The following is a 57,671-nucleotide window of genomic DNA, read 5'->3' as shown; positions in this document are numbered from 1 at the left end:
TTGCCGGTCACCTGGAGCAGATCGACCGTGGAATGGCTAATCAAACCGGGACGCTGACAATGAAAGCAGCCTTTGAGAATCCTCAGCATTTACTTGTTCCCGGAATGTTCGCCCGCATTGTGACTGTTGGTGAAAACAAAATAGGTGCACTGCTTATTCCACAGCGTGCAGTTCAAGAATTACTCGGCAAAACGTTTGTCACAGTTGTCGGTGCCGACAATAAGGCGGAGACCCGGGCTGTCAAAATGGGACCCAAAGTGGGCAGCTTGCAAGTTGTGGAAGAGGGCCTTACTGGACAGGAAGTAATTGTTGTTGAAGGGTTTGCCAAAGCCCAGCCCGGATCGCCGCTCAAAATTACCATGATCGGGCCGGATGATCTGAATATTCCGGTCGCGAAGTAAGGGGGCGGGTTTATGGCAAGGTTTTTTATTAACCGACCAATTTTTGCAATCGTCATCGCAATTCTCATCACACTGGCAGGGGGCATTGCCGCATTTAACCTGCCAGTTGCCCAGTATCCGCAGATTACTCCGCCTCAGGTCAGTGTTAGTACTATTTATACCGGTGCAAATGCGGATGTTGTTGAAAAGACCGTTGCTCAGGTTATTGAACAGCAGGTTAACGGTGTAGGTGCTGTTGCCATGAGTTCAACCAGCGCCGATTCCGGCCGGTATTCGTTAAATGTCAAATTTGAACTGGGCGAAGACCCTGATATGGTAACCATGTACACGCAGAACCGGGTTGTACAGGCAAATGCTGGTCTGCCTCAGGACGTGCAGCTGACTGGTGTAACGACCCGTAAAGTTTCGCCTGATACGGCGCTGTACTTCAGTCTGGTATCGCCGAATGGCGATTATGACAGCGTATTTCTTAAGAACTATGGCAGCATTAATATCATTGATGATATTCGCCGCGTTAAAGGCGTAGGCGATGTTGGAGAGTATGGCACTGATTTCGGTATGCGTATCTGGCTCAAACCGGATAAGATGGCCCAAATGAAAATTACTGCTGCTGATATTGCCAATGCAATTAAAGAGCAAAATGTTCAGGCACCGGCTGGTACAATTGGCCAGCTTCCCTCGGTTGCCCAACAGGAGTTTCAATATACCGCCAGCGTGCAGGGACGCCTGGTTACGGAAGAGGATTTCCGGAAAGTAATTATCCGCTCTCAGCCTGATGGCTCGGCAATTCGTCTGGGCGACGTGGCAACTGTCGAACTAAGTGGTAAGGATAATACCTTCAAAAGTAGTTTCAGCGGTCAGGACTCCGTTGTTTTTGCCGTTCAATTGACAACAGAAGCGAATGCACTGGAAACAATTGCCGGCGTCCGGCAGGTTATTGAAGATGCGTCCAAGCGGTTTCCACCCGGAATGGAGTACAGCATTCTGACTGATAATACCAAATACATCCGCGAGTCGCTGGAAAAGGTATTTCATACCTTTATTGAAGCACTTGCCCTTGTACTGATTATCGTGTATTTATTCCTGCAAAGCTGGCGGGCAACTTTGATTCCTATGCTGGCAGTTCCCGTCTCGCTGATTGGAACCTTTGGGGCGTTTGTTATCCTCGGTTTTTCCATTAATACGCTCACACTGTTTGCCATGGTATTGGCCATCGGACTGGTTGTTGATGATGCCATTATCGTGGTAGAAGCCGTGGAACATCATATGCGACACTCGGGCTTAAGTCCGAAAGAAGCAACAATACGTGCCATGGATGAAGTATCCGGCCCGGTTGTCGCGATTGCATTTGTCCTTGCATCTGTTTTCATCCCGGTTGCCTTCTTTGGCGGAACAACCGGCGTACTGTATAAACAGTTTGCCCTGACAATTGCCGTCTCAATGGCTTTATCTGCTCTTGTTGCCTTGACGCTGACACCAGCCTTGTGCACCTTGCTGCTCAAGCCTTATGACGGTGTGCAGAATACAGGTATACAGGGCAAATTCTTTCATTGGTTTAATAACTGGTTTGATCGTATGACGGAAAGCTATTCCAATGGCGTAAGACACTCGATTCGCCGTGCTGGATTATGGGGCGTAGGGCTGGTAGTCATTTGCATATTGTGCGTTAGTATGCTGAGAGTTATTCCGTCGACCTTTGTTCCAAGCGAAGACCAGGGATTTATGATGTCTGTTGTCAGCTTGCCTGAGGCAGCCAATATGAATCGTACCCGGGCAGTAGCGCAACAGGTAGGTGAGACTTACCGTTCGCTGCCAGGCGTGGAGAATACAGTGGAAATAGCTGGCTATGACATTCTGGCAGGCGGTCAGAAATCGAATGGCGCTATGGTAATTGCCAGTATGAAACCCTGGGCAGAACGAACTGAAGCGAATATGCAATTAAATTCAATTATCGGTCAGGCGATGGGGAAGGTAAAGGATATACCGGAAGCTACCGTGTTTGCTTTTAATCCGCCGGCCCTGCCAGGGATCGGTTCAGTTGGCGGTTTGACCTTCATGATCCAGGACCGGGGCGGCTCATCACTGGCGGAAATGAATAATGTTTCCCAGCAATTTATTGCTGCTGCCCGTCAGCGTCCGGAGTTCGCAATGGTCCAATCCAGTTTTCGGGCCGATACACCGGCCTACCGGTATGACATAGACAGGGAGAAAGCAAAAGCGCTGGGCGTCCCTGTGCAGGATATCTTCACTGCACTGCAGACCTTCCTTGGTGGTGTCCAGGTTAATGACTTTAATCGCTTTGGCCGTACCTATAAGGTAATGCTGCAGGCCGAGCCGGAATTCCGGTCCGACGCAGAGGCAACGCGCTTCTTCTTCGTTCGTAATTCTGCCGGCGATATGGTACCGCTCAATACGCTGGTCAAACCTGTTGTAACTAGCGGCCAAACCTTAATCAAACGCTTTAACGGCTATCCGGCCATGCAGATTAATGCAACAACTGCACAAGGCTACAGCTCTGGTCAGGCTATGCAGGCTCTCGAAGAGGTAGCTGCCCAGACCCTGCCGAACACCTTCACTTATGAATGGGCTGATTTAAGCCGTGAAGAAAAGCTGGCCAGCGGTCACACACGGGTTATCTTTGGATTTGCGTTGTTGTTTGTGTTCTTGTGCCTGGCAGCTTTGTATGAAAGCTGGAATATTCCTTTTGCAGTATTGCTGTCCGTTCCGACAGGGATTCTGGGTTCTGTTGTATTCCAATATGCTAGAGGACTCGAAAACAGTGTATATATGCAAATTGGTCTGGTCATGCTGATCGGACTGGCAGCTAAAAATGCCATATTGATCGTTGAGTGGGCAAAGGTCAGGACCGATAATGGAATGGAACCGGTACAGGCGGCTATTGAAGCTGCGCGGCTGCGGCTGCGTCCCATTTTAATGACATCGTTTGCCTTTATTTTAGGCTGCATTCCGCTTGCGTTATCTACTGGTGCCGGGGCTGCCGCACGGACAGCTCTGGGTACAACAGTCGTAGGCGGTATGTTGATGGCTACTAGTTTGGGAATATTCCTGGTTCCGGTATTATTCGTTGCGATTGAGTACGGAACTGCTAAATTTAAGGCTTTCCGTACAGGGAATGCCGGCAAGCAGGCTTAAAAGTGAAGCAAAACCTTCTGCTGCAGTATCAAATACTGTGGTGGAAGGTTTTGCTATTCCGCTGCTCTCCATAAAGACCGCATCATGAAAAATAATGGGCTGCGGAAGGATATGAACAAGTCTATCTTGTAGTAATTAGGATGAGTTTTGATGAGGAGCTGATCGTATGATATTGTCAAAAGAAAATACCGTGGTGAAACAATTAAATGAAAAATGTACCCGCAGCGTCTTAGTGTACAGTGACGCCATCATGCTGGTTGAATTTCGCTTTAAAAAAGGCGGCGTAGGGGAAGCGCATCAGCATGCAGATCATGAACAGGTCGGCTATATTGCCAATGGATCTTTTGAACTCACTGTGGGCAGTGAAAAGCGGATTGTGCGTGCCGGTGACAGCTACTATGCAGCCCGCAATGTCCTGCACGGTGTAGTTGCCTTGGAGGATGATTCGGTGATTATTGATACATTTACTCCGAAACGGGCTGATTTTCTACTGTAATAACAGGGCTAGCTGGCATAGCAAGTCTGGCAGACTATCACACTACGGCAGGTGATCAAAGCTTGGAAGACAAAAACAATCGCCCGATTTTTTTATTGCTGCTGTTTGTGTCGATGCTCTGGGGTGCCAATGTAGTAATGATTAAATATCTTACGCACTATTATCCTCCCTTAGCACTGGCACCGATCCGGCTTACGCTGGCGACCTTTTTACTGGTACCGTTTGTCTGGTATAAGCATGGTCTTCAGATACCTCCCCGGCAAACTTGGCTGCCGATAACAGGAGTGGCTGCTTTCACGATTTTTCTTCATCAGATTACACTCAATTTGGGAGCGGCAGCTACCAGCGGTACACATGCCGTGCTTATTCTGGGGCTGAATCCGTTGTTAACCACAGTATTGGCCAGCTTACTGATTAAAGAGCCTTTTACTTGGGGTAAAGGGCTGGGCATTATTCTGGGGTTCGGCGGTGTCATGCTGGTCGTATACGGCAAGACTGAGACAGCAACGCTGTATGGGGATGGGATCATGGTTGGGGCTATGGTGACATTTGTAATCGGCTCGCTTTTTGTAAAGAAAAGTACAGCTTTATTGTCGCCGCTGCTTGTTACCGCCTACAGCCATATACTGGCTTCTGCCGGCTTGGTGATTGTCGGGCTGATTGCCAATACAACATGGTTCTATGAAGGAGCCTTTAACGTATGGCCGTTGTCCTTAGTCCTATTTTCCAGTTTCGTTTGCACTGCATTGGGAGCAGTATGGTGGAATACGGGAATTCAGCGGGTAGGGGCTTCCACAACTTCGGTATTTCAAAACGGCATTCCGATATTTGGTGTTTTTGCCGCAGCTTTATTCTTAGGAGAAAATATCAATTGGCATCATGTGGCTGCTTTGGTACTGGTGCTAGCCGGTGTAAGCCTTGCAACGGGAGTCTGCCGCCTTAATTGCTTAACAGCGGACGGAAGACCGCAGCCGGTAAAAGAAGAGGAATGAAAAGGGGATTGTCTCAAGTTGCAATTGAGACAATCCCCTTTCTTATGAGTAAACAGGTTATTCAAGTAAATCGATTGCGGTCATGGCCATCGCTTTTGCTCCGACAAGTACTCTTTGCTGGGCATAGGGAGACGCAGCTGCCAGGGCAAATTCCGGTGTGTGTGCCGTAATGCCGCTGCCAATCGCAATATCGGGATGGATGGTGGGAACACAATGGCTGACATTGCCAACATCCGTAGACCCGTCAGCATCATCCGCTCCGAGGAGTGTTACCTCTTCACCCAGCAGAGACATGTTCTGTTGGTAGAATGCCAACAACTGCGGATCATTCTTCAGCTCTTTGAATAAAGGCTCGTAATGCAGCGTTTGTACGGTAGTACCGGTAGCTGAGGCAATTCCCTCCGCTAGGCGCCGTACTCCTGGCACAACGGTATTCTCCAGGTAGTCAGCAGATAAAGCCCGTACAGTGAATCGCGCTTCAGCCCGGTCGGGAACAATATTGGGGGCTGTGCCGCCATGTGTCACAATACCTGCCAGAATGGTGTCCTGGGTAAAGGTTTGCCGAAGCGTTTTTAATCCCTGGTAAAAAAGAACCAACGCATCGAGAGCATTAATTCCTTTATCGGTTTTACTTGCCACATGGGCCGGGCGCCCGAAAAAAGTTACCTGCAATGGATGTGTGGCATAGGAAGTTCCCCCCATGTAATTTCCGTCTGCCGGATGGATGATGAGCGCAGCCTGCAGTCCGGAAAAGACACCATCTTCAGCCAGTTTGACCTTTGCACCGGTTGTTTCTTCTGCAGGGCAACCGATTAGGTAAGACCGGGCTGACTCACCGGCTACCTCCGCAAAAGCTATGGCCGCACCAAAACTCATGGCGGCAATCAGGTTATGCCCACAAGCATGGCCTAAACCAGGCAGCGCGTCATATTCGGCTAGAAAGGCAATTTTGGGACCTGTAGTACCTTTACTGGCGACAAAAGCTGTTGGATAGCCGCTAATATCGGTTTTTACCGAAAAGCCTTTTTGTTTTACAGAATGAGTCAGCAGTTTGGCCGCTTCATACTCCTGGCTGCTTAATTCAGGGTACTTATGCAGGAATAAACTAATATTATTAAGTTCAGGAGCCATTGAATCCAGGAAAGCGCAGACTTGTTTTTTTAATTGATCTTTATACACTATGTCCCTCCTAATCTGTGGTGGCTGACTCCACTACCGTCAGACCGCCTTGTTCGCTGCATAGCATTGCTGCGATACCAAGCGGCAAAGTTGCCTTATCGGCGGTATGCCCAAAATGCAGGCAGGAGAGAACTGGAATTCCAAGCCGGCTTAAGCGGTCCTCCAGTACCTCGGCGACGGTAAAATCGGCAGAGCCTTCTTCCGGTGTACAACCGGAGCAGACGTCAAATACAATACCTGCCGCCTGCTGAAGTTTGCCTGCTAATAGGAGCTGGGTCAGCATACGGTCAATTCGATAAGGCGCCTCGCCTACTTCTTCCAGACAGAGAATTTTATTTCGGGTATCAATCTCAAAAGGTGTACCCAGTGTAGCCGCAATAAGGCTTAAATTACCGCCGGTCAATGTCCCCTGTGCTGTTCCTGGTGCTATCCAGACAGGCGGGAATGCGGACTGGGGATTACCAATTGTACCCAGCGGGGAGTTGGAAGTAACAGCTCGGAGAAAATAATCCTGTGTATAGAGTGAAGGTTCTTCTCTGCCCATGTCGGAGGCTACCATTGGACCGTGAAATGTAATAAGGCCGGTTCGCTGGCTAATACTGAGATGCAGGGCCGTTATATCACTGTAGCCCACAAATACCTTCGGATTTGTGCGGATCAGCTCATAGTCTATCAGGTTTAGCAGCCGCATTGTGCCGTAACCGCCTCGCAGGCAGATAATACCGTTAACAGCAGTGGAAGCAAACATAGCATTGATATCGGCTGCCCGGATAGTATCATTACCGGCCAGATAGCCATGCGTTTCTTCCAGGGTGCGTCCTGCCCTGACCTGAAAGCCTTGGGACTCCAGCCAGTTTATTCCTGCCTGGGCAGACTGTAAATCTCCCGGGCTGGCAGGGGCAATAACACCAATCGTGTCTCCGGGGTAAAGTCTTTTTGGTTTAAGTGAATGCAAGCTACCGCCTCCCGTTGGTGGTTTAGTAAGCAAGGGATATGTGCGAGAGCGCAGCATATCCCTTGTTTATCTGGCATTTATTTTTCAATATAGGCAGTTTTAAAATCTGCCAGGCCAAGTACCGACCAGAAGTAGCCCTTGACGTACGGTTTAACAACAAAGGGTTGGGTAGTATAGTAAATCGGGATAATGACAGCGTCCTCGAACAGCAGTTTCTCAGCCTCATGCATCGCAGCGAGGCGTATAGGCTGATCTAAGGTGGATTGGGCTTTTTCGATTAGACTGTTGTAAGCCGGGTTATGATACTTGGCGTCATTGCTGGGGTCTTTAAAAACATCCATAAAAGCCATCGGGTCAGCGTAATCACCAATCCAAGAGGCACGGGCGATTTGAAAGGCCCCTTGGGCACGGGATTCCAGGAAGACCTTGGACTCCTGGTTCGATAAGGTCACCGTTACGCCTAAGTTTTGCTTCCACATTTCCTGAATGGCTTCAGCGATGGACTTATGCATTTCACTTGTGTTAAATAGCAGGGTAACCGGTGGCAAACCCTGGCCGGCTGCGTAGCCTACCTCAGCTAGGAGCTTTTGAGCAAGAGCTTTATCTTCTTTGGCAAAATTATTGCTTTCATCGCGGAAATCTTTACCTCCGGAGGACAGCCCTGGCGCCACCCAGGCATAAGCAGGCTTTTTGCCACCCTTGACTACATTCGTCACTAGTGCTTCCCTGTTTATGGACAGCGAAAATGCCTGACGGACCTTTACATTATCGAAAGGAGCCTTCTGGGTATTAAATACATAATAATAAATGCCCAGATAGGGTGAAATCTTCAGTAGACCAGCCTGCGTAAGACGGTCGTGTTCTACAACAGGAGGTTCGACCATCATATCGGCCTGATTGTTTTCCACTAAAGCGAGACGAGTACTTTGGGAGTCGCTAATTGGCCACTCCATTTTTAGCAATTTGACTGCTGCAGCGTCCCAGTATTGTTCATTTTTAGCAAATTCGATTTTGCTGCTGTGCGTCCAGCCAGTAATTTTGAAGGGGCCATTGCCAATCAAAGTGGTAATATCGGCAGACCACTTATCAGGACTGGAAGTTACAATTTTTTTATTGACCGGATAAAATGCGTGAAAGGCAGTTAAGCTTAAAAAGTAAGCAGTTGGTTTTTCAAGAGTCACTTCCAGTGTATGGTCATTGACTGCTTTTATGCCTACCTGATCAGCTGGTATTTTTTTCTCATTGTAGGCTTGCCCATTTTTAATAGGGAACAGCATGTAAGCATTTTCTGATGCCAGTTCCGGACTTAACGCCCGTTTCCAGGCGAATTCAAAATCGTGAGCGGTAACAGGATCACCATTAGACCATTTGGCTGATGGCCGCAAATAAAAAACATATTTGAGCCCATCAGGAGAAACATCCCATCGTTCTGCCACCCCGGCTACCGGCTGATCCTCGGTATTCAGCCGCGTTAATCCTTCAAACAATTGCAGCTCAACTAAGGATTCGGGAATTGCTGTAGATTTAGCCGGATCTAAGGTTGCCGGTTCAGCTTCAAGGACATAGCGTAAGGTTTGGCCCGTATCACCAGACTTTCCGCAGCCGGTTAATCCTGTCAGTAGCATTGTCATTACTGTAATAACAGTTATTACAGTAATTATCTTTTTAGAATCCATTACGCATCCTCCTTCTGTATAAGAGTTTCATAGATTATCTTGCCGATCAGGGCAACTAGCTGTAACCCTTCGTAATTAGCCGTATGCCCGTCCGTCAAGACGCAAATAATGTAAGGCGCAGATAAAAATAATATGCCCCCATCATGCTCTACACCTGGTAAGGTTCCTGTTTTATGGGCGATTTCGATTTCCTCCGGCAGATAAAACGGCAGCTTATCACGCACCTGCTGTCGTTTTAAAATATCCAGCATCAACGCTCCATATTCCTTTGACAGTAACTGGGGGTGATAAATATGAGCAAACAGCTGTGCCAGATCAGCAGCTGATGTCATATTTTCCTCACCCCGTGCCGCGGCCTCGAAATCCATCATGCGCCGCCTGAGGATAGTTGACTGCAGACCAAGGGCGGCTGCAGTGTTGTTAACGCTGTCCATGCCTATACGGTCAATCAGCATATTGGTAGCGGTATTGTCGCTAAGAATAATCATCAGCGTTACCAGTTCGCGGATTGTCAGCTGTAAACCAGGCAATAACTCACCAAGGATACCTGCCCCGCCTGTCTGGATTTCGCTGGTTACCGTTAAATATTCATCTAAAGAGAGCAGTCCGGCCGCTGCCTGACGCATAACTTCATACATAAGCGGAAGCTTAATCATGCTCGCGGCAGCGAAACAGGTTTCCGGACAATATTCCCACTTTTCTCCGTTAGCCAGATTGACGATTACCAGTCCGCAACGACCTGGAAAAGATGCTAATTGTGCATGCAGCTTAGCGTGTATATCCTTCATTTTAGATACTCCTTTGCACAGAGATACGAATTGTGACGAGCTGTCAGACTCATTGCTTGATTAAGTGGCACGCCGTCATATGGCCGGCTCCAGTGTCAATAAGTGCAGGCTGTTCTTCTTCGCACACGGGCATCGCTGCGCTGCAGCGGAAACGAAATTTGCAACCCGGCAAGATGGCAAGTGAACTAACTGTATCTCCCGTGAGGCGGATCCGTTTGCGGTTATTTTCGGCAGCCGGATCAGGAAGCGGAATGGCAGATAAAAGAGCCTGGGTATAAGGATGCTGAGGATGCTTGTACAATTCCGTACTGTCAGCGATTTCAACAATTTTACCCATATACATGACAGCTACCCGGTCGCTGATATGCTTGACCATAGCCAGGTCATGAGCAATAAACAAATAGGTTAATCCAAGCTCTGCCTGAAGCTTTTCCAATAAGTTAACAATCTGGGCCTGAATAGAAACATCCAGAGCGGAGATCGGCTCATCACAGATAATAAAGCTGGGATTGACAGCTAAGGCCCGGGCAATCCCAATACGCTGCCGTTGGCCACCGCTGAATTCATGAGGAAACCTGTTGGCCTGTTCCTGATTAAGACCTACCATTTGCAGCAGCCGTGCTATGGTTTCCGTCCGATCCCGGCCACTGGAAAGATGGTGAATGTCCAATGGCTCGCCAATGATATCGCCGGCAGTCATTCGCGGGTTTAAGGAGGCATAGGGATCTTGAAAAATCATTTGCATGGCACTTCGCAGCAACTGCTGCTGCTGTTGATTTTTAATCTCCTGCCCGTTAAAGAAGACGGCACCAGCGGTTGGCTTATATAGGTGAATGATCGTTCGCCCCAGCGTGGATTTGCCGCAGCCACTTTCGCCAACCAGGCCTAGCGTTTCACCTCGCCGAATAAAGAAGCTCACATCATCTACGGCTTTTAAATAGGCCGAGGGCCGCCCGAAAAAATCCGTTGCAACAGTAAAGTGTTTTGTCAAATTTTGCACTTGTAGGATAGGTGTGTTTTCCATTATTTGCAGGCCTCCCAGCGAGTCTTTGGTGCACCTGGATGCTGGAGCCAGCAATTCACGCTATGCTTCGTATTCACGATGCTGGTCTCAGGGTAATGGTTAGCACAAATTTGCATGGCAAAAGTGCAGCGGGGATGGAACGGGCAGCCCTGTGGCGGCTGCAGGAGATCGGGAGGCTGACCGTCAATGACGGTTAACTTTTGCTTTTGTGGTGCATTCAGGCGAGGGACAGATTGCAGCAGGCCCCAGGTATAGGGATGCTGGGGGTTGTAAAACAGTTCCTCAGCTGAACCTGATTCAACAATTTTTCCGGCATACATGACAAGTACCCGGCTGCATAAACCAGCAATTACCCCCAAATCATGGGATATGAGAATAATAGCGGTATTAAGCTTTGCTTGCAAATTTTTGAGCAAATCGAGAATTTGAGCCTGAATGGTAACATCAAGGGCTGTAGTCGGCTCATCGGCAATTAACAGCCGGGGATTGCAGGACAGCGCCATGGCAATCATTACCCTCTGCCGCATACCACCGCTGAATTGGTGTGGATAATGATGAATCCTTTCTTCCGGCAAAGGGATTTCCACCATGCGAAGCAGCTCAATTGCCCGGGCATAGGCTGCTTTTTTATCCAGAGACAGATGCAGCTGTAGTGACTCGGCAATCTGCAGGCCAACGGTGAGTACGGGATTGAGTGCAGTCATGGCATCCTGAAAAACCATACTAATGGCATTACCACGGATTTTTTCCAACTGCTGCTCAGACTGTTCAAGCATGTTGAGACCTTCGAAAAGAATTTTTCCGCCCGCATACCTGCCGGGAGGGGTGGAAATCAATTGCATAATGGCATGAGCTGTTACGCTTTTGCCGCAGCCCGATTCACCGACAATGCCTATCGCTTCTCCCGGATAAACCGCAAAATCTATCCCGTTTACGGCTTTGACTGTACCGGCATAGGTATCAAAAGCAACAGCTAAATCCTTTATTTGTAATAATGCATTCATAGTTTTACTGCCTCCTTAACGCCGTACACGGGGATCAAGCGCATCCCGAAGTCCATCACCGAGAAAGTTAAAGGCCAGCATGGTAATGCTGATCGCAATGGCAGGAAAAAACAACTGGAAGGGATAGGAACGCAGGCTGGCAACTCCTTCCGAAGCCAGTACACCCCAACTGGCCATGGGAGCAGCGACACCCAGACCGATAAAACTTAAAAAAGCCTCAGTAAATATAGCTTCCGGAATAGCCAGCGTCATAGTAATAATAATCGGGCCAAGGCTGTTGGGAATGAGATGGTTAAATAAAATGCGCCATTTGCCTGCTCCGATCGTCCGGGCGGCAAGAATATATTCCTGTTCTTTTAAGCTTAATATTTGACCACGGACAATCCTGGCCATGCCCAGCCAGTAGGAGATGCCTAGGGCAATGAAGATATTCGTGAGCCCCGGCGTCAGAATGACCATCAGCAATATGACATACAAGAGTACCGGTATCCCGTATAAAACGTCAACGATATTCATCATGATCCGGTCAATCCTTCCACCTAAATAACCCGCAATTCCCCCGTAGGCAACGCCAATTGTGAGATTGATCAAGCTGGCCACGATGCCGATGGACAGTGAAATCCGTGCGCCATAGAGGACGCGGATAAATAAATCGCGGCCCAGGTTGTCGGTGCCGAACCAATGATCGCTGCTAGGCGGGCGATTGGTTTCATTTAAATTCTGATCAGAATAGGACAGCGGGGACAGCCAGGGACCGATGACAGCAATTACAATAATAGCGATAATCGTATACAGCCCTAACATGGCGAGCTTATTTTTTTTCAGGCGGCGCCACGCATCCTGGTGATATGTCGTATTAGGCCTGGCGGAACCGGCACTGTGGCTAACGCGCTGAAGCGGGCGAAAGGAGTCATTGTTTACCTGCATCTCTTAACTCTCCTGGTTGTCGTTTATTTTTATCTTAGGGTTGAGTAAGGGATAAATAAGATCAACAATCAAATTTAACCCGATAACCAAAACGCTGTAAAATACCGTAATACCAAGAATGACGGTATAATCGCGGTTATAGATACTTGTTACAAAATGCCGTCCCAAACCGGGAATGGCAAAAATCGTTTCGATAACAAAGCTTCCTGTCAATATTGCTGCTGCCATCGGCCCAATATAGGTAACCACAGGCAGTAAGGCGTTTTTTAGTGCATGGCGGTATAAAATTACCATGGGTGAAAGACCTTTGGCACGGGCAGTTTTGATATAATCCTGGGCAAGGACCTCCAGCATGCTTGAGCGTGTCAGGCGGGCGATAAAGGCCATGGGATGGCCAGCTAAAGATATAGCCGGCAGCAAGACATATTCGGGGCCGCCCCACATGGCAGCTGGCAGCAGGCTGAGTTTTACTGCAAAAATATAAATCAAGAGTGTTGCCAGGACAAAGCTGGGTACAGACACGCCTAGCGTTGCCAGCAGCATCGTACCGTAGTCCTGCCAACGATTTTGCCTGAGAGCAGCAAGCGCACCTGCCGGTATTCCCAGCAGTACGGCTATACAGATACTGACCAGGCCCAATTGAAAGGACACGGGAAAACTCTCGCGGATAATATCGTTTACCGTTCGGCCTTCATATTTAAATGAGGGGCCAAGATCAAAGCGGATTAAGTTTGCTAAGTAATCACTATATTGCTTCCACAGCGGATCATTCAGTCGATAGCGTTCTTCAATATTTTTCAGGACAGCGGCAGGAATGTTTTTTTCGCCTGTAAAAGGCCCGCCGGGAATAGCATGCATCAGTAAAAATGTAATGGTTATGATCGCCAGCAAAACAAATATAGCATTGATTGTCCGGTTTATCATATAACGCAGCAAAGGAATACACCTCTTTTTCGGATCGTAACAGCAGTCAGCTGCGCTGGCAAAGTCCATTATGCGCATGCGCAAGCCTGCGGGGAGTAAGTATTCGCTAAAAACAGGTAAAGTCCTGCCTTGTTGCGGCAATCCCGTTTGATCTGCAGTTCCTACGATTATTACTGTAACATTTCATAACAAGACGAATATTATACAATAGGCAGATAGCCCAATACGGAAAGGAGCGATAGAAATATGGGAATACCAAAATGTTTTAATTTCCTTGGGTGTTTAGAAGTAACACTGGTTCTTCGTGATTATAAAACAGTGACAGGGAGAATCGTAGGCGATATCGACAATGATCGTAAGATTGGCGATCATAAGAAAGATTGGGATAAGAAGGACTGCGAAAAGAAAGAAGAAAAGTGCTGCAATGAAGTAGATGTGAAAGTGAATGTAGAAGATGGAAGCGACTTTATTTTGCTGGAACTGACAAGAGAAGCTGAATCGGTAAGCCTGCAATCGATTGTTGTCGATGGCGGATTTGAAATTACCTGGGTAAACGTATTATTCCCAATCGGTTCGTGTATTGCTGTTAATGTAAGCGACATTATTTACGTTGGCGTAAATGCTACGATTGATACAGAATCCTTTGGAACACTGATTGCCACAACAACACCATAACTGATTCTGCCAGGCTGCTGTGCGGCCGGTGATAGTAATGTAATCACATAGAGCAGCTTTGCCTGCTAAACCGCCTTAGACTTTCGTTTAAGGCGGTTTATTTAATTTCTTCCTTAGCAGGGGATAAAACAGGCAAAGCGGAAATAAAAATAATCAATAGATATGCGGGAGGAGAACGATGATGGGAAAAATCAATGTGGGAATTCTATTTGGCGGCAGGTCGGCTGAGCACGAAGTTTCTTTACAATCAGCCAAAAATGTTATAGATGCAATTGACAGAGAAAAATACGAGATCACCTTAATCGGCCTTAATAAGGCAGGCAAATGGTATTTGCAGGATAGTTCCCGGTTTCTAGTAAATAGTCACGATCCTAAGCGCATTGCTCTTGAGATAACAGAGCAGGAAGTCGTAGTAGTCCCTGGTGAAGAAAGTAAACAGCTTGCTGCTATTACCGGCGGGGAGTTTAACCGGGATATTGATGTGATATTTCCCGTTTTACATGGCCCTTATGGCGAGGATGGTACAGTTCAAGGATTATTAAAACTGACCGACATTCCTTTTGTAGGGCCCGGCGTTCTTGGCTCGGCAGTTGGCATGGACAAAGATGTCGCCAAGAGACTGCTCCGGGATGCCGGTATTCCAATTGCTAATTTCCTGGTATTGCATAAGTGGCAGCAAGCCGGAATTGGTTTTCCTGCGGTAGCCGAACAACTGGGAGTACCTTTTTTTGTTAAACCAGCCAATGCGGGATCATCTGTTGGCGTTAGCAAAGTAAGAACCAAGGAAGAATTTAAGCAGGCATTGGACAAGGCTTTTACCTTTGATAACAAAATACTAATTGAAGAATTTATTGCAGGACGGGAAGTGGAATGCGCTGTTTTGGGAAATCATGAGCCGGCAGCCTCCCGCGTGGGCGAAATTATCGCCCAACAAGACTTTTATTCCTATGAGGCTAAATACATCGACGAAACTGGTGCGGTATTGAATATACCTGCGCAGCTGTCACCGGAGTTGGAAAATCAGATCCAAGACCTGGCGGTGCAGGTATTTCGGACTCTTTGCTGTGAAGGAATGGCACGGGTGGATTTTTTCCTTACGCCGGATAACCGGGTGATTGTTAACGAAATTAATACAATACCGGGATTTACCAAAATCAGTATGTATCCCAAGCTCTGGGAAATCAGTGGTGTGTCCTATCGCGAGCTAATCGATCAGCTGATTCAGCTTGCGTTAGCAAGACACGCGGAAGAAAAGCAGCTAAGAACTTCTTATAGCAGCTAACAAAAGGCAAGGTCTGCCATTCCTTGAAGGGAACGGCAGACCTTTACTATTGCAATGTTATTGAACTGTTACCCAAAGATCAGTAGCACGCTGGGATTCGCTGGTGTTGGGGATGACCTGTAATTTTCCTTTTCCGGGGCTTTTGGCAATAAAAGATATCTTGCCTGTTGGCTGCTGTTCCTCCTGCTGCAAGTAATCCCCAAAGAAATTTGGTCCGCCTGACGACGAAAACCGGGTATTTTTTGTCAAACCTTTGGCAGGCTGAAGGATTAGGCGCTGGCCGACTTTCAGGGTAATATTATTGGCAGAAAGCTGGACTTTGTCGGTATCTCCGTAATTATAGGTTATCACAACATCTTTTGCTTCGACCGGCTTTCCGGGATCAGTCGGTACAGTCGGCTTTTGGGGATCGATCGGGTTCAAATTGCTGCCGGAGCAGCCTCCTATTACGAAACTGAGCACAAGTAAGCTGATCGCGAAATAAATAAACCGGTTGCTGCGAAGTACATTCATCATAATAGCCTCCATTTTTTGCTGAATTCGGTTATTTATTCAATTAGCGAGTCTATTGACGGCCGCTGCTCGCAACCGTCAGCATTTGTTTAATCAAAAAGCCAATAACAGCTCCAATCAACATTCCTAGTATACCCAGCCAAATGGGACCGAATGTAACAGTAAAAAATGTAAAAACAGGTGAAAAAATAACACCAATTGTGCCGCAGTAGGCACTGCAGACGGAAGGCAGGAAAGAAAAACGGGATAAAACAGCTCCGGCATCGCGGTAAGCGTCCCAGATGGCAAAGACATAGACGCAGGGATAAAATAGCATCCACTGATAATTGGCAACTTCGATAGCCTGCCGGATATCTCCCAGAAAACTAAGGAGAATAGCCTGATTAATATTGCTGTTTACATTAATCAGAAATTCTAATGCCAAAAATACAAATCCCTTAACGATTCGGCCATTTAAAATCTGACCAAAGCCAGGAAAAGCAATACTCCAGAAAACCATTTCAAGGGATGACTTCATTTGTATGCTCATTCCTTTCGTTAAGAGATTTGTTGTTATTCAGTTATCATTTGTCAAACATGCGTTGAAAATACTGCCTGTTATAGGCGATTTTCGGATCATTAGGAATATACTGAGCCGCAGCCTCGTTATGGGTATTGGCTTCTTGATACCTGCCAAGCCGGTCATAACAAACACAAAGCTGCAGATGAGGCAGCCTGGTCCAGCAGGCATGATTGATTGTCCCCCAGTTCTCAGACGGTTTTTCTAATCGTGTAGCCAGCTCATACCAAAACGCTGCCTGTTTATACTTGGCATCCAGCATGTGATGAAAGCCCAGGCGGCAGCAAAATTCTGCCCGCGGTGTATCATAGGCAAAGGACTCAAGCATATAGCGGAAAGAATTGGCTCTGTCATTAATTCCGGCATAACAGTCTGCCAGTTTGCCACAGGCCGCAATATTGTCTTCTACCCAACCCTGCTTGGTAGCTAAAAACCGTTGATAGTATTCAATCGCTTCCGCGGTACGCTGATGGTCGCGCAGTTCATTTGCATAGTAATACAAATCCCGCGGAGAAAAGTCCTCGCCGGCAGCCAGTCTTTTGTCGTAAATTTCAATATTTCTATTCGCATCATGACTGAGCGGCTGATGCGTAATGGCAACTTCACCATTAATAATATGACCATGCACTGCCAGATATTCGTGTACAGCACCAAGCCATGTGAAATTCTTAACACGCTTTACCAAACGGTTGCGGCGAAGACTGGAGGTTACCTGGCCATTTTGATCAAAACTTAAATGATAAGGCATTGTCACAGAATCTACTGCCGGGTTGAGTGTTTCCTTCAACTGCAGGAACCGTTTGCGATCCTCCTCCAAAATAACATCATCGGCATCCAGCCACAGGATATACTCCATAGTTGCCAGGCTGAAAGCGAAGTTACGAGCGGCTGCAAAATCCTGTATCCAGGCAAAGTCATAGATCTTTGGTGTGAAGGCCCCGCATATTTCTTTTGTTTTGTCCGTAGATCCCGTATCGACAATGATAATTTCATCGGCAATGTTTTGTACGGATGTCAGGCAGCGGCCAATGACATCCTCTTCATTTTTGACAATCATACAAAGGCTAATCGTAATCAATCCTGTCACCTCTTAAGTAAGCGTTTGTTATCATATATATTCACGAAGCACCAATATGATAAAAAAAGCCTCCTATTTTTTATAGAAGGCTAAAAATTTCAAGTTTTACTTAACTGCAAGAAGCAGCGAGATTAACTAATAGCAAGCCCTGCGCTGGCATAGCCAGCCACTACGGTTGCCACATCCAGACCTGCTGTAACTGTTGCCGAGAAGACCAGTAACAAACGTGTCTGTGGTGTAACAGGTATAGCAAGGCCTGTCGTAATGCCACTACTGATAGTACCAAGAGCGAGTATACCGGTTAATGCAGGTGCTAAAGTTACCAGCGCACCCGGTACAGCCGTAAAGGTGTTGTCCGGAGTAGTGGAACTGAACAATTGGGCCGTGATGGTTACCGTTGAACCGACAAGCGTTAAAGCTGCTGTTGTACTGAAATAAGCTGCGATTGAAGTGATCGTTCCAGCCCGTGGAATAGAGAACGCTTCATTGAGTAATATACCGGGACCGCCTGTAAGATCAATTGCGCCTCCGGTAATCGTAACGCCATCTGCATTAGTACCAAAGCCAACAAGGCTGCTGGTATTTAAGAGCCCACCCAGAACAGTTGTCAAAGCAGCAGGTGTACCTGAAGCGAACGGAATTATAGCACCTGCGCCAGTCGCACCGGTAGCGCCGGTATCACCAGTAGCACCTGTAGCCCCAGTAGCACCGGTAGCACCGGTAGCCCCAGTAGCCCCGGTATCGCCAGTAGCCCCAGTAGCCCCAGTAGCCCCAGTAGCGCCAGTTGCGCCAGTTGCGCCAGTCGCTCCAGTCGCTCCAGTAGCACCGGTCACGCCAATATCACCAGTCGCGCCAGTCGCGCCAGTCGCACCAGTCGCACCAGTCGCACCAGTCGCACCAGTAGCGCCAGTAGCGCCAGTAGCACCAGTAGCACCAGTAGCACCAGTAGCACCAGTAGCGCCAGTAGCACCAGTAGCACCAGTAGCACCAGTAGCACCAGTAGCGCCAGTAGCACCAGTAACACCAGCGTCACCAGTAGCGCCAGTAGCGCCAGTAGCTCCTGTCACGCCAATATCACCAGTAGCACCAGTAGCCCCAGTAGCACCTGTAACGCCAATATCACCAGTAGCGCCAGTAGCACCTGTAACGCCAATATCACCAGTAGCCCCGGTAGCACCTGTAACACCAATATCACCAGTAGCGCCAGTAGCCCCAGTAGCCCCAGTAGCCCCAGTAGCCCCAGTAGCGCCAGTTGCCCCAGTAGCGCCAGTAGCCCCAGTAGCGCCAGTTGCCCCAGCATCGCCAGTAGCGCCAGTAGCCCCAGTAGCGCCTGTTATGCCAGTAGAGCCCGTCACTGCATCGATTGTTACGATCGCAGAACCAGGCGTAACTGTAATAGCCAGCGTTGAAGTTTGGAATATGAGATTTTCACCTTGGCCGACGGTCGCACTGCCAACAGGTCCAATTACGTTAAACAGGAAATCACCAGGTGCAAGTGTTCCAGTAGCACCGGTAACACCAGTAGCGCCGGTAGCGCCAGTAGCGCCGGTAGCACCGGTAGCACCTGTTGCACCGGTAGCGCCGGTAGCGCCAGTAGCGCCAGTTGCACCAGTAGCGCCGGTTGCGCCGGTAGCCCCTGCGCCAGTAGCGCCAGTAGCGCCAGTAGCGCCAGTAGCACCAGTAGCGCCGGTAGCACCAGTAGCGCCGGTAGCCCCACCGCCGGTTGCACCGGTAGCACCAGTTGTACCGGTAATACCTGTAGGCCCGGTAGCTCCGGTCGGCCCAATTGTTGCGCAGATGATATTGCAGCAAGGCTGCTGGTGGTGATGATGATGACAGCCGCATCCGCAATTCTGATGAGAAAAACCATTCCCAAACTTTTGATAATAATAGCGTCTTTCGGCCGCTGTCTCATTTCCGATAAGCGATTGACTGAGCTCATCTATTTGTTTCATACGTGTCCTCCCTTTTTAAAATAGCCTGAGGGGAAAAGTGATTTGTATATCATATGTAGCAACAGGCTGGGGGGGAACTAAAATAAAAAGATCTGCACCAGCATCAGGCTGGCTGCAGATCTCATGATCTTTATTCTTCTACTATTTCGGAGAAATAGATTACGCTGACATAGTCATTCGGAGTAATTGTGCGTCCATATAGTTTTTCAAAAAAAGAAATTAATTCTTCTACTGATTTAATTTCTGGATTTTGATGAGCAAGATCTTCTGAGGTTAATTGGAAATATTGTTTGATCAGCACTCTGTCAATTATGGCCGAGTATAGTTTTTTTCTTGGACCGAATTTTTTCCCGAATGTGATCCACACGATAGAGTTCTCCGGGTAAGTCTCTTGAACATCCCCTAGGCGAATCGTACAGTTTTTAGCCCGGCTTAGCAATAATTCTTCATGATGTGGTGCTTGAAAATTTAACGCAAACATAATTTCCCTCCTCGAATCGTTTCTGAGAAAAATTACCACTCAAAACAGTTTACATTTATCGTATACGACTTTTAAATAGCTGTCAATGACTTCGGTTGGACCTACTAGGCGAACCCACATTTGGAACATCTTAATACTTTCTAGCATATGGGCAGTGATACTTTTCGTGTATATATGAATATGATGCAGAGAGAATAGAATAGAAAAGAGAGGGAGATATGAAAACAAGCATTATTATATGGACCTATAATAAGCTGAATTATTTAAGGCAGTGTATCGAAAGCATTCGCACGTATACCGATGTTGAAAAATATGAAATTATTATTATCGATGATAATTCGGATGATGGCACGCTGGAATGGCTCAAGAGTCAGTCAGATTTAATAATTATATTTCAGGAACAGGGTATGGGGTATCTCAAAGGATATAATAAAGGAATAGAAATGGCTTCAGGCGACAACATTCTCCTACTGGATAATGATGTTATCGTTTCACATGGCTGGCTGGACAATCTAATTACTTGTTTATACAGCAACGAAAAGATAGGTGCTGTGGGACCAGTCACAAACAATTCTGCTTATGCTCAGGCTATTCCTGTCAGTTATCAAAGTATGGATGAAATGCACGCCTATGCCCAAAAACATAACTATTCTAATCTTAACGTATGGGAAGAAAGAATAAAACTTGTTGGGTACTGCATGTTAATTAAGAAGAACGTCATCGATGACATTGGGCTATTAGACGAGTCATTTTCTCCAGGGTACCTCGCAGATGATGACTATTCTTTCCGGATTAGGCAGAGCGGTTTTAGACTTATCCTTTGTAAAAATACATTTGTACATCATTTTGGTGATGCCCATTTTACAGGTTTTAATTTTGACCATCGAAATTTACTAGAAAAGTTTAGCACGAAATGGGGATTTAATCCAATCTACTCAACCTCGATTAGACAGGATATAATTAATCTGATTGAGAATCCAAAAGAGCAATCGATTAATGTTTTGGAGATAGGTTGCGCTTGCGGAGCTACTTTGCTGCAAATTAAAAGCATTTATCCAAAGGCAAATTTATTTGGCATTGAACTTAATGACCAAGCAGCTTTAAGTGCAAGGTTGTTTGCCAATGTAATAGCAGCAGATATTGAAAAGACGGTATTACCTTATCAGGAAGAATATTTTGATTATATTATTTTGGCAGATGTTCTAGAGCATCTGGAAAATCCATGGCGTGCATTAGAAAATATCAAGGCCTATTTAAAACCAGGTGGCCAGGTCTTAGCAAGTATTCCCAATATCCTGCACTTTAGCGTATTGCGTAATTTGCTGCAAGGTTATTGGAGCTATGAAGATGCTGGAATTTTAGATAAAACCCATCTGAGATTTTTCACTTTACACGAGATAGAGAAGCTGTTTCAAGATACCGGTTATAAGATAAATAGCTGTCGGCCCAATTATATTTTTGAAACAGCCAGTGATCAACAATTTATTTCTGCGTTGGCTAATGTTTCAGGAAATAGTCGGTTAATTGACTTATGTCGGGCATATCAATATGTAGTAAAAGCGTTTAAACCAGCCCCTGTTTTACCGATTATTCTTCCGGGACGACTTTTGAATACAAATAAATTTTGCTTTATTACCTGTGAAAATGACGCTAGATTTTATCAGGTATGTCTTTCTCAGATTAACAACCTTGAAATCCCCGAAGGATATGAGGTGGAGATATTATCAATAAAAGATAGTGTATCAATGACCAGTGCTTATAACCAGGCCATCGGCAAGTCAAATGCTAAATATAAGGTATATTTGCATCAGGATGTATATATCCTTCATAAGCGGTTTATGCAAGATGTTTTGGATATATTTCAAAATTCCGAGATTGGTATGATAGGAGTTGCTGGCAGTGCACTAATTCCTGCTAATGGGATTTGGTGGGAGTCGAATTGCAACTACGGCAAAGTATACGACAGCCATATGGGTGTAATGGGACTTGTTGCCTTAAAAGAAGTGGAAGGAGATTATCAAGAAGTTCAATGTATTGATGGCTTGATTATGATTACTCAATACGATTTGCCATGGCGGGAGGACCTTTTTAACGGTTGGCATTTTTATGATTCATCACAAAGTATGGAGTTTATCAAAGCTGGCTATAAGGTTGTTATTCCTAAGCAAAGCCAGCCATGGTGTACTCACGAATGTGGAGTTACAAAGTTAGGTAATGGCTACCATGATTACCGGCAGGTTTTCATCAATAACTATCTCCAGCCCAAAGCAACCTAAGTTAGAGTTCACCCCAATGGAGCGACATATGTCCATTATGAGAGGATTAAATAACGAGCTCTTTTCATAGTGCCATTTTATTAAGATAAGCCAAGGTAAAAAAATGATATTGACAGTTTAACTACGGTACTATATACTATGTTCATACAAATTGTTTAAGGCAATGGAGCCTTCGTCTTTTGGACGAAGGCTTTTTGTGTTCTTGAGTGACAAAGGCGTCCTCTGGTGAATTTACCAAAGGGTGTCTTTTGTTATTTTTGAACATTGCAGCCATAGCAAATAAAAGATTAGGAGGAAATGAAATGAAAAGACTTTCGGTTATCATGGGTATCTGCTTGCTAATTTCATTATTATTTGCTTCAGCTGCTTTTGCTGAAGAAGCTCCGGCTGCAGCAGCTGCCGCTGAAGCGGTGGCGAAGATTGACACCGGAGATACTGCATTTGTGCTTGTTTCTGCCGCACTTGTTATGCTTATGACTCCTGGCTTGGCTTTATTTTATGGTGGGATGGTTCGCACCAAAAATGCGCTGAGCACTATTATGCAAAGTTTTTTCCTGTTGGGCCTTATAACAGTACAATGGGTGCTGTTTGGTTATACCATTGCTTTTGGACCTGATATCAATCATTTGATCGGTGGGTTGGATTTTCTCGGGTTAAGCGGAGTTGGCCTTGAGCCAAGTGCTGATTATGGTACGACAATTCCGCATGGGGCCTTTGTTGCTTTTCAAGGAATGTTTGCTGTTCTTACAGTTGGACTTATTACCGGTTCTTTTGCTGAACGGATGAAGTTTCCTGCATTTGTTGTTTTTGCACTGGCCTGGTCTACGTTCGTATATGATCCGGTAGCTCACTGGGTTTGGGGCGTTGGCGGCTGGTTAGGCAAATATGGCGTACTTGATTTTGCCGGCGGTACAGTTGTCCATATTTTATCCGGTATATCCGGCTTGGTTGTCTGCCTGGTTCTTGGTAAACGCCGTGGTTATGGTTCAGAGGTCATGCTGCCTCACCATTTGCCAATGACTGTACTCGGAGCTTCCCTTTTGTGGTTCGGCTGGTTTGGGTTCAATGCCGGCAGTGCGCTTGGTGCTAATGGTTTAGCGGCCAATGCCTTTTTAGTTACCCATGTAGCTGCCGGTGCTGCTACCGTAGCGTGGGTATTTGTTGAATGGCTGACTCATGGCAAACCAACAATTTTTGGTGCAGTAAGCGGTTGTGTCGCAGGTCTTGTGGCAATTACTCCGGCTGCCGGATATGTATCTGCTTTGCCGGCTGTGATTATTGGACTCCTTGGCGGTTTAATTTGCTTCTTCGCCGTTTCGGTTATGAAAAATAAATTGGGCTATGACGATTCTCTTGATGCCTTTGGTGTGCATGGTATCGGCGGAACCTGGGGAGCGCTGGCTACAGGATTATTTGCTTCCAAAGCTGTTAATCCGGCTGCTGCCGATGGCCTGTTTTACGGCAATCCTGAACAATTGTGGAATCAATTTGTGGGTGTAGCTGCCAGTTGGGCTTTCGCCATCGTTATGACGTATATTATTTTAAAAGTAATTGGTTCGTTTATGCAATTGAAAGCTGATGATGCTCAACAGCTTGATGGTCTGGATGTAACTGAGCATGGCGAGCGCGGTTATGCTTATCAGGATATTATTTCCGGTGCACCTGCCAGCTTTGGTGTAAGTCCTGTCCACACCACTCAGGTAAATCCAGTTCCTGCAGTAAAGCATTCTTAAGGGTAGGGTAAAAAGGATTTTACGAATTTTTAGCAGAAAGACTCCAGAAAAGGAAGTGAGGGGATAATGGTGGACAAAATCACGAAAATTGAAATCATTACTCGTCCTGAGAGATTAGAAGCGTTAAAAGAAGCAATGAACGCCATACGCATTACCGGTATGACCGTTAGTCAGGTTTATGGCTGCGGCTTGTCACGGGGACATAAGGAAATATACCGGGGCACGGAAGTATCGATCAACTTACTTCCGAAAGTTAAGGTTGAAATTGTTGTCTGCGAAGTGCCTGTTGAGTCGGTTGTTGAGGCTGCGAAGAAGGCCTGTTGGACCGGCGGGATAGGTGACGGTAAAATCTTTGTTACTTCTATTGATAATGCTGTCCGTATCCGTACAGGTGAAGAAGGACCGGCGGCTATTATGGACCGTCAGGAAGATCTGCCGCTTATTAATGAAACGCTTGCCAAAGGAAAGAAATGAGTTTCAAAAAAAGGGCTGAACATCGTTGATTTGATGTTCAGCCTTTTTTCATTAGTTGCAATCTATGCCAAAATAGTTTTGGGCGTTAATAAAGCAGATATTTTGCACCATTGAGCCTAAAAGCGGCATATCATGAGGAGCTTCGCCCGCTTCTACCCATTCCCCAATCAGGTTGCAGAGAAGTCGCCTGAAGTAATCATGCCTCGTGTAAGATAAAAAGCTTCGTGAATCGGTAAGCATGCCGACAAAGCGGCTTAGCAGTCCGATATTGGCTAATACGGTCATTTGCCTGAGCATGCCATCTTTTTGATCGTTATACCACCAGCCTGAGCCAAGCTGAATTTTGCCTGGAACAGTTCCGTCCTGGAAACAGCCGCCAATGGTAGCGAGTACTTCATAATCACGGGGATTCAGGCAATAGAGAATGGTTTTTGGCAGTTCATTAGTCATATCGAGCTTATCAAGAAATTTGGACAGCGCTTCGGCAAAAATATAGTCGGCGGCTGCATCAAAACCTGTATCGGGACCAAGTGTCCGCATCATTCGCGTGCTATTGTTGCGAATAGTTCCAATGTGCAATTGCATTACCCAGCCCAGGCGGGCATATTGTTTACCAAGGAAGAGCATAATGCAGGTTTTATATTTTCTAATTTCTAACTCATTCAGAGCGCCACCGAGCAGTGCCTTCCGTAAAATTGCGTCCACCTCCTGTTCGGTTGCCGCTTCAAATACGATTGGATCTAAAGCATGATCGGAAATCCGGCAGCCTGCGGTGTGGAAAAAATCAATTCGCAGCTGTAAAGCCGTAAAGAGAGCAGGTAAGGAAGAGATTTCCTGTTCGGTTACGGTTTCGATTTTTTTTATCCATTCAGCAAAACCGGCTTTTTCAATATTAAAGCTTTTGTCAGGCCGGAAGGCAGGTAGTACTTTTACCGGAAAACTGGTATCTTTTGCCAGTTCAATATGGTATTCAAGTGAATCGGCAGGATCATCAGTAGTACATAGCACTTTAACATTTGAGCGCTTGATCAGTCCTTGTGCGGTAAACGCATCATCCTGCAGCAGCGCATTGGCTGTTTCCCAAATTTCTTCAGCCGTGGCCGGAGACAGTAATTTATCAATTCCGAAATAGGTTTTTAATTCCTGATGCGTCCAATGGTAAAGCGGATTGCCAATGCATTGCGGCAATGTTTCCGCCCATTTCATAAACTTCTCTTTAGCAGGGGCATCTCCCGTAATAAAGTATTCGGAAACACCGTTAGCGCGCATTGCCCGCCATTTATAATGGTCACCACCCAGCCAGACTTCGGTAATGTTTTCATAGCGTTTGTTTTCGGCAATTTCCCGGGGATTGAGATGACAGTGGAAATCAAAAATCGGCATATCTTTGGCATAATGATGATAGAGTTTTTCTGCCGTATTGTTGGTTAATAAGAAATTTTCATCCATAAAGCGTTTCATGAAAATCCTCCCCCAGCTGATATTTGTGATAATTCTAGCATACACAAAAAATGCCGGACCGCGTCATAGAACTTTTATAGGAATTTTTGCAATATTTTTAGCAATTTACGAAAGAACGAAAAATTCATTAGGGAAGAGCAGGACTTTATGGCAGGAAGCGGAAGAAGGGTAAAAAACGCCAAGAGGTGAGGATATGCAAGTAAGCGACGTTCAGGAGATTGTTACTACTTTTTTGGATACAAGTCCACTGAATCGCGTAGCAGGATGGGGTGGAATACCGATTTATGAGGATCCGCTGATTGGTATTGCGGCAGCTGATGACCGGATGTTTGGCCTTTTAAAGGAGGAAACGGCTGTCGGACCGCAGCACTGCTCGCCACAAGAATGGCTTCCTGATGCTCAGCGGGTAATTTCTTATTTCTTACCCTTTAGCAAAAAAATTCGTGAAGCCAACCGGAAGCAAGGAATTGCGGCTGATGAATGGATGATAGGCAGGATACAGGGAGAAGTTTTGAATAATGCTCTTAGAGATGAATTGGTAAACTATTTCACCGCAGCAGGACATAAGGCGGTGTCACCGGCAAGAGATGGACGCTTTGTAGTCATTAATCGCCGCAGTTCTTGGTCAGAGCGCCATGTTGCGTATATTGCCGGTTTAGGCACATTCAGTCTGAGCCGCTCGTTAATTACACGTCGCGGGTCAGCCGGCCGGCTGGGCAGTGTAATTGTTGATTGCTTCTTAGAGCCAACTCCAAGGGCGTATACCCAGTATGAGGAATACTGTTCGAAATGTGGAGCCTGTATTTTGCGGTGCCCGCCATTGGCAATTAACGAGCAGGGAAAAGATAATGCCGTGTGCTCTGCCTATCTGGACAGGGTTTTGGCACGCTACCAGCCCAAATACGGCTGCGGGAAGTGTCAGACCGGTGTCCCTTGCGAAGCCAATATTCCCGCTATTCATTGCTAAAGTAAAGAAAGGGAGCCGCATTGTTGCTTTTTGAAAAAAGCGTTTTGCGACTCCCTTTTTGCTGTCTTATTCAGTTTTTGCAGCTAGTTCACTTAGAACCCGTTTGAGAATCTTACCTGTTTGATTTTTGGGCAGCGAATCTACCTGGATAAAATCACGGGGAATTTTATAGGCAGCCAGCGTACTTTGCAGATATTCACGCAGTGCTTTTTTATCCAGTGTGCAGCCTTCCTCAAGTACCAGATAAGCTTGCGCCGCTTGGCCGCGCAGCTTATCAGGGACACCAATGACAGCAGCGTCAATAATGCCGGTGTAAGCGTACAGTAGCTCTTCAATCTCCCGGGGATAGATATTTTCGCCATTGGCAATAATCATATCTTTCAAGCGGTCAACAATATAGAGATAACCTTCTGCATCCATGTAAGCCAGATCACCTGTATGGAGCCAGCCATTTTGCAGTGCCTGCGCCGATTCTTCCGGCAGGTTAAAGTAGCCTGTCATAACACTTGGACCGCTGACGGTTAATTCTCCGACTGTTCCGGGAGGCAGGTCAGCGCCTTTGTCATCGATAATGCGTACCTCAATGCCTGGCAATGCTTTGCCAATTGAACAGTATTTCGGTTTTTGGGGTGGATTCACTGCGACTACGGGTGAAGCTTCCGATAAACCATACCCCTCTAAAATGGCAACACCATATTTTTCAAAGAATTGCCTGGCAACCTTTTCAGGAAGTGATGCGCCGCCGGAAACGAGATACTTCATCCCGGCTAAGTCTTCCCGTTCCCCTATGCGGGAAAGAACATTATAAATAGGCGGGACGCCGTAAATAACGGTAACCCCGTAATCTTTTATGGCCAAGAGCGTTTCTTTGGGAGAAAATCCATCGAGGATTGTTATGGACGCACCACATAACAGAGCATTGAGCACGGCACATGTCCAGGCAAAAGCGTGGTACATCGGCAGGACACAAAGAACATTGTCACTAGGCTCCAAGGGTAGAATGCGGCGAAAGGCTTCAGCATTGCTAACCAGGTTGCGATGAGTCAGTACGGCTCCTTTGGGAGTCCCCGTTGTGCCGGAAGTGTAAATAATAACACAGGGGGAACTATCCGTAAAAGCTTCCGGTAAGGCAGGTGCAGACTCGTATTCTGCAGAGTGCATCGCTGTTGTGATCTCGGTGAGAGTAAGCTGGCGGACGTCCAGATCCATTCTGGCAGTGGTAATGAGCTGTTTCATCTGGGCATCCTCTACAATGAATGCGATTTCTCTGATTGTCAGCTGAAAGTTAAGGGGAATGACAATCGCTCCAAGGCTGGCAATAGCCATATAGCTATAAACAAATTCCACCGAATTACGGGAGAACAAGCCAACTTTATCACCGGTCCGCATGCCGGCTCGGTAAAAATAATTACGGTATTTAGTAACTTCGCTTTGTAGTTGTCCGTATGTAATGCTTTTATTGCCCCAAAAAGCGATTGAATCGGCTGTACCTTGCTGAATCAGCTGATGGACAAACATGAAGCACCTCTTTTCTAGTAGTGTTTAGATATTGCTAATCGTCATTTTAGCTGGAAAGGCTGGGGCTGTCTATAGTATCTCTTGTATTTTCCATCGTTAACCGGGTATGATAGGAGAAAAGGAGGCGTTAGTTTCCGCTGGTCTGTTGCTTTAAGAGGAGGAAATATGGGACATATCGTAAATAGTGAACGGGAATACCGGTTGCTCCAGCAGCGTCTGGATTACAATCTGACAGGTGCGCCGGCTTCTCCTGTTTTTATTTCTATTCTAAAAATGCTTTTCAGCCCGCAGGAGGCGCAACTCGCCCGTCAAATCCCGCTCAAGCCTACTAAGCTTGCCGAACTTGCCCGCAAGCTTGGTATGAGAAAAGAGGAATTGTATGCACGAATTACCGAAATGGCGGAACGGGGGCTTGTTTTTGATATTGAACACAAAGGAGAATGCTACATCGTTCTCGCTCCGGTTGTAATCGGCTTTTTTGAATTTGTGTTTATGCGGACGCGCGCGGATCTGCCTATGCGGGAATTAGCTCAACTATTTGAGACCTATATGTTTCAGGACGACCGTTTTGCCCGCAGTGTTTTTACCGCCAATACCCAGCTTGGCCGGTCGCTGGTAAGAGAAGAGGCTGTCGGGGCGCAAGATTACTCGGAAGTACTTGACTGGGAAAGGGCATCAATAGTTGTTGAATCGGCATCAACAATCGGAGTTTCGCTGTGTGCCTGCCGGCATAAGGCGGAGCATCTTGGCAAAAGCTGCAAAGCGCCGCAGCGAACCTGTCTTACCTTAAACGGCGGTGCTGAGCTGCTGATTAAGCGTGGTATGGCTGAGGCGGTAAGCCGTCAGGAGGCACTGGCTATTTTAGCGGAATGCAAACAGGCTGGTTTGGCTCAGATTGCGGATAATGTACAAAAAAACGTCGGATTTATTTGCAATTGCTGCGGCTGCTGCTGTGGAATGATCCAAGCCATTAAAAGCTTTGATATCCGCAACGCAGTTGTAACTTCTAACTGGCTGGTCGAAGTGGATCCTGCAGTCTGTACCGGCTGTGGAGCCTGCGTGAGAGCATGTCCTGTAGAGGCGTTTTCATCAGGACGTCCTGTAACTTGTGAGCAGGATATCTGCTTAGGGTGCGGGGTCTGCTGCTCGGCTTGCAAATTCGGTGCCATCAAAATGATCAAACGGCAACAACGGGTGCTTGTGCCGGAAACCACTTTTGACAAGTTTGTCATGATGGCGATGGAAAGAGGCAAGTTAAGTCATTTCTTGTTTGATGACCCCTCGCGGTTCAGCCACCGCACCTTGGGACGAATTGCATCCGTAATCGAAAACTCGTCTCCTGTACAGGCAATGCTGGCTGTTAAGCCGCTGCGTTCGGCTTTTCTTGCTGCAATAGCAAAGAAAGCAAATAAGTAAACGGAAAGTTAGGAGAAGATATGATACAGTTTCGCTATCAATTAAATGAGCGGTTACCATTCAAACAGCTTGTATTATTTAGTCTGCAATGGTTTTTAGCGACGATTCCAATGGTAGTTATTTTAGGAAAAGTAGGGGCGGTTTTTCATTATCCTGAATCGCCTGCGCTGCAGCTATTTTATATGCAAAAACTGTTTTTTATTACCGGCATATCGATGTTTGCTCAGCTTATCTGGGGACACCGGCTGCCAATTATCGCAGGACCGGCATCAGTATTATTGATTGGCGTTGTCGCTAATGCGCATGCAGTGGAAGAATCGACTGTTTATTGCTCCATTGCCATCGGCGGAGCACTTTTAGTGTTATTGTCTGTAAGCGGGCTGCTTGCGCAGGTTGCCAGACTATTTACGCCAAGAATTATTGGCGTAGTATTGTTATTGATCGCGTTCACTTTGTTACCAACAGTAGTTAACTTAGTAACGGCAGGACAAGCGCCGCTTTTTCCTCAACTGGTGTTCGCCAGTATCCTGTTTACAGGTATGTTGACGGGACTGCGCTATCTGCCTGAAGCTTTGCGCTCGACGATTATTATTTGGGCGCTGGTTTGCGGCAGTTTAGTTTATCATTTATGGTTTATGCCGCCTGCACCGCAAGTAACTGCTGCGGCTTTATCCACAGTAGAGTGGCGGCTGTTACCCGGCAGCTTTTCCTTTGACCCGGTGGTGATGCTGTCCTTTGTTTTTTGTTTTTTGGCACTATTAATTAATGAACTGGGGTCTATTCAGACAACCGTTGGGTTAGTATCCCAAAATGATGGCGAGCACCGTACACGCAAGGGCGTATTGGTAACCGGTTTAGGCAATTTACTTGCCGGTATTATTGGTGCAGTTGGCCCGGTTAGTTACTCGCTTAGTACCGGCATCATACTGGCGTCAGGCTGTGCTTCGCGGTATCCGCTTATCCCTGCAGCCGCAGCATTGGCGGTATTGAGCTTTTTTCCAGTCGTTATCCAGTGTTTCTCGTTTATCCCTCCTGTTGTCGTTGGTACGTTGTTATTCTATATGATGTGTTCACAAGTTGCCGGGGGATTGGGTATATTGGCTCCTGATATGGCTTCTTTTCGCTTTAATACCGGCCTGATAATTGGCGTACCGGTCATGCTGGGGACGGTAGTTGCTTTTATGCCAGCTTCTGTAGCGCTGACAATACCGGCAATGCTAAGACCCCTGCTGATGAACGGATTCGTAGTCGGAGTGGCAGCAGCGCTTATCATGGAGCATATTTTGCTCAGGGAAAGAGAGTGACGCAAAAATATTCTGCAAATTTTGACGAATCTTGTTGACGGGCACACTTGACGTGGATTAGAATGTGGATAAGATATCTTACAATTCTTATGGAAATGGGTGAAAATATGCGCGAATTTAGCGGTTCCGAACTAATTGACATGTTCTGTAATGTAGCTCCGTATATTAATGATATTATTGCCGCTGATGTTGGTGTCACTATTGTCAAAGACGGTAAATATGTCTTATACATACCTGCTTCCGACTTAGATTTAAAAACAAAAATCGGTGAACCTGTTTTGGGAGGCAGCAGCAAGCAGGCTTTGGAGACAGGCAAACAGGTAGTGCGGGTCATTTCTAAGGATAAGTCTCCTTACGGTATTGCTTATCTTGCCTGCGCCCTGCCTTTTAAAGACGGAGACCGCGTTGTGGGCTGTGTTACAACAACCCAAAGTGTTACTGCTTTTGAAGAAATTAATGAGGTAGCCACCGAGCTGGCTGCAGCTTCGGAAGAATTAACTGCCGGAATGGAAGAGCTGGCTGCCCGTGCTACAAATTTGGAGTCTACCAGTAAGGAGTTGGATGGATTAGGTCGGGAATTGCTGCAGACAACGAAACAGACGGATGAGGTGGTTTCCTTTATCCGGACGGTTGCCAGCCAGACTAACTTACTGGGACTCAATGCAGCAATTGAAGCGGCACGCGTGGGCGAGATGGGCAGGGGCTTTGCGGTCGTTGCCGAAGAAGTAAGAAAATTGGCTGTATCAAGTGCCAATTCCGTTAAGGAAATTGCCCAGTCGCTGAATATCATACACAGGACGATGTCTGATTTATCCGAGAAGATCGGAAATATTGATCAGAATGTAGGGGGACAGACCAGCGCCATTCAGGAAATGGCCAAAGCCAGTCAGGCTTTGGCGATGATGGCTGGCAAGCTGTCAGAGGGCGCACAACGCATTTTTCAAATTACAGAATAAAAGAAGATACAAAAAGGGACTTACCGATGGTAAGTCCCTTAATAGTTTGTTTAAATGCGTCGTTCCCAGGTCGTTCAGAAAGTTCCAGATGCTAGAAAGGCCGAGGAAGCGAGCGAAGACAGTACAGCGCCGGTACGGCAAGCGAGCTCCCGCAGGCCTGACAACGCAGATGGGGCTTTATCAAGGGCCTGAAATAAAATAAAGCCCGTAATGTCGTCTCCCCCATATGTCCAAACCCGCTATCCGCAGGTGGGCATCCTAGGTCTGGTTTAGCCATCCACTCAAAAGGTGGCCCGGCAGCCGCATACCATCGAATTCCCTATTAATAAAAGTAGGTTGGACATATTCAAGTTAACGTGCATCTCAGGCATTGTGTCGAGTAACCATAGTTATAATAGCATAGTAAGCGAGTATTTACAAGAGCTGCCGGACCTTTATTATCGCTGATCCGGCCACAGATAGCGCAGCAGAATACGGTATGCTTCGTTATACTGATGTATGCGCGCAAAAGGGAAGAGTAAAATTATTTTTAATGGAGATATGTACCTAGTATCAGTGTATATTGCTCTCTATTCACTACTGTAGTAGTATAGGAAATGAGGGAAGGTGAAATGATTAACGTACTGAAGAAATTAGAAGCTTTAGGCTTTGGCGCCTATGAAGCAAAAGCTTATTATGCGCTATTGCGCAAACATCCGGCTAATGGGTATGAAATCAGTAAATTGGCGCAGATTCCTCCATCCAAAATCTACGAGACGTTAACCAAATTAAAAAACCGTGGTGCTGTTTTAGATAGTCAGAGCGATCCTGTGCAATATTATCCGGTCCAGCCAGAGGTGCTATTTAGCAGGCTCCAGCAGGAAACAGAAAAGAATATTCAAGCGGTACTATCCGATCTGGCAGTTATTCCGCCAATGGAGGCTTTTGAGCTTACCTGGAACCTACAGGGTACTGATGGAATTAATGAAAAGATCATTGAAGTGATACGGCAGGCTAAGCTAGAGGTTTTTGCTTCACTATGGCCTGAACAGCTGGAGTACTTGCAGGAAAGTCTGAAGGAAGCCATGGCCAAAGGCGTTTATGTTGTAATCGCCGTATTTGGCGAAAGTGTGGCAGTTGCCAATGAGGTAATCAATTTGGAAGCATGCAGCGGTAATATTCACAGGCGGGCAGGCGCGAAGCTGTGTACAGTTATTACCGACAATGATCAGGTTGTTGTTGGGGAACTGGCAGAAGAGCATGGAAGATCTACCGGTGTATGGACAAGTACGCCTGCATTGGTCCTTGTCGCCAAAGAATATATCAAACATGATATGATGGTCAATATTTTAGTTAATAATATGGAACAAAAGCAGTATGAGGATATTTGCCGACGTTATGAGATTATTAGACGCATGCAGCAGCAAAAATAGGAGGGCTTTTAGTGAAAATATCATTTATCGGCAGCGGCAAGGTTGGTGCTGCTGTAGCTTATACGGCCAGCCTAAAAGGATTGGCCCAGGAAATTGTCTTAACCGATGCCTTCAGTGATAAAGCACGTGGTGAGGCTTTAGATATTCTCCAGGGGCAGGCATTTACTCCCCAGGCTCAGATAAAGTATGGTGACATAAAAGATACGGCCGGATCGGATATTATTGTGATTACTGCCGGTATTCCCCGTAAGGCGGACGAACCGCGCGTGCTGTTGTTGTCCCGTAATGCCGGCTTAATTGCCGGTTTGGTCAAAGAGGCTGTTCTATATAGTCCAGACTGTATTCTGTTTATGATTACGAATCCTTTGGATGTTATGACGCAACTTGCATATCAGGTTTCAGGCCTTTCGGCTAATCGCGTTATTGGCATGGGAACTGTTTTGGATACGGCTCGTTACCGCTCTTATTTGGCCGAGCAGTTTGGCATTGATGCAAGAGATATTGACGCCTATGTAGTCGGTGAACATGGTGAAACAATGGTTCCCTTAGTTTCACAGATTACCATTAAAGGAATTCCGTTAACCGAGCTGCCTGGCTATGAAAGTGCGGCAATAGATCGTGTCTGCGATGAGGTGCGCATTGCTTCCGGTCAGGTTATTGCGCTGAAGGGGGGGACGGTATTTGCTCCTGCCGCGTCAGCTTGTGCCGTACTGGAAGCTATTGTAAAAGACAGCAATCAAATACTGCCGGTATGCACGTATAACAGTGAGTACGGTGTAGCGGTCAGCTTACCGACATTGGTGGGCAGGCATGGTGCAGGACCAGTGCTGAATGTTCCTATGACCGATTGCGAAAAGGCCGCTTTAGAGAAATCAGTGGCCAATATTAAGGCTTATGTTGCTGAATTGCCATAAGAAAAAGCCCGGTCTTTGCCGGGCTTTTTTGGGCGTAGTCTTTCGTCATAAAGATCGATAAAATATTTTAATTATCTTTATTGAAACAATTAATTTTACGTATAAAAATGTCCATGCTATAGTTAAATCAATAAGCTCCAATGATGCTGTAAGGAGGAATAATATGAGAACAGCACGCAAGGTAAGTATTACAGAATTTGGCAGTGCCGATAAGATGAAGCTGGAAACAATTGAGCTGCCTGCCCCGGCGCCGGGTGAAGTACAACTGCGGCAGACCGCTATCGGTTTCAACTTTATTGATGTATATCAGCGCAAGGGGGTCTACCCGCTGCCGCTGCCAACCGGCCTCGGACATGAAGCTGCAGGGATTGTCGAAGCGGTAGGGGATGGAGTTGAGCAGTTCAGGCCGGGTGACCGCGTTGCTTATATGAATGCAGGGTTAGGTGCCTATGCGGATTACCGTAATGTTCCTGCTGAACGTTTAGTAAGCATTCCCGGCGGTGTATCGGATGAACAGGCAGCGGCATTGTTGTTTAAGGGAATGACTGCCCAGTATTTGCTCAAAAGAACTCATGCAGTGAAGCCAGGTGAGATCGTTTTGGTTCATGCCGCTGCCGGCGGGGTTGGGCAGATTCTTTGCCAGTGGGCAAAGGCACTGGGGGCTTTTGTTATCGGTACTGCCAGTTCTCCTGAAAAATGCGCAATTGCCAAGGCGGCAGGTGCAGATGTTACAATTGATTATTCTCAGGAAAACTGGCCTGCTGCGCTTCTGGAAGCTACCGGCGGTAAAAAAGCCAATGTAGTGTATGATTCGGTAGGCAAAGATACCTTTCTGAAGTCTCTGGACTGCGCGGCGCCTTTCGGGCTGGTTGTACTGTACGGAGCGGCCTCAGGCCCGGCTCCGGCTATTGAGCCTGAAATATTGAATAAAAAAGGCTGCCTGTTCCTGACGCGCCCATCCGTATTTCCACATAATGCAGATCCTGCAGTATTTCGCGAGAATGCGGCCGACTTATTTGCGGCAATTGCTCAGGGCGTGGTGAAAGCAAGCATCGGTGCCAAATACAAGCTTGCCGAAATCGTATCAGTTCATCAGGCGGCCGAGGCAAGAGCAACACAGGGAGCGACGCTGATTATTCCTTAAGTTTAAATGAGAAAAGCTCATCGTTTTAATAGACGGTGAGCTTTTTTATTAATGAAATATGTGTATATTCATTTGTGTCACCGGAACCGTCGTCGTGATCGTTTTTTCTTATTTGCTGTGCAGGATAGTCATCACCGATCATGGAACAATAGTGGTAATACCATTGAGGAGTCAAAAGATGAAGAAAAACGCTGTTGAATGGCTGTATGAACAGCTGCCGGATTTAGTGGGAAAAGGTATTATCAGTTCGGAGGCTGCTGACCGCATTCGCGATTATTATGGACCGGTGCCGCAAGAGGAAAAAAAGAGCTACATGACAATCTTCGGGATCATCGGCATTATATTAGTGGGTCTGGGGATTATCCTGATACTTGCTCATAATTGGGAGCAGCTGAATCGTTTTAACCGCACGGTTATCGCCGTTGCTATGCTGGTAATAGCCCAAATGTGCGCAGCAGCCGTTTGGTGGTTTAAGCAGGATAAAAAAACGTGGACAGAAGGAGCGGCAGTTTTCTGGATGCTGATGGTGGGAGCAGCGATAGCGCTTGTTTCCCAAACTTATCATTTGAGTGACGACACAGGTGCTTTTCTGCTCGCCTGGATGCTGCTGTCACTGCCGATTATTTATTTGCTGCAATCGACGGTTGTGGCGGCCATATACCTGATTGGCATTGGTGGATGGGTGGCAAACGGCAGTGTTCCAATTATTGGTAAGCACTTGATTTGGATGTTGTTTGGCGCAGTTATTCCCTATTGCCGCCAACTGCTGCTAACAGAGCAAAGTGTGAATGCCGCAACGATTGTTACCTGGATTTTCACCCTAAGTTTCTATTTTTCTTTTGCGGATGCCTTTAATCATCAAATTGGTCATTTCGGTTTACTTTTATTTGCGGCCCTTTTCTCGATAACCTACCTATTAGGGCTTTTAGCAATAGAGAAAAAGGCACTTGGCTGGTATAAAGCATTGCTGACGATTGGGTCATTCGGGACAGTAGGCATTAGTTTTATTCTTACCTTTAGAGACGTATGGTCCGGTTTTAGCTCTGGCGGCCTGCGGGCAGGTGAAAGCTGGCTGGCGATCCTGCTGCTTTTGACAGTTGCTTATCTGGGGGTTTTGCTGGTGGTCAGAAAACTGTCAGGCTCAACTGCTTATATTGCCGCTCCGTTTGTGGCGGGGGCGGGCTATTTGTTGCAGGCTTACGATACAGGAGGGTTAATTTCTGCTGTTTTAATGAATTTGTTTTTGCTCAGCTTCAGCATATACATAATACGAAAAGGCGTGCGAAAAGGTGAGCTCAGTACAATGAATATGGGGATGCTGCTGTTAGGGGCATTGATTATCGCACGATTCTTAGATATTAACTTCAGCTTTGTTGTCCGGGGAATTGTTTTTCTTGCTTTAGGAATTTGTTTCTTGGCAGTTAACTGGATGGCTGCGAGGCGAAAGGCAGGCGCAAATGATGCTGAGAAATAAGAGAGCGATGCTGCTATTTTCAATTGTAGCGATCCTGCAGCTACTAGTACCGTTGTATATGGTATGGCATTGGGAAAACGTATTGAATACGGGGCGGCCTTTTTATTGGGAGACTGCTCCCGTGGACCCTTATGATATGCTGAAAGGACGCTATGTTGATCTCGGCTTTAAGGAACAAAAAGGAAAAATTTTGGATGATGCCCGCTTGGAATATGGTCAGAAGGCCTTCGCTGTGGTGGCCGAGCAAGATGGGAAGACTGTTATTACCGGGATTAGTATCCGACAGCCTCAAGACGATGCCTTTGTCCGCGTTACCGTTCAGTATATCGAAAATGGTATAGCTCATGTCAGTTTGCCGTTTAGACGATATTATCTGCCTGAGGAGCTGGCGCCTGCAGCGGAGCGTGCCTATCAAAAGAGTGCCGGGAAAGACGGCAGGGCTCTCATTCGTATGAAAGACGGTTATGGAGTTGTTGAGCAGTTATATATTGGCAACCAGACAATTTATGAGTACTTACAGTCTCAGTAAACAGTACAATAACAATAGCGGACAGGTTAAAGACCTGTCCGCTATTGTTATGCAAGGATTTTTTCAGTTGATGTAGAATGTAGCGATTGAATTTTATAGGAAGAAAGGAAGGGGGCTTTACGATGAACAAAGTTTATGCCATCATCGGTCCGCCTGCAGCAGGTAAATCCACACTGATAAAAGCATTAAGAGAGCAGCAGATTCCAGCTATCATCAGCCATACAACCCGCCCTCCCAGAAAAGAAGAACAAACCGGAGTAGACTATCACTTTGTAGATAAAGAAACATTTTTGCAACAGCCATTGATTGAGAAAGTAAGCTATTCTGGACATTTTTATGGTCTCAGCAAGGAAGAAGTTTTGCGTAAGGTGAAAGAAAATGCAATTTCTGTGGTAGAACTTGACCAGCGTGGCTTAGAGCAGTTAAAAAAACTGCTGGGAGAAAGACTGGTATCAATCTGTTTGTTCGCTGATAAAGAAACGATTTTAAGCCGCTATGTACTGCAAGGAGATAATGACCAGGAAATTAACCGCCGTATCGAATATGCTGAAGCGGCAGGTGAATTCGCAAACTGGCAAATGGCCGATTATGTTGTCAAGAATACCGGGCAACCAGCAGCGGCGATCCGTCAGGTCCTGGCAATTATGGATATTCCCTGGACTAAGAATGGAGCTTAGCGTGGATAAAGGCCGGATATTTATCAATAATGGTTCGTAAGGCGGTAATCAAAGCCTTTTTGGCGCTGCCCTGATAAACGTAGTTAATTTTTCTAATGAGGGCCTCGGGATTATCGTTCAGGTTTTGACCTACTAACAGCTGGTTAACAAAGCGTTCGGCAAGACGGGTTGATAGTGTGCAGTCTGCCTCTAGAATTTGTCCGGTTTGGATGTCAACAAGGAGGACAAGTGCCATAACTCCGTAGAGTTCGCTTGAAACCGTACCACTGGGAAGTCTCGCATAGCCGGAAAACAAAACCGTTGTTTCATTTACCATATGATCATCCTTATGCAAATATTGTAATGAAGGGCACTAACAGTTGTTAGTGCCCTTTTCAGCTTACTTACCTTTAAAGAACTGAGTGGTTTTTTCTTCGTCCCAGCCAAGGACTTCTTTTAGAATCTCATTCGTATGCTGGCCAAGCAGCGGTGCAGGGAAATCGACTGATCCAGGAGTGGCCGACAATTTAACGGGAACTCCCGGCATTTTGAGTTTACCTGCCACAGGATGCTCAACTTCAACAATCATATTTCTGGCGGCAATGTGCGGGTCGTTTACGATACGGTCAACCGTATTGATCGGGGCGCAGGGGAGGCCTGCTTCTTCCAGCAATTCCAGCCACTCATTAATGGTTTTATTAATAAAGATTGCATTTAAGATCTTCATTAATTCGTTAACATTGGTAGTCCGCAGGGCATTTGTGCTGAAGCGTTCGTCTTTAATCAGCTCAGGGCGTTCCAGAATGTTGCAGAGGCGTTCCCATAAACGCTCGTTACCGGCGCCAACAATGATGTAGCCGTCTTTCGCGGTAAAGGAAGAGAAAGGCGTAATCGAAGGATGACGATTGCCCAGCGGTCCGGGAACATTGCCGGAAGTTACATAGCGGGCAATGGCGTTTTCCAGTACGGCAACCTGGCAATCCAGCATGCCGACATCAATTTTTTGACCTTCACCGGTACGCTCGCGGTGGTACAGAGCAAGCATAACACCGTAGGCAGTAAACATACCGGCCATGACATCGCCTACCGAAGCGCCAACACGGGTGGGGTCCCCGTTTTCCGCGCCAGTGATGCTCATAATACCACCCATGGCCTGTACGATGATGTCATAGGCCGGCTTATCGCGATAAGGGCCGGTATGACCGAAGCCGGAGCAGGCGGCATAGATAATTTTCGGATTGATAGCTTTTAAATCTTCATAGCCAAGGCCGAATTTTTCCATCGTACCGGGGCGATAGTTTTCGACAACAACGTCAGCATGTTTAACCATTTCCTTAAAGAGGTCGCATTCTTCCTGACGTTTAAAATTGAGCTCCATAGAACGTTTATTACGGTTCAGACTCATAAAGTAAGCACTTTCCTTACCGATAAAGGGGCCAAAGGCACGGGAGTCGTCACCGACTACCGGTGGTTCAATTTTAATAATGTCGGCACCATAATCGGCCAGCATCATGGTGCAATACGGTCCTGCAAGTACTCTGCTCAGATCTAAAACGCGAAGTCCTTCAAGTAATTTCATACTTAATCTCTCCTCATATTTTTATTAGTAATATATAAAAAGGGACAGGTTGAAATTAATATTTCCACTCTGTCCCTCTATCACTCATATATTCTCATGTTTTATCATTTTTATTCTTCCTGTGAGCCCAGATGCATAATTCCCAAACCGGCCCGCTCGTGGTTGGTCAAAGGGTGCAATGCCGATTCACCAAATAAAGCGACGGCTATCCAGGATTCATCACGCACAATAGCAATTTTAACTGCCAAACTGCAACTGCTGGCAACATTAATTAAAATGCCGCGTTTCGCTTCGTCAGCAGCATGTAAAAGTGCATGATAATTAGTTGGCGACTTGGAAATGATGCCGCTATTTAAGGCTGCACCCAAGACCGCTTTTGTGGTTTTTTCCTGAAAGTCACCCATCAGTGATTTTCCGCCAACTTCAGTTACGACAAACCGATAACCCTGTTCAGCCAATAATCTTTTTGCCGTTGCTTCATCTTCCATTGTCCGGGTCAGCGCAAGAATCATTGCTGCTGTAGCAACGCTGCGAATGCTTTGGGACATAAAAGCGCAATTTTTTTCACTCATTTTATATACCCTCTATCTCTCATAAATAATACTACCCTTTTTAGATAATTTAGTCAAGTCATACTGTTATGGATCTTACTTATGGATAAATAAAGAGAAGTTAAGACCGGTATAACGAAAAAGTTGGAGTTAAAAAAATATTTTAAAAAGAAGGAATTTGCTGAACATTCAAGAATAAACTTATGAAAACGTTACCACAAACGTTTTCATAAGTCGATGAACCAATTGGAGGGTCAATTTTTGTCAGATATAAAGGAAGTCGCTAAAAGGGCGAATGTATCGCCAAGCACAGTATCCCGTGTCATTGGTGGAAAAATTCCTGTGGCTGTAGAAACAAAAAATAGAGTTTTGGCAGCAATTGCTGAATTGAATTACCGCCCCAATATTATTGCCCAAGGTTTAAAGGGGATTTCTACCAAAACAATTGGCTTAGTCATACCAAATGTTCGCAGCCTGGTCTTTCCCGCAGCAATACGTGGTATTGAGGATATTGCCAAAAAAAACGGCTATGTGGTTGTTCTCTGCAATACCGATGAGGATTTTGAGCAAGAAAAGTTTTACATTGAAACATTAAGGAGCCGCCTGGTTGACGGGTTTATTTTTTCTACTGCGCGGGCAGGCGCGCAAAATATCATGGAATTGGAGACGGAAGGCTTTCCTGCCGTACTCCTGCTTAGACAACTGGAAGATTGTGTAAATGCAGTGGTCCTGGATAACTTTAACAGTGCATATCAGGCTGTGAAATATTTAATTTCCCGGGGTCTTAGGAGCATTGGCCTGATTAATGGCCCGCTAGAGCTTACCTTGTATGAGGAGCGTTTTGCCGGCTATAAAAAGGCAATGGCAGAAGCAGGACTGGCTTTGCCTGAGCAGGCAATTGTTCATGGCATAGAAGGCGGAGAGGATGCTTATCTGGCAACAAAGGATATTTTAAAAACCGGTGTAAAGGTTGATGCCTTTTTTGCTACCAATGATCCTAAGGCATTGGGCGCAATGAGAGCAGTGAAGGATTATGGCTTGGACGTCCCCAATGATATCTCGATTATGGGCTTTGACAATCTCGATTTTGCCCCCTTACTCGATCCGCCGTTAACTACAGTAGCTCAGCCTTTTTATGAAATGGGGGCAAAAGCTTGTCAGCGCTTGATTAGCATAATTGAAGAGAAAAAAAATGAAAAGCCCCAAATAGATATACTTGCTGCAAAGGTTATTGTAAGAGGATCAGTAATTTGATAAGCCTTGCAAGATCGTGATTACCAAGATAACAGGAGGGGTACCCTTGGCAGAGCATGTTCGCTTTTCCTACGAAACAGTAGAGGAATTGAAGCAGGATATCGTAAGATTAGGGCTGGATATTCCCTGTTCCGAGAATTTGGAGGTATTGAAGCAAAGTATTTCACTGAACGGCGTGGTTATTCCCAACCGTCTGGCAATTCATCCGATGGAAGGCTGCGATGGAACGGCAGACGGTCTGCCCAGTGAATTAACCATACGGCGTTATGAGCGCTTTGCCAGAGGCGGTGCCGGTCTGCTGTGGTTTGAGGCTACAGCAGTAGTCGGTGAGGGCCGGGCTAATCCGCGGCAATTGCAAATTAATGAGCACACCCAGGCTGCGCTTGCCGGGATGCTTAACCGGTCACTGCAGGCTGCCAGTGAAGCTGGTAATGTCCGGCCGTATACTGTTTTGCAGCTTACCCATTCTGGTCGCAACAGCAAGCCGGGCGACGGTTCTATGCCGGTTATTGCAACTCACGCCGCGCATCTGGAAGCAAGGCTTCCTCCCGTTTTTCATATGATCACCGATGAAGAATTAGCCAGGCTGGAAGAGCAGTACGTGCAAGCGGCAGAACTTGCCGCGGAAGCAGGCTTTGATGCCGTAGATATCAAATGCTGTCATGGCTATTTGCTCAGTGAGCTGCTGGCCGGTTATAACCGGCCAGGCTGCTATGGCGGCAGTTTTGACAACCGTACCCGGATGCTGGTGAATATTATTGACAAGGTAAAAAGCAGGTTAGGCAATAAGCTGCAAATTGCTGTCAGGCTGGGTGTTTATGACGGAGTACCGAATGGCTGGGGCGTTGACCGGACCGATTACCGCAAACCGGAATTTACTGAGCCGGTTAGGCTTGTTCAGCTGCTGGCAGAGAAAGGGGTAGGGCTTTTTAATATTACCGTAGGCAACCCCTATTACAATCCTCATGTGAACAGGCCCTATGATACGGGCAGCTATATTCCGCCGTTCCATCCCCTGCAGAATGTTGCCATTCTGCTTCAGGCGGCGAAGGTTATGCAGCAGGCTGCACCTCAGGCTGTGATACTCGGAACTGGCTTTAGCTGGCTCAGACACTTTGCTCCGTACGTTGCGGCTGGCTGCTTGGAGCAGGGCTGGATGAAAGTAGCCGGCTTTGGCCGTCAGTCATTTGCCTACCCTGATTTTGCCAGGGATTTACTCAGGCAGGGAAGTTTTGACTCACACAAGATTTGTATCGCCTGCAGCAAATGCACTACGATTATGCGCGATGGCGGCTGTACAGGCTGCGTACCCAGGGATGCCGATACATACGCGCCCATATACCGGCAGGGGCGTAAGGGCAAGGCTTCTATGGAAAGCGTTCAAGTTGCCGAGCATGTTTAACCGGAGAAAGGATGATGGTTTTTTTGAAAACAAAGGCAATGGTACTGGAATGCTTCAATGCGCCACTGGTAATGAAAGAACTGGAGATACCCGTGCTAGAGCATTCTCAGGTATTGGTCAAAATTGATGCTGCCGGAGTTTGCGGCTCTGATGTTCATATGTGGAAAGGCGAAGATGAGCGAACGCCCCTGCCGATTATCCTGGGCCATGAGGGCGTCGGTACGGTAGTGGAAGTAAAGGGCAGTAAAAATTATGTAACAGGTGAACCCGTAAAGCAGGGAGACCGCATACTTTGGGACAGGGGAGTTACCTGTAATGCGTGCTATGCCTGCGCTGTTCTGAATGAGCCATGGCTGTGCGCGAACCGGAAAGTATATGGAATCAATCGTGCTTTCCAGGAAGCACCTCATTTGAATGGGTGTTATGCAGAACACATTATTCTTTCAGCAAATACGAACTTGTTTCACATAACAGAAGACATCGATCCTGCAGTATTAGTTTCTGCCTCATGTGCGGGCGCTACCGTCGCTCATGCTTTTGATCATCATACTGTACCTTTTGGCGGCAGTATTTTGGTTCAGGGGCCGGGGCCGTTAGGAGTATATGGCGTGGTATTTGCCAAATACCTTGGCGCCAGTCAAATTTTTGTAACCGGTGGTTCGGAAAATCGCCTGGAACTCTGTAAAGAATTCGGGGCAACCGAGATCCTGAACCGGCGGACAACCAGTATTGAGGAAAGGAGGGAATACATTCTCAGCCGGACCGGAGGCCGGGGGGTTGATATGGTTTTGGAAGCTGCCGGCGATCCTGGCGCTGTACACGAAGGCCTAAAGCTGGTGCGTAAGGGTGGAGCATATGTATCGGTCGGATTTTCCCAGCCCCCGGGTGATTGCAAGGTAGATTTCTTTGAGGATGTTGTCAAAAAGAATCTTAAGATACAGGGAGTCTGGGTTAGCAGTACGCGGCACACTCATATGTCGCTTGAACTCATGCAGAAGAACAAGGACCTATTTAAGAAAATGATCACCCATCGGTTTAGTCTGGCTGAAGCAAACGAGGCTCTTGCGGCCATGAACAGCCGCGAGGCATTAAAGGCTGTGCTTATTCCATAGCGTAGACTTATTGTTTATTGAAAAAGCTTACAGGAGGATGGATATGAAGAAATTTACTATCTTGGCCATAATGGGATTATTTTTGATCAGTAGTCTGTTTGCGGGATGTGGCTCTTCATCAAGTTCCAGTTCCGGTGCAAAAGAGATCGTTATCGGAAACCTTCAAGATATGAGCGGTCCCACTTCGGTATTAGGCAATGCCGTTACCCGCGGAGCAGAGCTGGCGGTAGAAAAAATCAATGCCCAGGGCGGTCTCAATGGCAGCAAAGTAAAATTGTTAACAATGGATACCAAGGGCGATGTGCAGGAAGCTATTAAAGCATACAATCGTCTGGTAGATCAGGAAAAGGCGGTTGTGGTTGTTGGACCTCCTATCAGTAATATCGGTATTGGCCTTGCGCCTATTGCCGATAACAAAAAAGTAGCATTAGTGGGCAGCTTTGCTGATCCCCGCGCTACCGTTGCCGAAGATGGCAAAGTGCATCCCTCCATGTTTCTTGTGCAGCCAAGCGCTACCCAGTACGGAGAAATTATGGCCAGTTTCGCCATTGAAAAACTTGGCCTGAAAAAAATTGCTATTTTCTACGATCAATCCAATGCCTACGCTGTTTCGCTGGTTGCTCCCTTTAAGGCTTATGCTAAATCCGCCGGTGCTGAAATCGTAATTGAGCAGGTTTACGGAAAGGGCGATAAAGACTTCAAAACTCAGCTGACGAAGATAAAGGATTCCGGAGCCCAGGTTGTATATGCACCAAACTATACACAGGATTTAGTCCTGACTGCTAAACAACGCAAGCAAATCGGCCTTGATCTGCCATTCGTCGGCGGCCTGGACTTTGCCCCTCCGTTCGCTTCACTGGTAAATGATAGCGAAGCTACCAACAATCTGTATTTTGCCAATAACTTCTCTGAGACTGAGCCGCAGCTGGCAGAAGTAAAAAGTGCTTATCGGGCAAAATTCAACGAAGATCCAATCAATAAAGTATACCTCGGCTATGATAAAGTACTGGTTATTGCCGAAGCAATTAAGAAAAGCGGCGGAGTCTCGGCCGATAAAATTCTGCAAGGCTTGAATCAAATTAATGGCTTACAAGGCACAACTGGTGTCATTACACTTTCACCGCAGAATCACCAGCCGGTAGGTTTATCAATGGTTATGTATAAGATTGAGAATGGCCAATATGTTGATCTTGGGCGGTATATCCCCGCTAAGCATATGAAATAAGTTTATTGCCGGCAGGGACACTTGCCGGTGTCCCTGCAAGATGTTATGCGGCAATAAGAAAGGAGAATAGCTCCAAGTGACAATACAACAGCTGATTAACGGAATTTCGCTAGGGTCTGTTTACGCATTGATAGCGGTAGGCTTTGCTTTAATCTTTAATATCTTGAAGTTCTCCAACTTTTCTCACGGCGGTCTGATGAGTGTAACGGCGTATATGGGGTATATTGCAGCCATTGTCTTAATGAACTATATCGATTCACTGCCTTTATTTATGGCAACGTTAGTGGCAGCTGCTCTGGGGGGGGGGTTCCTTGCGCTGATAGTAGAAAGAGTAGCCTTTAGGCGCCTGCGCAGCAATAACAGTCCGGTTATCTATTACTTTATTTCCTCGATAACAATGGGTATTTTGCTGGAAAATATTTTAACGATTTTTGCTAGCAGCAACTTCTATTCTTATCCCTCATTTTTACCGGCAGCCGTATTTAACTTTGGCAATTTTACCATTGCCATCCCCGATCTTTTGATGTTGTTCTTCTCGACAAGTGCACTGCTGATCCTGCTGTTTGTATTGTACAAAACCAAGATTGGTCTGGCGATCCGCACAATGTCTTTTGATATTAATACTGCTAAGCTGATGGGAATGGACCCGAATGCCGTCGTTGCCGCAACATTTTTTGCGTCTGGCGTATTAGGCGGAATCAGCGGTGTTTTCTTAGGGATCAATTATACGTTGTATCCACAATTAGGACAAATGATTGTAAAAGGCTTTATTGCATCCGTTATCGGCGGACTAGGCAGCATTACCGGTGCATTAATTGGTGCCGTCCTGCTGGGAATTGTTGAGATTTTCCTGATTGGCTCCGTTGGGGCCGGCTGGGCACCTGTCTTTGTATTCATCATTATGTTAGTTTTCTTGCTACTGCGGCCGCGAGGTATTGCGGGTGTAGTCGTCCAAGAGAAAGCATAAGGAGGGGCATGCCGTGGAGTATATATTATCAACACTTACGTTTACGGGCATTAGTTTAATTGGCGTGCTCGGCGTGTATCTCGTTACTGGTCTTACCGGTTTGTTTTCTTTTGGCCAGGCCGCTTTTCTGGCTATTGGTGCCTATGTTTCTGCGGTTTTAGTGAAAACGTTTGCGCTTTCCTTACCGCTGGCAGCCGTTGTCGCCATGCTGACCGGCCTTTTGGCTGGACTAATGGTAGGCATTCCGACGGTACGCTTACGACGGGATTATATTTCGCTGGTTACTTTCGGGTTTGGGGAAGCTATTATTGCAACACTGAATAACTCGACGAATATCACCGGTGGTGCTACCGGCCTTTCGGGAGTGCCTCAATACACAAATTTTTGGGCAGTTTTAGCTACAGTTATTATTTGCTTAGCTATTGTCATCAGCTACAAGCACTCCAAGTATGGCAGACAGTGTCTGGCGCTGCGCAGTGATGAGCTGGCAGCGAAAGCGATGGGGATCAATGTAGAAAGATTGAAGTTGATTACCTTTCTGATTGCGAGTGTAATGACAAGCTTTGCCGGTGTGTTGTATGTGTTTTACACCTCTTATGTCGAGCCGGGAGCTTTTGGCTGGGTAGTTTCGGCAGAATGGACAATCATTGTTTTTGTTGGCGGGATTAACAGTCTTACCGGTGCGGTAGCCGCATCAATTCTCTTAACCGGTTTGCCGGAAATGCTGCGCTTTGCCTCAGAGTGGCGCATCGTAATTTATTGCGTTATTGTTCTTTTGATTATCAATTTCCGCCCCACGGGGATATTTGGCGAAAATGAACTATCGCTGCGTAGAATCAAACAATTTATAAAAAAAGGAGCCAAAGCAGCATGAGTCAGTTGGAAGTCAAAAACATATCCAAATCGTTCGGCGGTGTTAAAGCCATAGATGACTTTTCTTTTGCCGTAGGCCAGCACGATATTGTCGGCATTATTGGCCCCAACGGAGCTGGTAAGACAACGGCCTTTAATTTATTGACAGGTGTATATCCACTGGATTCCGGCCAAGTCCTGCTGGAAGGTGCCGATATTTCCAAGCTGCCTCAGCACGAAATAGCCAGGGCAGGCATGGCTCGTACTTTCCAAAATATTCGGCTGTTTCGTGGACTAAATGTTCTGGAAAATGTCATGACCGCTGCCGATCCGGATGCTGCCTATAATTTGCTTGATGTGCTGTTTTATACAGGGCGCAAGCGTCACAGTGAAGAAGCTGCAAGAAAACAAGCGAGTGAATACTTGAAAATCGTTGGCTTAGGCGGCTATGAAAATGAACGGCCTGAGAGCTTGCCGTACGGTCTTCAGCGCAAACTGGAAATAGCCAGGGCACTGGCAACCAAGCCCAAGGTTTTGCTGCTGGACGAACCGGCAGCAGGCTTGAATCCCAGCGAGGTTAGAGAGTTTATCGAATTGGTGAAACGATTGCATCGGCAATTTGATTTTTCTATTATTATTATTGAACATCGGTTAGAGGTTATTATGGAACTTTCTTCGCAGATTTTTGTCCTTAACTTTGGCAAGCTGCTGGCAAGCGGTACGCCAGCGGAAGTGGTGGCTAACAAGGCTGTAACCGAAGCATACCTCGGAGAGGAGGATGAATCATGCTTACTCTAGCAAATCTGCATGTTTCTTATGGGCATATTCAAGCTCTGCACGGCGTCAGCTTAACAGTCCCTAAGGGAAAGATCGTCAGTATTATTGGCTCTAATGGTGCCGGCAAGACAACGATGCTGAATACCATTTGCGGTCTGGTAAAACAGAGAAGCGGGTCAATCCAGTTTGAAGGAGCTGAATTGACCCGGACTACGCAGCATATTATCAAGCAAGGGCTGGTGCATGTTCCGGAAGGCAGAAAGGTTTTCTCCGGGCTGACTGTTGCTGAAAACCTGCTGGCAGGCGGTTACATTCTCAAGGATAGTCAACAAATCCGGCGTAATATGGAGAAAATGTTTGAGCTTTATCCTATTTTAAGAGAGCGCAAGGATCAGCATGCCGGTACGCTTAGCGGCGGTGAACAGCAAATGCTTGCTATTTGCCGGGGGCTAATGTCTGAGCCGAAGATGATTTTATTGGATGAGCCCTCACTGGGTCTTGCTCCGATCATCGTTAACGGTGTTTTTCAATTAATCAGGCAAATCAGTGAGCAAGGTCTGACCGTTATGCTGGTTGAACAAAATGCTAAAAAAGCTTTGGCGCTCAGCGACTATGCGTATGTACTGGAAAACGGAAAAGTCGTGATGCAAGGTGAGGGCAAAAAGCTCTTATGTGATGAAGGTGTAAAAAAAGCTTATCTTGGCGACCGGTAATAGAGCTTTCCCGCCGGGGCTTGCCACAATAGGTTTGGAGGGCTGACATGGCAGTTTTTCATGTAAACCAAGTTAAGGGGACTACATTTCCTGCCGGGCGATTAACCAAAGTAATCGCCGGTCCCGGTGCACCGGCTGAGCCGGATCATTTTGTCATGGGTCAGGTGACAATTTTTCCTGGTGGAGAAATCCCTGTCCATCACCATGAGCAGGAAGAAATCTACTATATTGCCCAAGGCGAAGGAATTTGTGAGCTGGAGCAGGAACGGCACCCTATTGTTCAGGGGAGCTATATTCATATTCCCTCCCGGCAACAGCATTATTTAAAAAATACCGGCACAGAAGACATGCTGATGTTGTTTTGCTACGCCCCCAAAGGGATTGTTGCGCATTGGCAGCAAGAGTTGCAGCCGGTAGAAGGAGACAAATGAACAAACTTACTTGTGATATTCTGGTAGTTGGCGGCGGCGGCGGGGCATTACGGGCAGCAATTGCTGCCAAAGAGGCCAACCCTCAGCTGCATGTTGCGATAGCGACAAAAGGGATGCTGGGCAAAAGCGGAGTTACTGCCACTGCTTGCTCGGACCGTATGGCTTTCCATGCGGCTCTTGCTCATACTGAGCCTGTCGGTCCCGATTCCTGGAAATATCATGCTGATGATATTTACCGTATTGGTGGGAAGGTATCCGATCATAATCTGGCGGAGGTGCTTGCCCGGGAAGGCAAGGAGGCGTTCCGGTTTCTTGAGGAACTGGGCGTTCCCTTTGCCAGAAAAGGCGGCGTAGTCGATCAGTTTGTAACGGATGGTTCTGATTATGCCCGGGCTTGCTATACCGGCCCTAAAACAGCAGTGCATATTGAAGAGGCACTGCTGCGCAAAACTAACCAGATGGATATTACGATTCATCAGTTTACTGCAGTTCATCAGTTGATTGTAAAGGCGGGACGGGTAATTGGCGCTCTTGCCGTACGTACGCAGGAGGATAACCCACAGCAGGCCTCGGTCATTTTTGCTGTTCCTGCTGTCATTCTGGCGACAGGCGGCGGCGGACTGATTTATGAACATAATGTCTTTCCGGGCGGAATGACCGGGGACGGCTTTGCTATGGCCTATGAGGCGGGGGCTGAACTGGTCAATATGGAGTTTATTCAAATTGGCATTGCATCAACCAAAACACGCTTTAACTGTTCCGGCAGCATGATGCGGGCCTTACCCCGCTTAATTAATGATGCCGGCGAGGAAATTCTTGCGAAATATTTTCCTCAAGGAACAGCAGCACAAGAGGTTTTTGATACGTTATTTAAGAAAGGCGCCAGCTGGCCGGTCAGTTATGAGCACAAGACGCACATCATTGATGTAGCCTTATATAAAGAATGGCAAGCTGGCCGTAAAGTGTTTTTAGACTATAGTGAAAACCCGGCAGGCTTTGACTTTAGTCTGTTAACAGCAGAGGTTCAGGCGCGTTACCAATCAGAAATCCGGGTTGATCTGGGGGAAGCGAGGCGCCGCCATTCGCCGCTGTACCGCTTAATGGAAATCAATCCGGCATCAATTGAATGGTTTTTAGAGCGCGGTATTGATATTGCCAGAGGAGAGGCGGTGGAAGTTGCTGCTTGTGCCCAGCATTTTCAAGGTGGAATAAAAATTAACGAACAAGCTCGTACCACTGTTGACGGTTTATGGGCTGTCGGTGAAACGGCGGGGGGGCAGCATGGTGCTAACCGTCCTGGTGGCAATGCCCTGCTTGACTGCCAGGTTTTTGGTAAAATAGCCGGTGAAGATGCAGTACGTAAGCAGGGCAGCTTAACCAGCGAAGATATGGCTTTTATCGAAGAGGCCGGCAGCGAGTTTGCAACGAAGATTGCCGGGCTTAGTCAGGGCGATATTGCAGCAACAGCGATGCGGCAAACTTTGCAACAGATTATGAAACAAAGTGCCAGCATCATTCGTACTGAAGCTGGCCTTGCGCAAGGGGAAATAGAGCTTAAAGAGCTTAGCCGGAAAGTACCCTTTAGCGATAAGAAAGGTCTTTCCTACTGTCTTGAGACAAAGGGCATGCTGGTAACGGCGGCAATGGTACTGGCGGCCGCAGCCAAACGGGATGAAAGCCGTGGACCGCATCTAAGGTTTGCCGACTTTGCTGATAACACGCCAATTGGCCGTAAAGATCCTGAATGGCAGAAATATATTGTCATGAAAAAGAGCGAACAGGGACTTGTTCTCGATGTGCGCAAACCAATCGAGTAAAGGGGAGATATCTGCTTGTTTACCGGAATAGAGCATGCAGCAATAGCTGCCCGTGATAGTCAGGCTTTGGTAGACTGGTATACAGGTTTGTTTGGATTTCGGATTGTTTATAGCAGCGGCACCAATCCGCCAGTGTACATGTTGAAAGCCCCTGATGGGACAATGCTGGAAATCCTTCCTGCCGAGAAGGGAGAAGCAGCCGAACATGGTGCCAGGCACATTGGTTTGCGGCATTTGGCTTTTTCCGTAACTGATTTCGCGGCGGCGTATCATTATTTGGAAAAGCGGGGGATTGTTTTCTTTGAGATCCGAGAGGCGGCAAACATGAAACTCGCCTTTTTCCGTGATCCGGAAGGTAACATTTTGCACTTAATGTGGCGGTCGCAGATTTTGGACTAATCACGAGCTTTTTCCCAGGCGGCTTTCAGCCTGTGCATGCAAAGAAAGGGGTCGCAAAACGTTTATTCAAAAGCGTTTTGCGACCCCTTTTCTTATTTCGCTTACAGCAAGCCTGTAATGCTGTGAAACAGAATTACCAAAAATACCGTACTCGTTTTGATAACGGTCATAGCAAAAATATCACCGTAAGAATCGCGATGCGTCATTCCACAGACGGCAAGCAAGGTAATAACAGCACCGTTATGAGGCAGTGTATCCATGCCGCCTGAAGCCATCGAGGCTACCCTGTGAAGAATTTGGGGAGACATGCCGATTGTATTGGCCCAGGTCAGCCAGTCTTTAGCCAGCAGGTCAAGGGCGATTGATAAGCCGCCCGAGGCGGAACCGGTAACACCGGCTAAAACGTTGACGGTAACGGCTTCCGAAACCAGTGGGGAGCCACCAATTTTAATGGACATTAAAGCACCGGAGATTGCTTTGAAGCCTGGCAAAGAAGCGATAACGTTGCCGTAGCCGACTTCAGAGGCGGTATTCATAATGGCCAGTAAGGAGCCAATTGCTCCGGCATTCAGTGACTTGGCCAGTCCACCGCCCGGTAAACGGCTCCAGCCAAGCAAGATGGTCAGCAGAATGCCGATTACCAAGGCAATAATTAATGACCAGCTGCTAATTACATTTTTGACGGCAGGAGCTACGAGCGGGAGATTCATCGCCTGGAAAGGTTGTAAGGTAGCCGGGTTCCAGGTAAACATATTATTTAAGAAAAAATTTACCACTAATACCGCAAGAAGCGGTAAGGCCCCAATATACCAGGCCGGTAAATCGGTAGTTGATTGTTCAGCTTCAGGTTCATTTAAGGTATGTTTGCCGTAGCCTTCACCAGCGGCAGCCGCTGATCTTCTGCGGTGCTCCATCCAGCTAACACCCAGAATGAGTATTGTTAGGCCGCCTAGTATGCCGGAGATAGGTGCAGCATAAATCGTTGTACCAAAATAGTTTGTCGGGATAATATTCTGGATCTGCGGTGTTCCCGGAAAAGAATCCATGGTAAAGGTAAAGGCACCTAAGGCAACGGAACCTGGTACCAGCCGTTTGGGAATATCTGCTTCTCTAAATAGAGCGGCCGCAAAAGGATAGACGGCAAAAACTACCACAAACAGGCTGACGCCGCCATAGGTAAGCACCGCTCCAGCCAGAACGACAGATAAAATTGCCCGGTCCTTTCCTAAGCTGCGAATGATTGCCCGCGAAATGCCTTTAGCCAGCCCGGTGTCCTCCATCGTCTTACCAAATACGGCACCGAGCAAAAAGATCGGGAAGTAGGATTTAATATAGGTTACTCCCTTGGCCATAAACAGCTCCGTGTAGGCTGGCATGAGCGGCAGCCCGGACATAGAAGCTGCAAGCAGGGCAAATACGGGAGCAAATAAGATAACTGAAAATCCTCTGTACGCGAAAAACATGAGCAAGAACAGGCTAAGAATAATACCAATCTCTTGCATAGTGGATACCTCCATTCGATTCATGAACATATTTAGACCGAAAGGTCATGCAAATTACTGGTAGTATAACCAAAAAACGGTAGTTTAAATCATAGACATACATTTATTTATTTAAATAAAAAGACCTGAGCTGCAGTAGCTCAGGTCTAAAATAGCGTTAGCTTTATATTAATTGAGGGGGCGCTCTGACGGAGCAGCAAGGAACTCGACGTTCGGATTCCGTTCTTTTGCCCAGTTTAGCTGCCACTCATTACTAATCAGCACGAGCGGACGTTCTTTAATATCCTCTACCAGCATGCCGTTATCAAGGCCTTTTAGATTTTTGATATTCAGACCTTCGCCTTCCAGCCAGCGGGCTACGCTGTAGGGGAGGTGATGCATAAGTAGATCGACACCGTATTCCTGTTTGAGGCGGTATTCCAAAACATCGAACTGCAGGCTGCCAACAGCACCGACAATAAAGGATTCCATGACATGAGGCTGCTGAAAAATTTGTACTGCACCCTCTTGGGCTAACTGATTCATACCCTTGACAAACTGTTTGCGCTTCATCGTGTCTTTCGCCTGAACCCGGGCAAAATGTTCCGGCGGAAATACCGGAAAGTCCTGGAACCGGAATTGTTTACCCGGCTGGCAGAGTGTATCACCGACACCGAAAACACCAGGATCAAAAAGTCCAATGATATCACCGGGATAGGCTTCATCCACGATCGTTCTCTCCTGAGCAAGAAATTGCTGGGGCTGGCTAAGCTTAACAGTTTTGCCTGACTGGGCATGATAGACTGACATGCCCCGGACAAATTTTCCCGAACAAATGCGCATAAAAACAATGCGATCCCGATGGGCTGGATTCATATTGGCCTGAATTTTAAATATTAAAGCAGAAAAATCTTCACTTGCGGGGTCAATCGATCCTGCCGAGGACATACGAGGCATAGGCGGAGGTGCCAACTGCAGGAATTCTTCCAGAAAAGGCTGAACACCAAAATTAGTCATAGCGCTGCCAAAAAACATAGGCGTTAATTCGCCATGAGCAACTTTTTCAAAGTCGAACTCGTCACCAGCCATGTCTAATAAAGCAATGTCATCACAAAGGGCTTGATGAACATCTTCGCCCAATAACTGACGGAAAGCAGGATCATCGACACTGCCTACCGTTGAAGCCAGGGCGCGCTGCCCATGGGAGCCATCCTTATCAAACAGTTCTACTTGTGCCAGCTTGCGGTTATATACCCCTTTGTAGCTGCCGTCGATGCCGACAGGCCAGTTCATGGGATAGGCCCGTATTCCAAGAACCTTTTCCAGTTCTTCCATCAGCTCAAACGGATTTTTACCATACCGGTCGAGCTTGTTTACAAAGGTAAAGATGGGAATTCCGCGTTGTTTGCACACGCGAAACAGTTTTTTGGTCTGTTCTTCGACCCCTTTGGCTACGTCAATCAGCATAACGGCACTGTCGGCAGCCATTAGTGTACGGTATGTATCTTCGCTGAAATCCTGGTGACCAGGCGTATCAAGAATATTAACTCTAAAACCTTGATAATCAAACTGAAGTACGCTGGACGTAACGGAAATACCTCTTTGCTTTTCAATTTCCATCCAGTCAGAAACAGCATGTTTTTGTGTTTTACGGGCTTTGACCGAACCGGCAAGATGAATAGCGCCCCCGTAGAGCAGTAATTTTTCAGTTAAGGTTGTTTTACCGGCGTCAGGATGGGAAATGATTGCAAATGTCCGTCGGCTGTTGGGTTGATTTGTTATCTCAGGCATGTATTTCCTCCGGTTTATTGTCTATCGTAAGATAAGCAATTCTTGATTCACCCAAAAATTATACCCTTTTTTTGTGAGCACAGCAAGGCTTTCAGCGTTTGAAGCGCTTGTTTGCAGGATTTTATTTACTGACAGCGAATAAATAACATTCCGGCTCAGCTTTCTTCTGCAAATACTGGAAAAGGCTGAATGGGGGCTAAGCTTGAATTGTTCGTAAAGCGCGGCCTTTTGATAAGATGAATTGGAGATTATTCGAGACCGTCTGGAAAGTCCTCGGGGCTTGAAAGCGGTCTCGCTTAACTATGAGGTGTAATTGTGCGTTTATTCATTGCCGAAAAACCCAGTATGGCAGCAGAAATCAGCAAATGCCTGCCGGGCCCGCTGAGCCGTAAAGACGGTTATATCATTACCGGCGGCGGCGTGGTTACCTGGGCTTTTGGTCATATTCTGCGGCAAGCTGAGCCTGCAGAATATGATGAAAAATATAAGAAATGGCGGATGGAAGATTTGCCGATCATTCCGGAAACCTGGAATTTATTAGTGGTCGAATCCTGCCGGAAACAATTTGCAATTATTGAAGGACTCATTCGTGAGGCAACGGAAATCGTTCATGCTGGTGACCCTGACCGTGAAGGTCAACTGCTTATTGATGAGGTACTAGACTACCTTCAGAATGAAAAACCTGTCCACCGTATTCTGTTGAATGCGCTTGATGAAAAGAGTATCAAAAAGGCCATCCAGACATTGCGGGAAAACAGCGATTTTTATAATTTGAAGCAATCGGCCCTGGCCAGAGCACGCGCTGACTGGCTGATTGGCATGAATCTTTCCCGTGCTTATACACTGGCTGCACAGCGGGCGGGGCACAGGACGACATTGCCGGTAGGACGTGTAAAGACGCCGACACTGGCCTTGGTAGTGCGCCGTGAACGGGAGCTGGCAGCATTTAAGCCGGAAGAATATTATACGATTAAGGCTGATTTTAAACACGCGAATGGAACGTTTACTGCTTACTGGAAACCGGGAGAAGAGCAGCCGGGGCGGGATAGTGAAGGCCGCCTGACTGATAATGCGGTTGCCAAGGCGTTAGTAAACAAACTAAAAAGCTGTTTAATCGGTAAAATCGTTTCCTGCGATACGGCCGAAAAGAAAGATGCGCAACGCTTGCCGTTATCCCTTTCTGCCCTGCAGGTTATGGCAGGGAAAAAATTCGGGTATGATCCGCAGCTGGTACTCGATACTGCGCAGACACTGTATGAACGAAAACTGTCTACCTATCCCCGTTCCGATTGTGATTTTCTGCCTGAATCTCAACATAGCGACGCAGCGGTCATCCTGGGGAACCTTGAGGAGAGCAGTCAGAGCGATTTAGCCGGCTGGGCGGCAGAGGCTGACAGGACGATCCAAAGCCGGGCCTGGAATGATAAGAAAATTACGGCCCATCATGCTATTATTCCAACAACGGAAAAATGTAACTTTGCTTCGCTGAATGATACGCAGAAGAATATTTATTTTTTGATTGCCCAAAGTTATATTGCCCAGTTTTTTCCTGTTCATGTGTACAATCAAACGCGGGTCGAACTCGAGCATAGCGAGGAACTTTTTACAGCCAGCGGACGGGTTGTCGTTGAATTAGGCTGGAAGAAATTATTTACCGCCGATCCTGATGATAAAGAGGATAAGAAAGACGAAGACGGCGGCATGCTGCCTGCGATGGCTCAAGGGGATAGTGCTGAACTCCTGGGAGTCAAGGCTGATAAAAAATCGACGAAACCACCGGTACGCTTTACGGCAGCAACGCTTTTGGCAGCAATGAAAGAAATTCACAAGTATGTTAAAAATCCTGATTTGAAAAAGCGTCTGAAGGATGTGTCCGGGATTGGCACAGAGGCCACCCGGGCAACGATAATCAAAGAATTGATTGACCGGCGTTTTTTGCAGGAGGAGAAAAAGAAAAAGTTTCTTATTCCTACCGATTCTGCTTATTTACTGATTGATGCGCTGCCTGATGAGATGACCTATCCGGACTCCACCGCTCTATGGGAGAATATTCTGCATCGCATGGCCGAGGGAAGTGAAAATTTAGCAGTATTTTTGGAGCAGCAGGCCCAATTTACCAGTACGCTATGCAATATAGCCAAAGAGCAAAGTATGCCCCTAAAGGAAGGGCATGTTTGCCCGCAATGCGGCCAGGGGGTTTTGCAGCAGCGTAACGGCAGAAACGGAGCATTCTGGGGCTGCTCGCGCTATCCCGAATGCAGAGGGGCGTATGATGACGATCAGGGGAAGCCTAAAACACCGGAGCATTCCTGTCCGCGCTGCCGTCAGGGCAGTTTGCTGCTGCGCAAAGGAAAAAACGGCGACTTCTGGGGCTGCACGCGGTTCCCCGCCTGCCGCGCAACCTGGGATGATGATCAGGGAAAACCTCGTATGACAGTGCAGCCTGCTGCCAAGACAGCTCAATAAAGCGGAAAGGGACTGGCTCACTAACGTTTGAGGCAGTCTCTTTTTGTTTCCTGATATTAGTAAGCGGCGAATGTACGGTTTGTACTTTTGTCTTGATACAAAAGTACCAAAAAATCAAGACCTGTACAGAAATGGCCTTGGAAACAGGCCTTTCTTGCGTAAAGAAATTCCGACTGTTTGAGCGCAGCGAGTTTCGGAATTTTAGCAAGGAAGACCTGTTTCCACCCTACGGGCCGGCAATTTCAGTAATGGTCGAGGGGACTAAAAATAAGGAATGGAGAGGGTACGGGATTTGCGCTCCCCGTAACTTTTTGGCCTTTTTGGAAATAGCCGGTCCGAAGGATGGAAATTTGCAGGCTTACGTTAAGAAATTCGTACTGTTTGAGCGAAAGCGAGTTTACGAATTTTAGTAAGCCTGCAAGTTTCCAAGGCTATTGGAAGATTAGGCCTAGACTTTTTGGTCCTTTTGTGGCAATGACAAAAGGACGAAGCCGGGCTTTTTCCTCCTGTTACGAGTGGGCTATCCTCAATTAGGTTCTTTTTATCTACTTGGATACT

51 protein-coding genes and 1 other RNA gene (1 of these 52 running past the window's edge) are annotated in these 57,671 nt (G+C 46.8%); 31 read left to right on the top strand and 21 right to left on the bottom strand.

The window, feature by feature from the left end; translation table 11 throughout:
* The 4 genes from EV210_RS17345 to EV210_RS17330 all read left to right on the top strand — a co-directional run.
* On the top strand, window positions 1–401 hold the 3' portion of the coding sequence (locus EV210_RS17345; RefSeq protein WP_132082623.1) for an efflux RND transporter periplasmic adaptor subunit. The gene continues 733 nt to the left of window position 1, outside the view; the window shows 401 of its 1,134 coding nt (coding positions 734–1,134); its start codon lies beyond the left edge, outside the window; the stop codon is at window positions 399–401.
* Between the two features lie 12 nt (window positions 402–413).
* Window positions 414–3,554, top strand: coding sequence for an efflux RND transporter permease subunit (locus tag EV210_RS17340; protein ID WP_132082622.1), 3,141 nt, complete (start codon window positions 414–416; stop codon window positions 3,552–3,554).
* Window positions 3,555–3,720: 166 nt separating this feature from the next.
* On the top strand, window positions 3,721–4,050 hold the full coding sequence (locus EV210_RS17335; protein ID WP_132082621.1) for a cupin domain-containing protein: 330 nt from the start codon (window positions 3,721–3,723) through the stop codon (window positions 4,048–4,050).
* A 62-nt stretch (window positions 4,051–4,112) separates the two neighbouring features.
* On the top strand, window positions 4,113–5,042 hold the full coding sequence (locus EV210_RS17330) for a DMT family transporter (protein WP_243650612.1): 930 nt from the start codon (window positions 4,113–4,115) through the stop codon (window positions 5,040–5,042).
* Window positions 5,043–5,099: 57 nt separating this feature from the next.
* Here the strand turns inward: EV210_RS17330 and EV210_RS17325 are convergent, their stop codons facing one another.
* From EV210_RS17325 to EV210_RS17290, 8 genes are all read right to left on the bottom strand, one after another.
* The gene (locus EV210_RS17325) at window positions 5,100–6,221 is read right to left on the bottom strand and encodes a M20 family metallopeptidase (protein ID WP_243650611.1); all 1,122 of its coding nucleotides are present in this window, start codon (window positions 6,219–6,221) and stop codon (window positions 5,100–5,102) included.
* Between the two features lie 10 nt (window positions 6,222–6,231).
* Window positions 6,232–7,176, bottom strand: a complete 945-nt coding sequence (locus EV210_RS17320) for a S66 peptidase family protein (RefSeq protein WP_243650610.1) — start codon at window positions 7,174–7,176, stop codon at window positions 6,232–6,234.
* 77 nt (window positions 7,177–7,253) lie between these two features.
* Complete coding sequence (locus EV210_RS17315; RefSeq protein ID WP_132082619.1) at window positions 7,254–8,852, bottom strand: peptide ABC transporter substrate-binding protein; 1,599 nt, start codon at window positions 8,850–8,852, stop codon at window positions 7,254–7,256.
* The gene (locus EV210_RS17310) at window positions 8,852–9,640 is read right to left on the bottom strand and encodes a serine hydrolase (RefSeq protein ID WP_132082618.1); all 789 of its coding nucleotides are present in this window, start codon (window positions 9,638–9,640) and stop codon (window positions 8,852–8,854) included. The genes EV210_RS17315 and EV210_RS17310 overlap by 1 nt, the downstream gene beginning before the upstream one ends.
* A 49-nt stretch (window positions 9,641–9,689) precedes the next feature.
* Window positions 9,690–10,664 (bottom strand): ABC transporter ATP-binding protein, encoded by a 975-nt coding sequence (locus EV210_RS17305; protein WP_132082617.1) that lies wholly within the window; start codon window positions 10,662–10,664, stop codon window positions 9,690–9,692.
* Entirely contained in the window at window positions 10,664–11,668 is a 1,005-nt protein-coding gene (locus EV210_RS17300; protein ID WP_132082616.1) for an ABC transporter ATP-binding protein, read from the bottom strand. Before EV210_RS17300 ends, EV210_RS17305 begins: the two co-directional genes overlap by 1 nt.
* A gap of 15 nt (window positions 11,669–11,683) precedes the next feature.
* Window positions 11,684–12,595, bottom strand: coding sequence for an ABC transporter permease (locus EV210_RS17295; RefSeq protein WP_132082615.1), 912 nt, complete (start codon window positions 12,593–12,595; stop codon window positions 11,684–11,686).
* A 3-nt stretch (window positions 12,596–12,598) separates the two neighbouring features.
* Window positions 12,599–13,597, bottom strand: coding sequence for an ABC transporter permease (locus EV210_RS17290; protein WP_279388513.1), 999 nt, complete (start codon window positions 13,595–13,597; stop codon window positions 12,599–12,601).
* 168 nt (window positions 13,598–13,765) lie between these two features.
* On the opposite strand from EV210_RS17290, the gene EV210_RS17285 reads away from it, so the two are divergent.
* Together EV210_RS17285 and ddlA are read left to right on the top strand one after the other, a co-directional pair.
* Window positions 13,766–14,194 carry a hypothetical protein gene (locus EV210_RS17285; RefSeq protein WP_132082614.1) on the top strand — a complete coding sequence of 143 codons (429 nt, stop codon included), beginning with the start codon at window positions 13,766–13,768 and terminating at the stop codon, window positions 14,192–14,194.
* A gap of 178 nt (window positions 14,195–14,372) precedes the next feature.
* Window positions 14,373–15,476: a D-alanine--D-alanine ligase gene (gene ddlA / locus EV210_RS17280; RefSeq protein ID WP_243650609.1), complete on the top strand. Its 1,104-nt coding sequence runs from the start codon at window positions 14,373–14,375 to the stop codon at window positions 15,474–15,476.
* A 57-nt stretch (window positions 15,477–15,533) separates the two neighbouring features.
* Here ddlA and EV210_RS17275 read toward each other — a convergent pair whose 3' ends face one another.
* The 5 genes from EV210_RS17275 to EV210_RS17255 form a co-directional block, all read right to left on the bottom strand.
* The gene (locus tag EV210_RS17275; protein WP_243650608.1) at window positions 15,534–15,992 is read right to left on the bottom strand and encodes a hypothetical protein; all 459 of its coding nucleotides are present in this window, start codon (window positions 15,990–15,992) and stop codon (window positions 15,534–15,536) included.
* Window positions 15,993–16,041: 49 nt separating this feature from the next.
* The gene (locus EV210_RS17270) at window positions 16,042–16,506 is read right to left on the bottom strand and encodes a hypothetical protein (RefSeq protein ID WP_132082613.1); all 465 of its coding nucleotides are present in this window, start codon (window positions 16,504–16,506) and stop codon (window positions 16,042–16,044) included.
* A gap of 46 nt (window positions 16,507–16,552) precedes the next feature.
* Window positions 16,553–17,626, bottom strand: a complete 1,074-nt coding sequence (locus EV210_RS17265; RefSeq protein WP_132082612.1) for a glycosyltransferase family 2 protein — start codon at window positions 17,624–17,626, stop codon at window positions 16,553–16,555.
* Between the two features lie 131 nt (window positions 17,627–17,757).
* Entirely contained in the window at window positions 17,758–19,581 is a 1,824-nt protein-coding gene (locus tag EV210_RS17260; protein WP_132082611.1) for an exosporium glycoprotein BclB-related protein, read from the bottom strand.
* A 130-nt stretch (window positions 19,582–19,711) separates the two neighbouring features.
* The gene (locus tag EV210_RS17255) at window positions 19,712–20,062 is read right to left on the bottom strand and encodes an ASCH domain-containing protein (protein WP_132082610.1); all 351 of its coding nucleotides are present in this window, start codon (window positions 20,060–20,062) and stop codon (window positions 19,712–19,714) included.
* A 218-nt stretch (window positions 20,063–20,280) separates the two neighbouring features.
* Here EV210_RS17255 and EV210_RS17250 point away from each other — a divergent pair, with 218 nt between their 5' ends.
* From EV210_RS17250 to EV210_RS17240, 3 genes are all read left to right on the top strand, one after another.
* On the top strand, window positions 20,281–22,338 hold the full coding sequence (locus tag EV210_RS17250; protein ID WP_132082609.1) for a glycosyltransferase: 2,058 nt from the start codon (window positions 20,281–20,283) through the stop codon (window positions 22,336–22,338).
* Between the two features lie 302 nt (window positions 22,339–22,640).
* On the top strand, window positions 22,641–24,071 hold the full coding sequence (locus tag EV210_RS17245; protein ID WP_132082608.1) for an ammonium transporter: 1,431 nt from the start codon (window positions 22,641–22,643) through the stop codon (window positions 24,069–24,071).
* Between the two features lie 69 nt (window positions 24,072–24,140).
* The gene (locus EV210_RS17240; protein ID WP_132082696.1) at window positions 24,141–24,545 is read left to right on the top strand and encodes a P-II family nitrogen regulator; all 405 of its coding nucleotides are present in this window, start codon (window positions 24,141–24,143) and stop codon (window positions 24,543–24,545) included.
* A gap of 51 nt (window positions 24,546–24,596) precedes the next feature.
* Here the strand turns inward: EV210_RS17240 and uxaC are convergent, their stop codons facing one another.
* Window positions 24,597–26,006 (bottom strand): glucuronate isomerase, encoded by a 1,410-nt coding sequence (gene uxaC / locus EV210_RS17235; RefSeq protein ID WP_132082607.1) that lies wholly within the window; start codon window positions 26,004–26,006, stop codon window positions 24,597–24,599.
* Window positions 26,007–26,199: 193 nt separating this feature from the next.
* On the opposite strand from uxaC, the gene EV210_RS17230 reads away from it, so the two are divergent.
* Window positions 26,200–26,973 (top strand): epoxyqueuosine reductase, encoded by a 774-nt coding sequence (locus EV210_RS17230; protein WP_132082606.1) that lies wholly within the window; start codon window positions 26,200–26,202, stop codon window positions 26,971–26,973.
* Window positions 26,974–27,039: 66 nt separating this feature from the next.
* Here EV210_RS17230 and EV210_RS17225 read toward each other — a convergent pair whose 3' ends face one another.
* A complete protein-coding gene (locus EV210_RS17225; RefSeq protein WP_132082605.1) occupies window positions 27,040–28,491 on the bottom strand; it encodes a class I adenylate-forming enzyme family protein in 1,452 nt (483 codons plus the stop codon).
* A 165-nt stretch (window positions 28,492–28,656) separates the two neighbouring features.
* Between EV210_RS17225 and EV210_RS17220 the strand changes: the two genes are divergently transcribed.
* The 3 genes from EV210_RS17220 (at window position 28,657) to EV210_RS23355 (ending at window position 32,167) form a co-directional block, all read left to right on the top strand.
* Window positions 28,657–29,907 (top strand): 4Fe-4S binding protein, encoded by a 1,251-nt coding sequence (locus tag EV210_RS17220; protein WP_132082604.1) that lies wholly within the window; start codon window positions 28,657–28,659, stop codon window positions 29,905–29,907.
* A gap of 20 nt (window positions 29,908–29,927) precedes the next feature.
* Window positions 29,928–31,211, top strand: a complete 1,284-nt coding sequence (locus EV210_RS17215; protein ID WP_132082603.1) for a uracil-xanthine permease family protein — start codon at window positions 29,928–29,930, stop codon at window positions 31,209–31,211.
* A gap of 62 nt (window positions 31,212–31,273) precedes the next feature.
* Window positions 31,274–32,167, top strand: coding sequence for a methyl-accepting chemotaxis protein (locus tag EV210_RS23355; RefSeq protein ID WP_279388512.1), 894 nt, complete (start codon window positions 31,274–31,276; stop codon window positions 32,165–32,167).
* A gap of 198 nt (window positions 32,168–32,365) precedes the next feature.
* On the opposite strand, the gene ssrS is transcribed toward EV210_RS23355, so the two are convergent.
* Window positions 32,366–32,540: non-coding RNA, 6S RNA (ssrS, locus tag EV210_RS17205), on the bottom strand.
* A gap of 238 nt (window positions 32,541–32,778) precedes the next feature.
* Between ssrS and EV210_RS17200 the strand changes: the two genes are divergently transcribed.
* The 6 genes from EV210_RS17200 (at window position 32,779) to EV210_RS17175 (ending at window position 38,317) form a co-directional block, all read left to right on the top strand.
* Window positions 32,779–33,579 carry a TrmB family transcriptional regulator gene (locus tag EV210_RS17200; protein WP_165898954.1) on the top strand — a complete coding sequence of 267 codons (801 nt, stop codon included), beginning with the start codon at window positions 32,779–32,781 and terminating at the stop codon, window positions 33,577–33,579.
* Window positions 33,580–33,590: 11 nt separating this feature from the next.
* Window positions 33,591–34,493 carry a malate dehydrogenase gene (locus tag EV210_RS17195; RefSeq protein WP_132082601.1) on the top strand — a complete coding sequence of 301 codons (903 nt, stop codon included), beginning with the start codon at window positions 33,591–33,593 and terminating at the stop codon, window positions 34,491–34,493.
* Window positions 34,494–34,656: 163 nt separating this feature from the next.
* Window positions 34,657–35,637, top strand: coding sequence for a quinone oxidoreductase family protein (locus EV210_RS17190; protein ID WP_132082600.1), 981 nt, complete (start codon window positions 34,657–34,659; stop codon window positions 35,635–35,637).
* A gap of 178 nt (window positions 35,638–35,815) precedes the next feature.
* Window positions 35,816–37,111 carry a DUF2157 domain-containing protein gene (locus EV210_RS17185; RefSeq protein WP_165898953.1) on the top strand — a complete coding sequence of 432 codons (1,296 nt, stop codon included), beginning with the start codon at window positions 35,816–35,818 and terminating at the stop codon, window positions 37,109–37,111.
* On the top strand, window positions 37,095–37,640 hold the full coding sequence (locus tag EV210_RS17180; protein WP_132082598.1) for a GDYXXLXY domain-containing protein: 546 nt from the start codon (window positions 37,095–37,097) through the stop codon (window positions 37,638–37,640). Before EV210_RS17185 ends, EV210_RS17180 begins: the two co-directional genes overlap by 17 nt.
* A gap of 122 nt (window positions 37,641–37,762) precedes the next feature.
* Window positions 37,763–38,317 (top strand): guanylate kinase, encoded by a 555-nt coding sequence (locus tag EV210_RS17175; protein ID WP_132082597.1) that lies wholly within the window; start codon window positions 37,763–37,765, stop codon window positions 38,315–38,317.
* On the opposite strand, the gene EV210_RS17170 is transcribed toward EV210_RS17175, so the two are convergent.
* From EV210_RS17170 to EV210_RS17160, 3 genes are all read right to left on the bottom strand, one after another.
* The gene (locus EV210_RS17170; RefSeq protein WP_132082596.1) at window positions 38,301–38,633 is read right to left on the bottom strand and encodes a DUF3870 domain-containing protein; all 333 of its coding nucleotides are present in this window, start codon (window positions 38,631–38,633) and stop codon (window positions 38,301–38,303) included. The genes EV210_RS17175 and EV210_RS17170 overlap by 17 nt on opposite strands.
* 63 nt (window positions 38,634–38,696) lie before the next feature.
* Window positions 38,697–39,875: a CaiB/BaiF CoA transferase family protein gene (locus tag EV210_RS17165; RefSeq protein WP_132082595.1), complete on the bottom strand. Its 1,179-nt coding sequence runs from the start codon at window positions 39,873–39,875 to the stop codon at window positions 38,697–38,699.
* Window positions 39,876–39,985: 110 nt separating this feature from the next.
* Complete coding sequence (locus EV210_RS17160) at window positions 39,986–40,447, bottom strand: HutP family protein (protein ID WP_207900762.1); 462 nt, start codon at window positions 40,445–40,447, stop codon at window positions 39,986–39,988.
* Window positions 40,448–40,687: 240 nt separating this feature from the next.
* Here EV210_RS17160 and EV210_RS17155 point away from each other — a divergent pair, with 240 nt between their 5' ends.
* From EV210_RS17155 to EV210_RS17105, 11 genes are all read left to right on the top strand, one after another.
* Window positions 40,688–41,680 (top strand): LacI family DNA-binding transcriptional regulator, encoded by a 993-nt coding sequence (locus EV210_RS17155; RefSeq protein ID WP_132082594.1) that lies wholly within the window; start codon window positions 40,688–40,690, stop codon window positions 41,678–41,680.
* Window positions 41,681–41,726: 46 nt separating this feature from the next.
* Window positions 41,727–43,082 (top strand): oxidoreductase, encoded by a 1,356-nt coding sequence (locus EV210_RS17150; protein WP_132082593.1) that lies wholly within the window; start codon window positions 41,727–41,729, stop codon window positions 43,080–43,082.
* A gap of 23 nt (window positions 43,083–43,105) precedes the next feature.
* Window positions 43,106–44,194, top strand: a complete 1,089-nt coding sequence (locus EV210_RS17145) for a zinc-binding dehydrogenase (protein ID WP_207900761.1) — start codon at window positions 43,106–43,108, stop codon at window positions 44,192–44,194.
* 43 nt (window positions 44,195–44,237) lie between these two features.
* A complete protein-coding gene (locus EV210_RS17140; protein WP_165898952.1) occupies window positions 44,238–45,419 on the top strand; it encodes an ABC transporter substrate-binding protein in 1,182 nt (393 codons plus the stop codon).
* A 76-nt stretch (window positions 45,420–45,495) separates the two neighbouring features.
* On the top strand, window positions 45,496–46,386 hold the full coding sequence (locus EV210_RS17135; RefSeq protein WP_132082591.1) for a branched-chain amino acid ABC transporter permease: 891 nt from the start codon (window positions 45,496–45,498) through the stop codon (window positions 46,384–46,386).
* A 13-nt stretch (window positions 46,387–46,399) separates the two neighbouring features.
* Window positions 46,400–47,260 (top strand): branched-chain amino acid ABC transporter permease, encoded by an 861-nt coding sequence (locus EV210_RS17130; protein ID WP_132082590.1) that lies wholly within the window; start codon window positions 46,400–46,402, stop codon window positions 47,258–47,260.
* A complete protein-coding gene (locus tag EV210_RS17125; RefSeq protein WP_132082589.1) occupies window positions 47,257–48,036 on the top strand; it encodes an ABC transporter ATP-binding protein in 780 nt (259 codons plus the stop codon). Before EV210_RS17130 ends, EV210_RS17125 begins: the two co-directional genes overlap by 4 nt.
* Window positions 48,024–48,728: an ABC transporter ATP-binding protein gene (locus EV210_RS17120; protein ID WP_132082588.1), complete on the top strand. Its 705-nt coding sequence runs from the start codon at window positions 48,024–48,026 to the stop codon at window positions 48,726–48,728. The genes EV210_RS17125 and EV210_RS17120 overlap by 13 nt, the downstream gene beginning before the upstream one ends.
* A 47-nt stretch (window positions 48,729–48,775) precedes the next feature.
* Window positions 48,776–49,159 (top strand): cupin domain-containing protein, encoded by a 384-nt coding sequence (locus tag EV210_RS17115; protein ID WP_132082587.1) that lies wholly within the window; start codon window positions 48,776–48,778, stop codon window positions 49,157–49,159.
* Complete coding sequence (locus EV210_RS17110) at window positions 49,156–50,976, top strand: FAD-binding protein (protein ID WP_132082586.1); 1,821 nt, start codon at window positions 49,156–49,158, stop codon at window positions 50,974–50,976. The genes EV210_RS17115 and EV210_RS17110 overlap by 4 nt, the downstream gene beginning before the upstream one ends.
* 15 nt (window positions 50,977–50,991) lie before the next feature.
* Window positions 50,992–51,375: a VOC family protein gene (locus EV210_RS17105; RefSeq protein WP_165898951.1), complete on the top strand. Its 384-nt coding sequence runs from the start codon at window positions 50,992–50,994 to the stop codon at window positions 51,373–51,375.
* A 101-nt stretch (window positions 51,376–51,476) separates the two neighbouring features.
* Here the strand turns inward: EV210_RS17105 and EV210_RS17100 are convergent, their stop codons facing one another.
* Both EV210_RS17100 and EV210_RS17095 read right to left on the bottom strand, forming a co-directional pair.
* The gene (locus EV210_RS17100) at window positions 51,477–52,877 is read right to left on the bottom strand and encodes a GntP family permease (RefSeq protein WP_132082584.1); all 1,401 of its coding nucleotides are present in this window, start codon (window positions 52,875–52,877) and stop codon (window positions 51,477–51,479) included.
* 168 nt (window positions 52,878–53,045) lie between these two features.
* Window positions 53,046–54,647 (bottom strand): peptide chain release factor 3, encoded by a 1,602-nt coding sequence (locus tag EV210_RS17095; RefSeq protein ID WP_132082583.1) that lies wholly within the window; start codon window positions 54,645–54,647, stop codon window positions 53,046–53,048.
* Between the two features lie 315 nt (window positions 54,648–54,962).
* Between EV210_RS17095 and EV210_RS17090 the strand changes: the two genes are divergently transcribed.
* Window positions 54,963–57,113, top strand: coding sequence for a DNA topoisomerase 3 (locus EV210_RS17090; RefSeq protein WP_132082582.1), 2,151 nt, complete (start codon window positions 54,963–54,965; stop codon window positions 57,111–57,113).
* Window positions 57,114–57,671 lie beyond the last annotated feature (558 nt).

Origin of the sequence: Anaerospora hongkongensis, from assembly GCF_004339805.1 — a bacterium.
GTDB classification, from domain to species: Bacteria; Bacillota; Negativicutes; order Sporomusales; family DSM-15969; genus Anaerospora; species Anaerospora hongkongensis.
Note: the sequence above shows the minus strand (reverse complement) of the source record. Positions and strands in the feature narration are given on the sequence as shown.

What these genes read in the sequence shown, in the direction of transcription:
- EV210_RS17125 (WP_132082589.1), top strand. Translation starts at nt 47,257, where the DNA reads ATGAGTCAGTTGGAAGTCAAAAACATATCCAAATCGTTCGGCGGTGTT.
- EV210_RS17110 (WP_132082586.1), top strand. Translation starts at nt 49,156, where the DNA reads ATGAACAAACTTACTTGTGATATTCTGGTAGTTGGCGGCGGCGGCGGG.
- EV210_RS17165 (WP_132082595.1), bottom strand. Translation starts at nt 39,875, where the DNA reads ATGAAATTACTTGAAGGACTTCGCGTTTTAGATCTGAGCAGAGTACTT.
- EV210_RS17220 (WP_132082604.1), top strand. Translation starts at nt 28,657, where the DNA reads ATGGGACATATCGTAAATAGTGAACGGGAATACCGGTTGCTCCAGCAG.
- EV210_RS17270 (WP_132082613.1), bottom strand. Translation starts at nt 16,506, where the DNA reads ATGAAGTCATCCCTTGAAATGGTTTTCTGGAGTATTGCTTTTCCTGGC.
- EV210_RS17300 (WP_132082616.1), bottom strand. Translation starts at nt 11,668, where the DNA reads ATGAATGCATTATTACAAATAAAGGATTTAGCTGTTGCTTTTGATACC.
- ddlA (WP_243650609.1), top strand. Translation starts at nt 14,373, where the DNA reads ATGATGGGAAAAATCAATGTGGGAATTCTATTTGGCGGCAGGTCGGCT.
- EV210_RS17180 (WP_132082598.1), top strand. Translation starts at nt 37,095, where the DNA reads ATGATGCTGAGAAATAAGAGAGCGATGCTGCTATTTTCAATTGTAGCG.
- EV210_RS17175 (WP_132082597.1), top strand. Translation starts at nt 37,763, where the DNA reads ATGAACAAAGTTTATGCCATCATCGGTCCGCCTGCAGCAGGTAAATCC.
- EV210_RS17245 (WP_132082608.1), top strand. Translation starts at nt 22,641, where the DNA reads ATGAAAAGACTTTCGGTTATCATGGGTATCTGCTTGCTAATTTCATTA.
- EV210_RS17250 (WP_132082609.1), top strand. Translation starts at nt 20,281, where the DNA reads ATGAAAACAAGCATTATTATATGGACCTATAATAAGCTGAATTATTTA.
- EV210_RS23355 (WP_279388512.1), top strand. Translation starts at nt 31,274, where the DNA reads ATGTGGATAAGATATCTTACAATTCTTATGGAAATGGGTGAAAATATG.
- EV210_RS17275 (WP_243650608.1), bottom strand. Translation starts at nt 15,992, where the DNA reads ATGATGAATGTACTTCGCAGCAACCGGTTTATTTATTTCGCGATCAGC.
- EV210_RS17310 (WP_132082618.1), bottom strand. Translation starts at nt 9,640, where the DNA reads ATGAAGGATATACACGCTAAGCTGCATGCACAATTAGCATCTTTTCCA.
- EV210_RS17295 (WP_132082615.1), bottom strand. Translation starts at nt 12,595, where the DNA reads ATGCAGGTAAACAATGACTCCTTTCGCCCGCTTCAGCGCGTTAGCCAC.
- EV210_RS17115 (WP_132082587.1), top strand. Translation starts at nt 48,776, where the DNA reads ATGGCAGTTTTTCATGTAAACCAAGTTAAGGGGACTACATTTCCTGCC.
- EV210_RS17160 (WP_207900762.1), bottom strand. Translation starts at nt 40,447, where the DNA reads ATGAGTGAAAAAAATTGCGCTTTTATGTCCCAAAGCATTCGCAGCGTT.
- EV210_RS17140 (WP_165898952.1), top strand. Translation starts at nt 44,238, where the DNA reads ATGAAGAAATTTACTATCTTGGCCATAATGGGATTATTTTTGATCAGT.
- EV210_RS17315 (WP_132082619.1), bottom strand. Translation starts at nt 8,852, where the DNA reads ATGGATTCTAAAAAGATAATTACTGTAATAACTGTTATTACAGTAATG.
- EV210_RS17230 (WP_132082606.1), top strand. Translation starts at nt 26,200, where the DNA reads ATGCAAGTAAGCGACGTTCAGGAGATTGTTACTACTTTTTTGGATACA.
- EV210_RS17340 (WP_132082622.1), top strand. Translation starts at nt 414, where the DNA reads ATGGCAAGGTTTTTTATTAACCGACCAATTTTTGCAATCGTCATCGCA.
- EV210_RS17260 (WP_132082611.1), bottom strand. Translation starts at nt 19,581, where the DNA reads ATGAAACAAATAGATGAGCTCAGTCAATCGCTTATCGGAAATGAGACA.
- uxaC (WP_132082607.1), bottom strand. Translation starts at nt 26,006, where the DNA reads ATGAAACGCTTTATGGATGAAAATTTCTTATTAACCAACAATACGGCA.
- EV210_RS17335 (WP_132082621.1), top strand. Translation starts at nt 3,721, where the DNA reads ATGATATTGTCAAAAGAAAATACCGTGGTGAAACAATTAAATGAAAAA.
- EV210_RS17120 (WP_132082588.1), top strand. Translation starts at nt 48,024, where the DNA reads ATGCTTACTCTAGCAAATCTGCATGTTTCTTATGGGCATATTCAAGCT.
- EV210_RS17200 (WP_165898954.1), top strand. Translation starts at nt 32,779, where the DNA reads ATGATTAACGTACTGAAGAAATTAGAAGCTTTAGGCTTTGGCGCCTAT.
- EV210_RS17255 (WP_132082610.1), bottom strand. Translation starts at nt 20,062, where the DNA reads ATGTTTGCGTTAAATTTTCAAGCACCACATCATGAAGAATTATTGCTA.
- EV210_RS17190 (WP_132082600.1), top strand. Translation starts at nt 34,657, where the DNA reads ATGAGAACAGCACGCAAGGTAAGTATTACAGAATTTGGCAGTGCCGAT.
- EV210_RS17095 (WP_132082583.1), bottom strand. Translation starts at nt 54,647, where the DNA reads ATGCCTGAGATAACAAATCAACCCAACAGCCGACGGACATTTGCAATC.
- EV210_RS17185 (WP_165898953.1), top strand. Translation starts at nt 35,816, where the DNA reads ATGAAGAAAAACGCTGTTGAATGGCTGTATGAACAGCTGCCGGATTTA.
- EV210_RS17170 (WP_132082596.1), bottom strand. Translation starts at nt 38,633, where the DNA reads ATGGTAAATGAAACAACGGTTTTGTTTTCCGGCTATGCGAGACTTCCC.
- EV210_RS17215 (WP_132082603.1), top strand. Translation starts at nt 29,928, where the DNA reads ATGATACAGTTTCGCTATCAATTAAATGAGCGGTTACCATTCAAACAG.
- EV210_RS17225 (WP_132082605.1), bottom strand. Translation starts at nt 28,491, where the DNA reads ATGTTTGTCCATCAGCTGATTCAGCAAGGTACAGCCGATTCAATCGCT.
- EV210_RS17305 (WP_132082617.1), bottom strand. Translation starts at nt 10,664, where the DNA reads ATGGAAAACACACCTATCCTACAAGTGCAAAATTTGACAAAACACTTT.
- EV210_RS17290 (WP_279388513.1), bottom strand. Translation starts at nt 13,597, where the DNA reads ATGCGCATAATGGACTTTGCCAGCGCAGCTGACTGCTGTTACGATCCG.
- EV210_RS17285 (WP_132082614.1), top strand. Translation starts at nt 13,766, where the DNA reads ATGGGAATACCAAAATGTTTTAATTTCCTTGGGTGTTTAGAAGTAACA.
- EV210_RS17100 (WP_132082584.1), bottom strand. Translation starts at nt 52,877, where the DNA reads ATGCAAGAGATTGGTATTATTCTTAGCCTGTTCTTGCTCATGTTTTTC.